Raw genomic sequence first — 56,626 nt, 5'->3', positions numbered from 1 at the left:
GAAAGTACAGCAGCAGTGACTACAAGTATCACAAAGGATACGGCCGTCCGCACGGGCACACTTCCGGTCACGGCCATTCCTACTACGGAAGCTCGCATTACAAAAGAAAGCATTCCAGCCGCAGCTTTTTCAGCAGCTTCTTCAGCAGCTAGAACGCTGACCGCATCCCCCTTCTGCACAGGTAGCGACTGTCCACGAAAGCTCGGCTCGCCGCCTGACTCCAGAAGGGGTTTTCCTATTCATAAAAACGACGACCGCTTTCCGTCCTTCGCCTCCGGAAAATGATCGCCGTCATTTTACTGAACCACTTTTTGCTTCCCGTTTGCAATTACACTTAAAGGAAGGGTGTATTCGATGGCACGAAAAGGGTTTATGGCCTGTCAGGGGGCCGAGTTTTTTTACGAAATGGACGGCTCTGGAGACACGATCGTCTTTTTGCACGGTTATCCGCTGGACAGCCGCATGTGGGAGCCGCAGATGTCCGTGCTCTCCAGCCAGTTTCAGGTTCTCCGGTGTGATATGAGACGAATGGGACAGTCAGCCGCTCCGGAAGGTCCCTCTACCCTGTACGAAGATTTGCACGATTTGCTCCAGCAGCTGGACGTCCCGCACGCCTCGCTGGTCGGCGCTTCGTTCGGTTGCTACGCCGCCGTCGAATTCGCGCTCGCCTATCCGGAAATGGTGGAGCGGCTCGTTCTCCTGTGCCCGGGCGGTTTCGCTCCCCCATCCGGATTTTCTGCAGACGGCGGAGCGGCTGGCAAGTCAGTTTCCGCGCTCCCGGCACATCTCCCTGCCAAACTCCGCCCACTTCCCGAGCGTGGATGATCCCGATAAGGTCAATGCCCTCATCAGCCGCTTCCTAAGCGAATCGGACCACAACGTACTTTAGGCTCGTCCATTAGACGAGCCTGCCAATCGTTTCTGCTTACTGTTTACTGTTCTTCCGACTCTGCTGCCACGGGGAACCAGCCCTGCGAGTGGATGATCATCTGCCAGAGCGGGTCCGGCAAGACCAATCGCGCCTGATCGTCTCTGGTCAGCGTCGTCGCAATCTCCGCTTCTCTGCCTTCCGCGACCTTCTCGACCCAGTCCGGCTCCACTATCAGCGCGCGTCCGATGGCGATCAACGGAACACGGGATGTCAACGCTTTGGCAGCATCATCGGCCGTTTTGATTCCCCCTACACCGATGACCGCCACTTTGTCTCCCACACGCTCGTAAATGATTTCCGTCCGCGAGCGCGGATCGTCCGTGCCGCGATGCGCCGTACTCCAAAAGTCGTTGACGGAAATATGCAAGTAATCCAGTCCGCGCCCGGCCAGAGCGTCAATGAGTACAAACGTCTCTGCCATCGTAATGCCTGGCGTCTCCGGCTCCTCCGGGGAAAAGCGGTAGCCGACGATAAACGGCTTGGTCGCATGCGCCGCGACCGCTTTGCGCACTTCATCGACGACTGCCAGAGGGAAAGCGAGTCGTTTTTCCACCGTGCCACCCCAGCGATCTTCCCGTCGATTCGCGTGCGGGGAAAAGAACTGCTGGAGCAAATATCCGTTGGCACCGTGAATTTCCACGCCGTCGAAGCCCGCTTCGATTGCTCTGCGCGTAGCTTCGCCAAAGCCTTTGACAATTTCCACAATCTCCGCATCCTCGAGAGCGCGGGGCACAACGGCGCCTTTCCGTTCGCTCGCCACTGCACTCGCGCTGACAGGCACGCCATCCGGCACATCGGAAGGCGGGCTAAGTCGACCTCCATGGAAAATTTGCAAAACCGCTTTGGCTCCTTTTTCCTGGATGGTCGAGGCGAGCCGTTTCAGACCGGGAATAAAGCGGTCATCGTGCGCGGAAAATTGACGCGCATATCCTTTTCCGTTGGGCGTCACGTAGGCGCACGCCGTAATGACCGTGCCCACCCCCGCTGATCTTCGAGCGTAATACGCAAGCTCCTCATCCGAGATCGTGCCATCCTCACAGGAAGACAGATGCGTCATGGGAGCGAGGACAATGCGGTTTTTCAACGTAACTCCGCATTTCAAAGGAACTTCTTCAAACAATCGGGCATATTTGGGATTCACGCCTGGTTCGCCTCCTGTCGCAATTTGGAAATGCTACTCTTCATTATCGTTACTTTCCTTTTGTTAGTCAATGTAGACGAACGTGCATGATACTCCCGGCAAACAACACGACCTCCTGAGAGAAAGCGGTCGGCATGCTAGGTTACATAACATTTATTATGTCTCGTTTCTTTCCTTTCATGCCCTATGTTACAATAGGGAGAAAGGAGGGTGTCGGTATGAAGCTTTCCAAATCGTTTTATTATACGGTCGACCAGTCCATGGTTGACGAGTACAAAAAAATGCTCGATTTAATGAAAATTCCTTACGTCATCGAAGCGCCTGTAGCGCTGCTCGCGAGCGGTGCCAACGAGTACTCCTTCGTCTTTCCTGACATGCCCGGCAAGCTGTACGCGATGGTGCGCAAACTGTTTCAGGCAGACGGCAAACCGTATCCCCAATAATTTGCCATCATGTGCATCCTCCCCTCCTCGCTTTTTGCGAAGAGGTTTTTATTTTTCCTCCAGTGCTGGATCGGCGCCGGGCACTATTCACTTCCCTTCGCCTGCTCCTTGATCACCTGCTCAATCCCAGACAAAATCAGCTTCAAGCCAAACTCGAACGCCCCGTCCGTCCCCATCAATTCGTACAGTCCGCTCTTGTACATCCTGCGGAACAATCCCGCGTCCGTCTCACTCATAGCGTCCAGAAGGCGGATCATCTCCTCTGCCGCATCCTCACCCTGCTCCTGGAAGTTGCGCTCATCCTGATAATCGTCCAGGACGAATCCCAATACGTAGTTCGTCAGCGTAAAAACCGCCTGCAATTTCTGCTCTTCCGCAAGCGGGGCCGATTCCAGACAGAGAAGCATACGGTTGGTGAACCGAACCATGTCCGGCTCGAGGGGCAGCGTCAGCATCATGAGCTGCGCGGAGCAAGGGTACCTGCGAATCACATCCCGTATCGTTACCGCAAGTCCTCCCAATTGCTCTTTCCAGTCCCCCTTGGAATGGAACTCCTCCAGGATGATTCGCGATACCTGGTTTGCCAGTCGAAGATAGAGCTGCTGCTTGCTTTTGAAGTACCAGTACAGAGATGGGGCCTGAATCCCCAGACGGTCAGCCAATCGTCTCATGCTGAACTTCTCGATGCCCTCCTCTCCCAGAAGCTCCCACGAGGCTTCCAAAATCTTGTCCTCCGAAATCTGCGGCTGCTGCTTTTTTTTCATCAGATACCCGCCTTTTATCTAACAGTGTAAGTTTGTACTTTACAGATTATCAGGTTCATGATAGCATCTAACACTGTAAGGTTCAACCTAACACTGTTAGATTATCAGAACGGAGGAATTCTCCATGAAGCAAACCAATAGACTCTTGGTCTTTATCTCCTTGATGATCGGCATGATCTTTGCCGGGCTGGATGAGACGGTAGTTGCGACGACTATGCCTGCCATTATCCGGGATTTGCACAACATGACGCTGTACGGCTGGGTAGCCGGCATTTACATGCTGACGATGACTGCCAGCATGCCGATCATGGGCAAACTGTCCGACATCTTCGGACGCAAACGGCTGTATCTGATCAGTATCGCGCTCTTTGTTCTCGGTTCCCTCGTGAGCGGCTTCGCTCCTGTGATGGAGCTCTTGCTAGTGGGCCGCGGTATCCAGGGAGTCGGTGCGGGCGGGCTGATGCCGCTGGCCATCGTCATTTTCGGAGAAACCTTTCCGCTGGAGCAACGCATCAAGCTGCAGGGGCTATTTGGCATCATGATGCTACTGCCTCAGCTGGTCGGTCCGATGATCGGCGGCTATGTAGTGGATCACAGCAACTGGCATTGGGTATTCCTGATCAATCTTCCCGTCAGCCTACTCGCTGCCCTTCTGATGATCCTGGGACTGCATGAAAAGAAACACCGTGAATCGCGTTCCGTGGATTATCTCGGAGCACTGACACTGATCGGCTCCATCCTGACTTTGCTGCTGGCTCCCGTGCTGATCGAGAACACGGGCCTCGCCTGGAGTTCTCCGCTCGTGCTGACGCTGCTCGGCGCTTCTGCCGCTCTGCTCGTTCTGTTTATCCTCATTGAGCGCTTGGCCGCAGAGCCGATCATTCCTCTGCGCCTGTTACAGAATCGCAACATCGTCGTCATGGCCCTTTTGATGTTTACCGTTATGTGCGGCCTGATGGGCACGCTGTCCTCTTTCCCGTATTACGCCCAAAACGCCATGGGTTTTTCCGCAACAGTATCCGGCTACTTCACGCTGATGTTCATGGCAGGCGCCATCCCAGTTCGACTGACCTGCAGCTTCCTGATTTCCCGCATGCCTTATCGTACACTGTTCATCGTCTCGTTCCTGTTCCCGGTTGCAGGACTGCTGATGGCCCTGCGGATCGAACAGGCGCAAAGCTTCCTCTATCCCGCCCTCTGCTTCTTCGTCATGGGCATCGGCACAGGAACCCTGATGGCCGGGGAAACCCTGCTCATTGTAGAATCTGCGGAGGAAGCGGACCAGGGTATCGCGCAGTCCACCGTGCAGCTTTTTCAAACCATGGGAGCGAGCATCGGCATGAGCGCCTTTGGAAGTCTGCTCGCCGGGCGGCTGAAGGACGGCTTGACGACCGCCTTCCGCCATCAGTTCGGGCTGGCTCTCGTCTTTTCCATCGCCTCCGTCATCATCTGCTGCTTCTTCGGCAAAGGCGTGCTTGCAGCGAAAGCCGATCAGAAGGATGGCTCAACTGCTCTATAGAGCCGTCGGGTCGAACAAGGTCATGTTTTCTCCTGCTGTTCTGCTTTTGGGCATCGTCCCTGCTGCGGCTTCTCGGCAAAAAAAAGAGACCCAAGATAATGGGTCAAAAGATAGGAAGTGGAGAGAATGCATGTTATGTAATATATACTAACACAAATATGTGAACAGTCAATCTGTTCTCGAAATTTCGCGTCAGAATTTCTTACACAAAAAATAAACCCATTCCCTCATCCTATACTCGCGTCAGTTTTTCATACATGCAAAAGACGGCTCTCCCGCTCATCCCGCTTTGGCATTGAGCGCAGACTCTGCTTGCTCCATCGGCACTTTCTCCACGACGGAGAGAAATTTGCCGAACGTGGAGGCAAGTGTTTGCTGAAAAAGCATCCCGAGAACGACAGGCAGCGCCACGGGGGCAGGAAAGTAGGTAATGGCCATGACCGCTCCTGCGCTGATGTTGCGCATGCCGCTATTGAAGGTCAATGTCACGATGATGTCACGTTTCCAGCCAAACAGCTTCGCAAGGGCCCAGCCGATCACATAGCCCGTGATCGCGAGCACCAGCACCAGGGCAGCCAGGGCGATCAGTTTGCCGTCAATCTTCGCTAAATACGCGGAAACCATTGAGCTGTTGATCGCCACGACGACCCCCATCGAAAGTTTGGAAAAGGGAGCCAGCTTCGGGACCAGCGTCTGCTTGACCCGCCCCCGCGTCAGTTGATTAAGCCCCGTGCCGAGCAACGAAGGCAGGACGATCATGAAAAACATGCCATGCATCATGGCTGTCGCATCCATCTCCACTTTTGCCCCCAGCAACAGAGCCATCCCAAACGGCACGACAAAGGGTGAGAGCATCGTATCAATCAAAATAATGGAAAGAGTCAGGGCGATATTACCCAGGTAGATCGAAGACCACAGGAAGCTGGAGATCCCCGTGGGAATGACCGCCGCAAGCACAAGCCCTGTCATGATGTGAATATCGTCCGGATAAAACAGCAAACCCGCCCCCCAAGCAATGAACGGCATGAGTGCGTGCAAAATCAGCAGGTTCACGAGCAGCGGCAACGGCCTAGCGAGCACTCTGGCGAATTCCCCGAACCCGGAGCCGAGACTCCCTGTGAATGTCATGAACGCAAAGATCCACGGAGTCAGAAAAGTGAACGGGTGCAGATAGCTCCCCGCCGACACGCCAATCGCCACGCTGGTCGGCGTAAGAATGGGCATGATTTTTTCCAGCGCTTTGTTCAGTCTTGCCAGTTGATTCACAGCAGATACGCCTCCAGTTTCTCCCCACCACTTTACTCTATAGCTGACGGGAGGTATGTTATCATGAATAAAATCGCGGAACAAGACGAACAATGCAGGTAGACGCAGAATCCATCCATCAGGCTTACTCGTGCATACTTTTCGCAAACCATGTAAAGGCTATGATCGGAAAGGAGGAATTTCGATGAACGGAATGGATTGGGTAGATTTTATCCGCAAAACCGAAGACAAGCTGTATCATTTGCACCGTGCGATAGATGGCATATGCAATGAAGCTGAATATAAAGAGTCCGTCGCTGCATTGACAGAGGTCGTCAAGGACTATCAGGTGTTGGTGGAAAAGGCAAAGGACGAGCTGCGCGGCGTAGAATTGCACTCACACGAGCCTGATCGCTGATGGGTTGCACAGGTCCGCATGCAGCTTTCCAGGTCGGGAGGCTCCTGCGACAGGGGTCTCTTTTTTGTGCTGTGATGGCATACCCGCTGACACTGCCGACGGTGCCGAGACGCATTTTCCGGCCACAAAAAGAAGCAGACGTCTGTTTTTCAACAAAAGTCTGCTTTCTTGCATTACTCGCCCAAATCTACGTTGTGATACACTTGCTGCACATCGTCCAGATCTTCAAGGGCATCGATCAGTTTTTCAAACTGCGCGCGAGCATCCTCTGGCAATGTAATCTCGTTTTGAGGCAGCATCGTCAGCTCTGCGACAGTAAATTCGGAAACGCCTGCCGCTTTGAAAGCTTCCTGGACCGCATGGAATTGATCCGGTTCCGCATAGACGATAACCGCATTGTCTTCCTCGATAATATCGCGAACGTCAACATCAGCTTCCATCAAGATTTCCAGTGCCTCATCGGCTGTTTTTCCTTCCAGACCGATTACCGCTGTAGCATCGAACATATAGGAAACCGAACCGGTTACGCCCATATTGCCGCCATTTTTGTTGAATGCTGCGCGCACTTCAGGGGCGGTACGGTTGACGTTGTTGGTCAGCGCATCCACGATGATCATGGAGCCATTCGGCCCGAAGCCTTCGTAGCGCATCTCGTCGTAAAACTCATCCGATCCGCCTTTTGCTTTCTCAATCGCACGGTCGATGATCGCTTTCGGTACGCTATAGGTTTTCGCGCGTTCAAGGACAACCTTCAAGGCGCGGTTCGATTCCGGGTCTGGCTCTCCCTGCTTCGCCGCCATGTAGATTTCTTTCCCGAACTTTGCGTATATACGGCTCGTGCTTGCATCTTTGGATGCCTTTTTTTCTTTAATGTTGTTCCACTTACGACCCATTTTTCCCACTCTCTTTCACTGACAAAAGATAATTGCATGAAATGAATCCGGGTTTTACCCTTCTGCGTTCACTGACAAAAGGCGCATCCGAGCTGTGCACTCTTTCACAAGACTATATTATACCTTACTTTCGCAATTATTATAAGGCAGATTTCGCAAAAACAGCGTCCTCAAAGCAAGCGCACGCCAGACTGCATCGAAGCGGGTGACCCGGGCGGGCGAACCCTAATCCGCCAGATGGCCCTCGACTGCAAATCCGCATCGGCAGACCAGCCATTGATCCCGGAAAGGAAAAACGCCGTATCCGTCAGCCGCAAATCTCACCAAATCGCCTATTGACAAATTATATAATTTATGTTAATGTGAAAAATTAGGGTATTTACAATAATTCAATAGCCCTTCATAATACTTTTCAGGACATTTATCACCATGCGAGAAGGGTTGTACGTTTATGGATACATTACCATGTCAAGGTTGCAAAGGATTATGTTGCGGCCCTGTGCCCATCACAGAAAAAGAGCGGAGAAAAATACAAAAATACGTAAAGGCGATGCCGCGAAAAATTCGGTTCGACTTGGAAAACCAGCAGCGTCTCTTCGGAACGTGCATGTTTTACGACCTGCAAGCAGACCGCTGCGGCATTCACGAAGCACGCCCGGAAATTTGCCGGAATTTTGGCTATCACGAGGATCTCGTCTGCTTCCGCAAACCGGAGCTTGCCACCAAAGCCAAAATCATCCGAAGAGAGCTGCCGGTGGGTCACCTCAGCATCGACTTTACGTGGAAAGATTTTTAGCCAACACCCGTGCCTCGCGAAGGGGCTTCACGGAAATCACCCTCTACGTATCTTTGGAATGTTGGGGGGTATCCAAGGAATTTCCGAGGTTGCGGATTTTAAAGTCTACCTCCACATCAACTGTCAACTGCTGAAAAAACTCCTTTGGCTGTTCCCGTATCATTTTGTGCAACTCCGGGTAATTTTTTAACTTTGTGTTTAACAAATAGAAATCTGCTTTATACTTTGCCTGCAAATCCTGCACGGTGTCCATCAACCTTTTTTTCAACTCGCCAGAGAGCTTCTTTTCCAGCTTGCTGATCTGTTCCGGCTTCTCAAATGCTTCGCCCATACACTGATACTCGACCATCTCTGTCTCCATCTTCACTTGAAAGGTCACATGCGGTTTGCCATTGCGAATGCTCGGCTTCACTTTCGCATTGCCGGACAGCATCCGGTTTACCACTTTTTTTCCCCCGGAACACGAAAACTCCAGCAATCCCCGATGAATATCTCCTTGCAGAATCGAAATTACCTGGATCTGGTTTTTGGACAGTACGCCGCGCATTTTAAAATCATTGAACACAGCAGCTTTATTCATGACAACCTGCTTATTCTTGTCCAGGTAAGCACACAGCGTTACATAGGTTGTTTTCTCCCGAACGCCTTTGCTCACTGCTCCCAAATTGGAATTCGCCTTGATCAAGGTCTTCTCCACATTGTTGACAATTTCAGCGAGGTGCAGAGCCGGCGTTGGTTCTGATACACTAGGGACCGTAAAAAACTCAAATACGGAACCTTTCGCCACGAAAATCTCCGTATGACGGCGCATCTGCGGAAAACGGGTTAAATAGTCGTACAGTTCGTCAATGCCCTTTCTCGCCACCTTTTCCCCAAGTGCAATCAACTGCAAGTGAGCCAAATCGGTTACGCGGTCGCTTCGGGTCGTAATTTGCCCCAAGCCATCCGCAATGGACGGCGCGTCAATGATAAAGTTCGTGTAGCCTCTCTGTTTCATATCATTGCTTCCGTATCCTCTTCCCAATTGTGTATCGCTCGCCGCATTGGCAGGCTCCACAACCTGGACAACAAACTGGTACATGCGAGTCTCTTTTCCTTGCAAACGTGCTGAAGGCAGTTCATCAATCCCCAGACCAACCACAATGGCACGATTTTCCAGCTCCTGGTAGTCCCAGCAGCCCGCCAACAAGATGCCCATGCAGCCAGTCAAAAGACAGAAGACCCGCCAATTCCGCCATTTACCGCGCACTTTGTTCACCTTCTTTTCCCTGATCGGGCAATAGTCCAAACTTCCGACGTATCTTCGCTATGACTAGGAACAAGACCGGATAGACGAGGAGTAAAAAGATCCCGGCGTTCCCGACCCATTTGGACCACACATCCATCTGCTGCAAATTGTCAGGAACAAGCGTCAGAAAGTAAATACACGGAAATAAAACCACGATCCACCAACGGTAAGAAATCCTTGGAAAAGTCCGATGGAGGCAAAACGCTGCCGAAAAAAAGGTGGAGAGATGCGTGGTGTAGGCTAACGGCATCCACAGAATAATGAGTAGCAGTTCTGCCCGTTCCACGAACTGTCGGACAACCTCAATCATCTTGGACATGGTAATCACCGGATAAGTCTGAGTAATGGTTACATCCGGTCCTAAGGTGACCAGCGTTCCCAGTACAATAAACACGTAAAATCCCCCTGCCAGACCGATTCCGGCTGCCGCGTTCAGAAACGCCCTTTTCTTGTTTGCCAGAAACGGGTAGTACAGGAACAGGATTTCAAAGCCAAGGAAGGAATACACCGTACTGGGGAGCGGCTGAATGACCGGACGAATCCCTTCCAGAAAGGGTATCCGCAACTCATTCCAGTCTGCCTCCAGGTACGCTAACGTGAAAAAAAGCAAGATCAGCACAAAGGTGATGGGCAGCCCCGATTCGTTGATACGCACGATGGGGCCTAGACCATCCCAGGATGAATAGAACAAGGTGAGCAACATGGCAACAATAATGACCTCCAGCGGAGTAAACGGCAACATCTGCGCCCGCACCACCTCCGCCATGGTTCGTACTCCGGTAACGGTGAAGAAGACAAAGTACACGATCAGCAGCACATTCAGCAGAAACCCGAAGAGGCGGCCAAACACCTTGCGATTGCTCTCAATCACCGTATCTTCCGGAAACACGCTCGCAGCGGACAAAATCAGCCAGAGAGAGAACACGCAAAATACACACGCCAGCAAAACAGTGATCCACGCATCTTCATGTGCTTTTTCCACTGCCCCGCGCGGCATCGAGATGAAGCCTACTCCCACAATTGTGCCGAACACGAGCATGACATTCTGAATCGGACTGATCTCGACTGTCCCATTCTGTTTCCTCATGTGTTGACCGTCCTTTCCCATTGACTCACGATAACTTACCGCTTCTTCTCCCAAAAGGACTTGATCATCCTAAGTGACCTCGCCTTGGTCGATTCTTTTGGTCTCAGAAAGGTCGGACGATTTGTCTGCTTGTTATATGAGATACGGACCAACGTATCCTTCCAGTCTTTGAAACGCAGGGGTGAAAGCGGTGCCAGAAAAGGAACGCCAAATGATTGTAGTTTGGCAATGTGGGCATGAATGAGAAATACCCCCAACAGGAAGCCGTAAAGACCCAAAATGCCGCTGCAGAGCAACAGAAAGAAACGCAGAATCCGATAAGTGATGCCCAGCAGGTAAACAGGAGCTGTAAAGGAGGAGATCGCTGTCAAGGCGACAATTACGATGGTAATCGGGCTGACCAGATTAGCATTTACCGCCGCTTCTCCAATCACCAGACCGCCAACGATGCTCACAGCTTGACCAATCGTTTTCGGCAGTTTGAGCCCCGCCTCGCGCAAGATTTCGATGATGATTTCCATCACAAAAATTTCCAGCACGATCGGCAACGCCACCTTGACACGCGCAGCATCCATAGAAATGACCAGTCGCGTTGGAATCAATTCGGGATTATAGGCAAAGAGCGAGAGATACATCCCAGGGATCGCGATACTGAACAAAAGGGCCAGCATTCGGACGAACCGGATCAGCGTAGCATACTGCCAATTCGTGTAGTAATCGTCAACGGTATCCATTAATTGAAATAACGTGACCGGCAGAATCAGGGCGTGCGACGCTCCGTTCACCAACAGGATCACACTGCCCTCCAGCAAGTTAGAACAGGCGACATCCGGCCTTTCCGTTGGACGAATTTGCGGAAACAGGGAGAACGAGTTGTCCTGTATCAGTTCCTGCAAATGCATCTGCCCTTGTATGAAATCAGTCTCGATGGCGCTTATCCGCTGTTTTACTTCCTCCACGACGCGGTCATTCGCCACATCGACCAGATAAAAGACGGCGACCTCTTGTTTTCCCCGCTTGGACAACTGGAAACATTCCACATACAGATTCGGGTCACGCAATCGTTGTCGGATCAGCGTAATGTTCGTCCCCAACTCTTCCACAAAGCTTTCTTTTGGCCCATTCACGCTTTGTTCCGCATCGGGAGGCTGTATGTCCCGTTTTTCTACCTTTTGCATGTCAATCGACAAACAAGCATCCTCGCCGTCAACAAAGATAAGGACTTCCCCGCATACCAACTGTTTCAAGGCACTGTCCCAGTCTTCTACCGAACAAATCTCGTTTAGTGGAATCAGGCTTCGCAGTGTTTCACGAAAATGTTCCTGATCCTCTGACGACTGGACCAGTTCCTCTTCATTCTGACGCAACGGCCTGAAGACGTACTCGTCCAGCTTTTTGATATCTGCCATGGTGTGAAAATAACCAAGACAGATTCGTTTCATGCCAAATGTAATCTCACTCATGACAAAATCGCTGTTTTGACCTAGCTGGTTACGCAGTTCCGAAACGTTGCTTTCGAGTGAGGTGTAAATGCGCGATGAGAAAGTGTCCGCCTCCTTTCTCTCGTCTGTATATGCTTCCTGATTTTTTTAGGGTATCCATATCTTTCTGCTGTATACGAATAACGCGAGGGCAAGCTTGAATGGCCTGCTCACTTTGGCATCTTTTCTCCGCAACTGCTGCATGTCCAACAGCTACTTGCATTCGGTCCCGTCATTGCCTGTGGAAGGCGAAGAACAAATAAAAAAAGCCTTGCGCAGCAAAGCTTTTGATAGGGTGCGGGTGATGGCAATCGAACCTGCGCCATTGCTCAAGAATCGCTCTTGGCTCACAAGCTGGGGAATACCACTTGCTGCCCAGCTTTCGTTTCACAATTCGCGGGAAGAACACTGCTTGGATGTTACTGACCGAAGATCCATCTCTGCTTACGCCGATTCGATCATCGAAAAGGGGACGTCTCAAAAGTCGATTTTTTGACTTGGCGACGCCCCTTTTGCCGTTCAAAAATGTTGAAAATTCAATGTTTTCAATGTGGTATTTGGTGACGTTCGCAATCTTGCTCTTTGTGGACAATCCCTTTACTCACGCTGTTGTGCCTTGATTTTGATTGGATTTTTTCTTTGAGAAGATCCCCATAAGCCCGCCCACGACAAACAGTATGCCAGAAAGTATGTAGAAGAGTGATACCGAGATAAAACCTCCTACACCAGCAACGAGCATCAACCATCCTGCCAGTTTTGTCTTTGATTTAGAAATAGCGGCAGCGATGATTCCAAGAATACTGAAAAGCAAAGCAGCCATGCCTAATCCAGATACGGTAGATGCCCCATTGGCATTGAGAGCTTCACCCACACCCCCAATAAACATCGCAAGAACCGCGGAAATCACTCCAAAAATGCCAGCAATAAGTCCAAGCGCAAACATATTGACACTCTCCTTTCTTCTTACTTCGCCTCAAATTTCCAGATTGCTTGACCACTTGTAAACGGGTTGTCAAAGATAAATTCGTAAGTTTTGGACTTCGCTATATCAAATGCAACTTCTCCACGTACTTTCCTGCCAGGAGCTACTTCGCCGTCTACACTGCCCTTTGTATTTGGAGCAATCGTTATGTTTTCAGCGTACCCATTCTCATCCTGAAGCTTCATCTGAAGCATGGTTGAAACGTTCTTTGGTTTGTCTGATTTATTTTCTACCGTAATATCGAGGATAACGTATTGGCCATTTCTTGGTTTCATGAATTTATTCCCTTTTGCAACTTTAGCGCTATTGACAGTGATATTTAATCCATCAAAGTTCACCGTCTCTCCTAGCTTTAATGGCTCATTTTTATTCTCCTCCGTTGCGGGTGCTGGTGCTGCGGATTTCGGTGTTGCGGTTTGCGTCGCTGATGCTGGCTCGGCCGCAGGTTTAGACTGCGGTTGGCTTGCCTGCGCGTTCTCGGTTGGTTTGGATGGCTCCACTTTTTGTACAGTCGATTCACTACACCCCGTAAGAACCACTCCCAATGCCAAAGCAATTAAAGATACTTTTTTCATACGCGTTGCGCTCCTTCGTTAATCAAAAAAATTTTTTCAACAAAATCCACAATAATCTAAATCACCCAACTTGTACAAGCACAATCGATCGACAACCTTCGACAAAACTCAGTTGTGGATAAAGTAATGCATAGATTCTCTCTCGTCTTGCTCGAGCAGCAACTGTCGGATCAGTTTTTCGTTAAAAACATGCATCCGAAAAATGCATTACTTGCGGAGATAATTCTGAGGAAGCTTTTCGTATGGCTCGCGAAGCCATGGCTTTGCACCTTTACGGCATAGAGCAAGATGGAGAAGTGATTCCGGAGCCATCCACCTTGTCTACATTGGATACAGAAGCAGGCCAAGTCATCACCTTAATCGAGACGTGGATGCCCCCATTCCGAGACGAAATGGAGAATCGCGCCGTGAAGAAAACGTTGACCATTCCCAAGTGGCTCGATGACCTCGCTCAAGAGCACAAGGTGAATTTTTCTCATGTCCTTCAGGAGGCATTGAAAAAGCACTTAGGCGTATCTGATAAGAGTACCTGAGAGACAATGCGGCAATATCTCCCGGCTACCGCCATCCTAGTACGACCAGAAAAAAGGCCAACCAGTAAACTCTGGTTGACCTAATAATACGAAGGAGCTGTCCAGAAAGTCCGTTTACGCCGGCTTTCTGGACGGCACTTTTCCCGTTCGCATCCGTTCGTATCTAAGTGAATTTTGCAGAATATTGCTAAAACTCACCCCCAATCCGTCCCCAATTGATGTTTCTCACCCCATCTCGTCCCCGATTCCCGCGACCAAACAAAAACAAAAACCCCTGATCTCTCAAGGGTTTTCATGCTCTGTTACTATGGAGCGGGTGATGGGAATCGAACCCACGCCGCTAGCTTGGGAAGCTAGAGTTCTACCATTGAACTACACCCGCATGTTCATTCGGTTGAAGAAAGATAACGTGTCCCATGTATTACTAATTATATATAGTTTCCTTAAACTTGTCCAGAGTCTATCGTAAAAATCCTCATGAGTTTGACCCGCAATATTCCATTCTTTCTACTATCCCCCAGAGAAAGACTGAACCTGCAATCGGGCGATCATGACAGCCATTTTTACACGGGTGTGCGGCGCGACCGATGTTATAACTTCCCTATTTTTTGCAAAATTTCGTTTGCCCACTGATGGAACACGGCGAGCGCTTCTTCTGCCGTCGCAAAGCGGCGCTGTTCCTCGCACGCATAGTCCGGAAAGTCTGTGATCCGATTTTTCCGGATGCACACCGCTTCTTCCTCTACCTTAATTTCCAGAAAGTAAGGAACAGCTTCGTCAATCCCATCGCTGTTTTCCAGATATTCATACGTGCGCAACCACTCCAGAATCCGAACCTCGGACGGCTTTACGCGCAGCACCTGCTCCAGGGACATAATCGTTTCATTGCCGTAGTAATGCATGTTCTTCAACCTTTCCGTCACGCATTTTCGTCTTCTCGTCAATCCTGCCCGGCGGACGCCAGATTCCCAAGGCTACTCCTTCTTTTCCTCTTCCTCTTTCCTGGCCAGCTCCATCATCTTTTGCAGCAAAATGTGCTGCGGCATATGCATCAGCTGTTCGAGTGGAACATTCAGTTTTTCAGCCAGCTTCAAAGCCGTTTCGGGCGAAATTTGCAACGGACGCACAAAATCACTCTCCTTTTTTCATCAAAATGCAGGTTCTTTCAGTATAATGCATGCCAGTGACGCTTGCCATAGGGTTTCGAGAGCCAGACCAGCCCGGCACCTGCTCACATCGCAAAAAACAATCCCTCCGAGCCGCCAGAGGGATTCGCTTACCTGCGTACTATGCTTGTCAAAACATCAAGACTGCTGTCTCGTGAGGATGCAAGGAACTCCGAATCCGATCTCGCCGGGCTGGGACATTTTTTCGAGATATGCCAACCCCCGGGCACATTGTTGCTTGCACACCTGACAAGTGGAAGACGTCACCATCTTCAAGTTCAATTGATTGGGATGCTGCCGCGAATTTTTCTTTTTGATTTTCTTTCCCTTGGCCATCTGATCTCCTCCCTTAGCCCTGGATCACTCCAGTCTATGTAGGAGAACAACCCTGTTCCTTAGGCAACTGTACAAAACAAGGAACCTGCTGCGATTTTGGGCACGGCCACCGGGCTCAGAGGACAGCTATCCATCGGTTATTCCGGCGAGAAAAAGCTGGCTTCGGTGCGCAGGAAAAGCGCTACTTTTTATTCACACAGCGCTCTGTTCTTCATTGCTGCGGTTGTTGGGCCAGAAGCTGTCGCAGTTCCAACTCCAGCGTACCGGCGTCGATCATGCCGATGATTTTCTTGCGGATGATCCCTTGGGTATCGACCACATACGTCGTCGGGAAAGCCTGGATCAAGTACAGGTCGGAGACGGTGCCCGCCACATCCATAGGGATCGGGAAGGTCAGCTTGTACGCCGAAACGAACGCCGCAGCGGCCTCTGGACTGTCGCTTGTCGTCACATTGATGCCGTAAAAATCAATCTGGTCTTTATATTTCTCATACAGCTTTTGCAGATCCGGAGCCTCCATGCGGCACGGTCCGCACCAGGAGGCCCAGAAGTTGAGAACGACAGGCTTGCTTCGCTTACCCTCGACCTTGTACACCTGATTGTCCAGAGCCTTCAAGGAAAAATAAGGGGCCACGTAGCCGACCTGTGGCTTTTGCACCTCTGTTACGACGGCGACGGTATCCTTTGGTTCCTGCCAGACGGCAATGCCGAGACCGACAGTCACCAGCAACGCCAGTGCCAGTTTGTTCATCTCGCCACCTCTGCTTCGCTCGATCAAAATCCCGTAAAGCCGCCAAACAGTTGAATCAATACGCGTGTAATGTCCGTCAGCTTATCGGTGTACAGCAGCACGCCAAACAGGATCATGACAACGCCGCCGACCTTCATGAACTGGTCGGAGTATTTGACGATCGCACTAACCTTGCTGATAAAAAACGTCATGACGAAAAACGGAATGGCGAACCCCAACGTGTAAGCAAGCGTATAAGCCAGGGCACGCGACGGGTCCGTCACCCCTAGCACGATAATCCCCGAAAGAATCGGGCCAACGCAAGGCGTCCATCCAGCAGCATACGTCATCCCTACCAGTATGGACCCAGTATACCCCAACGGACGGGATTTTAAATCGATCTTGAACGAGCGCATCATCCAGTCCATCTTGAACACCTGGAGCATGACGAGACCGATGATTGCGAGCAAAATGCCGCCAAGCTGGCGAATCAGTTCCTTCTGGTTCTCGAACAGGCTGCCGATCCAGGAAGTGGACAAACCAAGGGCGATGAAAATAATGGAAAACCCGATAATGAAAAACAAAGTGTGCAGCAAGGCCTGTTTTTGGAAGACGGTTCTTCCCTTTTTTACTTCATCGACGGTAATCCCGGTTATGTATGACAAAAAGGACGGGTAGAGCGGCAGACAGCAAGGCGATATAAAGGAGAGAAAGCCGGCGCCAAAAGCGAGCAGAACGGACAAATTTCCAGTCATACTTACCTCCGAGGTTGTTTCATCCACTATCTACCTTATTGTAGCGGAACTTCCCTGATGTCAAAAGCGGAGGGAGCACTTTGCCCCAAAATCGTGACAATTTTTGTTAACGTAAGGTTTATTATGTAACCGCCAGCACCAGCCGCGACATAGCAAAAGGCGCCTGTTCGCAGTCGAACAAACGCCTTTTGCTGTTGCAGGGATTACTCCGTTGCCTTGCCGATAAATTCGGCTTTGTCTTTTCCATATTGGTAAATGTACACTTGCGAATGCTTGTTGTCGCCCTTCTCATCGAAGGAAACTTTCGTGAACAAGCCGTTGAAATCGGTAGTCGCACGGATTGCCGCTTCTACTTGCTCGCGTGTCGGCTTTTTGCCGCCGTTGTCTTTGATCGCTTTCTCGAGGCCATTCAGGGCTACGAGAGTCGCATCATAGGCGAATGGAGAAAATGCGCCCGGCTCTTTGTTGAACGCAGTCTTGAACTTCTCGACCCATTGCTTGCCAGCTTCTTCCGAGCGAATGTCGCTTACGACGGTAGCGTATACGATTCCTTCCGCAGCTGGACCCGCAATTTTGTACATATCGTTCGACTCCAGTCCTTCGCCGCCCATGAACTTGCCTGTGAAGCCTTTTTCTCTCGCCTGCTTCGCGATGATGCCCAACTCAGCGTACATACCGCCGAAAAAGACCAGGTCCGGATTTTTCGCGATGATCTGGTTCACGATGGGGCTGTAGTCTTTCTCCCCTGCGGTTACACCTTCGTAGCCGACTTCGGTTACACCCAGGTCTTTGAACGCTTTGCGCACTTCGTCAGCCAAGCCTTGTCCGTAAGATGTCTTGTCGTGGGCGAGGAATACTGTCTTTGCACCCATTTTGTCTTTGGCGTATTTCGCCGCAGCAGGAGCGATCTGGTCGTTACGCGCCACGAGCCGGTTTACGCTCTTTTTGCCGTCTTCTGTCAGTTCTACGCCCGTATTCGCCGGGGAAACCATGGCCAGATGGCCTTCCTCGTATTTGACAGAGGCAGGAATCGCGACACCAGTGTTGTAGTGGCCGATGACAGCGTACACATCCGGGTCGGAGATCAGCATTTCGGCGTTGGATACCCCGATTTTAGGGTCCGCCTGATCGTCTTGCGGGAACAGTTGAATGTCAAAGCCCAGCTTTTTGAAGTCCTCGGCGCGATCTTGCACCGCCAATTGCGCCCCCATTCTGATACCGTCCCCTTCCAGCGACTGCGCTCCAGACAACGGGCTTTGTGTCGCAATCTTGATGACGGTAGAACCGCTGCTGCTGCCCGAACTGCTCTCTGTAGATGCCGGAGCTCCGGCCTTGCCGCATCCGGCAACGAGAGATCCAACCAGCAGGGAAACCAATAACAGGCGAGTGTTTTTCTTCATGTACAACGATACCCCCAAATGATTGATAGATTATATATTTTATATAAACATAACAACTGAAAACGTTTTCGTCAATCATTATTTCATTCTTCGCAACTCATGTAATATTTCCCGAACAACGACGATTGCGCAGATACCAAATCTGGTAATATAAGGAGCTTAGCGTACTTTTACCTGCTTCTCCCCGCTGCAACAGGAAAGCGACTTGAAGTCTGAACTGTTGGGAAATTCCGACTTCTGCCCCGATCATTCATTGATTACTCATGCTCCAAAAGTTTAACTACAAATTACTTCCAGCATTCCCATCCTGACAGTGAGACTTCCCTGCAGAGACACGATAAATCCTTTGCGGGCAAACAAAAAGAGGCGGAAATGCTCCGCCTCCAGCTTTCGCCTCATCCGCTTGGATCGGCTATTGTTTTTGGATGCTTACTTTTCCGCCGTCTGACAACAAGGTTTGCCCTTTGACAACGATGGTATCGCCCGCGGACAGGCCGGATACGACTTCGATCTTGTCGCTGGTGCCGACACCTGTCTGAATTTCTATCTGTTTGGCTACGCCGCCTTCGATTTTGAAGACGTATTGCTTGCCTTCGCGGTCAAATACAGCTTTGCGGGAGATGACCAGGCTGTCCTTTTGGCCGGCCGTTTCATTCGGAAATGTCACATTGACCACCATGTCGGACTTCAACGCGTTGTCCAGATTCGGAATCGTAATCTCGACCGGGTAAGCCTTGAGAGCGGAATCCATCACCGGGCTGACCGCTGTTACCTTAGCATCAATCGTTTGGCCGGTCGACTGGATGTTGACTTTTACGCTCGTGCCCACTTTCACCTTGGTAATGTCGGCTTCCGACAGGTTTGCTTTCACCAGGAGCGGATTCGTGTTCACGATGACGACAACCGGCTGCTGTCCTGCCATTTGTCCGACGGCTCCGTTTACACTGGAAACAAATCCGCTGATCGGGGCGGTGACCGTGGCGTTTGCCAGCTGTTCGCGGGCATTTTGCAGGCTCACTGCCGACTGGTTCACCGAAGCCTCGGATACTTGTGTTCCTGTTTTTTGCTGGGCAGCCTGCAGGTTCTGCTGCGCATTCGCATAGGATGTCTGCGCATTGGTCAGCTGCGTGTTCGCTTGTTCCAGTTGTTGGGAGGAGATTGCTCCTTGTGTGAACAGCTGCTGCATGCGCTGCTGATTCAGCTTCGCGTCCGCCAGTGCTTGTTCGGCCTGCTTCAAGCTGTTTTTCGCTTGCACCAGACCTTGTTCAGAGTTGCTGTTCGACTGCTTCAGGTTCGCCTGGGCGACACGGTAAGCTGCCTCTGCCTGTTGCACGCTGTTCGCCAGATCCTGTTCGTCGATTTTGAAGAGCAGCTGTCCTTTGTTTACATACTGACCCAGTTTGACAGGGAGCGACGTAATTTTGCCGCTGACTTTTGCCGACACCTGCACTTCCTCGCTTGGCGCCAGCTTCGCAGTCAGCCCGGACTCTGAGCTGACTGTACCCGTCGTCACTTGCTCTACTTGTACAGGGGTTACTGACTCCGTCTTTTCTGTAGGCGTCTGCGCGGCTTGCAGGCTGGAACAACCTGCCACCAAGCTGATGGCGAGTAACGCGAGAATGACGGGTTTACCTACTTTGTTCATATATGTCCCTCCTAATCCCACAAACGAACTACACTTCCAGAGCGGGAGCGTTTTTGGCTTTTTTCCTGGCTTCTTTTTTCGCTTTGCGCAATGCGCGCTTCTCGCGGCGTTTTTTGCCTCGGTCATCGAACCAGGACGTCACGACAGGCACCAGTACGAGCGTGATCAGCGTAGCAAAGCTCAAACCGAAGATGACGGTAATGCCCATCGGCGCTTGTGTCTCGTTACCTGATCCACCTGCGAAGGCGAGCGGCCCGATCGCCAAAATCGTGGTCAGTGTCGTCATCAGGATCGGACGCAGACGGATTGGACCGGCATGCAGGATCGCATCGCGCAGCTCCCAGCCCTGGGCCCGCAACTGGTTGATGTAGTCGATCAGCACGATCGCGTTGTTCACGACCAGACCAATCAGCAAGATGTACCCGATCAAGACGGATACGCTGATCGGAGTTCCCGTCACCAGCAAACCAAGCAGTACGCCTGTGACGGTCGGCGGAACGGAGAACATGATGATGAACGGGCTGTACAGCGATTCAAATTGCGAGGCCATGACCATATAGACCAGGACGACGGACAGGACAATCGCCAGCGCCAGGCTGCCAAACGATTCCGCCATGTCCTGGCTTTGCCCGCCGAATTCCAGCTTATAGCCATCCGGCAGATTCAGCTTATCAATTTTGGCCTGAATCTCTTTCGACACGGAGTTCAGGTCGCGCCCCGCCAGGTCGCTCGTAATTTTCACTTCGCGCGTCATATTGGAACGGTTGATCGTCAGTGGAACATCGACCTTGCTGATCGTCGCCACGGAAGAAAGCGCCACTTGTGCGCCGCCTGGTGCGGAAATGCGCAGATTGTTCAAGTAGTTGATATCTTCCTGATAATTCTCGGGCAACTGCAGCTTAATGTCAATTTCATCATCACCGGTACGGTATTTCGTGACGGTCTGCCCTTGGAACGACGTGCGCACCGACGACAGAATTTGTCCGGTGGTCAAGCCGTAAAGACTCGCCTTTTCCGCGTTTACTTTCACTTCAAACTCTTGCCGGGACTCCTCTAGGCTCGTCGTGACATTGCTGGTGCCCGGAACGCTTTCCACTTCACCTTTGATGATGCCACTGATGTCTTTGAGCACATCAAGGTCGTCGCCGCGAACCGTCAGCTCGATTGGCGAACCGGTCGACATGCCTTGAGCCGCGCTGACAGTGATTTCCGGACCGGGGATCGATTTCAGTTTTGCCTGCAAATCCATGACGACATCATTGGAAGAACGATGGCGCTTCGTGACATCCACCAACTTCAAGGTGATGGTCGCCTGATTCGATGACAAGGTGCTGGCGAGCGGTGAGCCGCTGCTTCCGATCGACGTCGCTACGATGTCTTTTTCCGGTACTTGATTGACAATCGCCTCCACTTGCTTGGCGACCTTTTCCGTCTCAGCCAGTACCGTGCCATTCGGCATTTTGATGGAAATGGAAATTTGTCCCTGATCCATGCTCGGGATGAATTCGGCACCGATTAACGGCGTCAAAGCCAGCGAGCCGATCATCATGACGACGGCGGTAATCATGACCGTCTTGCGATGACCCAGCGCCCAGTCGAGCAATTTTTGATACCCTTTTTCGACTTTGTGGAATCCGATATTGAACCAAATGACCGGGTTGATGCCTTTGTAGTTTTTCCGGTTGGCATGATCCGGCACTTTTTTCAGGATGCGCGAGCTGAGCATGGGAACGAGCAGAAGCGAGAACACCAGCGCGGCAATGTGGGAGAATACCACCGTCAGCGCCAACGGTCCGAACAGCTCTGCCGCAATCCCTTGCGTCAGGGCAATCGGCAAAAATACGCAGATTTGCGCCAAAGCAGAAGCCATGACGGCTGTCCCTACTTCCTTGGAACCGACCAGCGCCGCTTCCATCATGCCTTTCCCTTTTTCCCGCTGGCGGAAAATGTTCTCCAGCATAACGACCGCAAAGTCAATCAACGACCCTAGCCCCAGCGTCAGACCGGACAAGGAAATCAGGTTGATCGTCTGGCCCGTCATGTACATCAGCAGGAAGGTCGCCACGATGGACACAGGCAACACGATGATCGCGATGAGCATGGACTGGAAGCTGCCCAGGAAGAAAAACAGCAGGAAAATCCCGACGAGACCACCCAAGAGAGCGTGCTCCGCCGTTGTATAGATGGAATCTTTGATGTACGTGGACGTATCGAGAGTCGTCGTTACCTGGATGTTCGCAGGCAAGTCTTTCTTGATCTTTTCCATTTCCTTCTTGACTTCATCTGCTACCTCGATGGTGTTGCCGCCAGATGCTTTCGTAATGGAAATGCCCAGGCTTGGCTTGCCGTTGACGTAGCTGAGCTGCGTTACGTCTTCTGTCGTGTCGTTTACCTGGGCGATGTCGCTCAAGCGAATGGAGCCGCCGCCCCCAACGGAAATCGGGGTCATGGCGATTTCGTCGACATTGGCAAATTCGCCTTGCACCCTGATGTTTAATTTGCCGTCGCCCTCGCGAACCGAGCCGGCAGAGCCAGACAGGTTGCTGCTGCTCAAAGACTGGGAAATCTGGTCAAGCGTCAGCCCGTACGCAGACAGCTTCGCCGGGTCTACGATGACGTCGATGATCCGATCCTGTCCTCCGTTCAGAGAAGCAGAAGCTACGCCATCGATGCGTTCCAGGCGGGACTGGATCAAGTCTTCAGCCAAACTTTTCAGCTTGTTTACATCCTGCTCTCCCGTTAACGCAAATTGGAGAATCGGCTGACTGTTTGGATCAATCCGCAAAACGCGCGGAGCATGCGCGGTGTCAGGCAGCATCCCGCGCACCTGGTCCACTTTCTCGCGCATATCCAGCGTGGCCTGGTCCAGATCGGTTCCCCAGTTGAACAGGAGAATGACCTGGGAAGCACCTTCCACGGATACCGAGGAAATGCTGTCCAGGTCAGAGACCGTTCCGAGCGCATTTTCAATCGGCTTCGTCACCAGCTTCTCTACCTCGCTGGGTGATCCGCCGTCTACGGACGTCACGACGACTGCAACCGGAAAGTTCAGGTCTGGCATCAGATCGATTGCCAAACGCGGCAAGGATACAAAGCCAAAAATCAGCACGGCTACCGTCAGCATAATCATCGTGACGGGCCGTTTAATCGACAGTTCTGACAGATTCAATTTGCCTCACCTCTTTTAAATCAACTAGTCAACTTCGTTTGTGGAGAAAATCGTTCTTGCAGTGCTTGCAGAGATGAGATTGCTTGAGGATCTTTCGGCTCCACCCCATCCTGTTCCAACACCCGCTCAGTCAGGGCGACCCAGACGATTCTGCGATCGCTCCGATCCCGGTACCTCCTCACCAGGTTCTCCTGTTCAAGCCTGTTAATCAACCCGGAAGTCGTACTGTAGGAAAGATCGACAGCCTTGCTTATGTCTCCCATCGTCTTGGGACCCTGCTCAATCTGTTCGAGGATCAGAACCTGTTGCCACGTAAGATCACCGGCATCCAGTTCTTTTTTCGAGAGCGACGAAAACAAGGCACTTGCTTCCCGCAGAAGCTTTGCCAACTGAATCAGTTCTTTCATGAAGGCCTCCCCCTGCATTCCTCACATAACCGTATACTCATTCCTTATCCATCGTGTATTTTCCCATTTCATTCTACCTACTCCAGAGTACGATTAAGTCTACCAGCTGGTTGATTTCCAGTCATACCGTGTCTATCTGGAGATAGACGACAGCGCATGCTAGAATGAAACTAAGCGAAATTCAGACAGGAAAGAAGGAAGTCTCATTGTTGCGAGTGAGTCTGAAGGCGATTCAGAAACGTCTGTTAATCATCTGGTTTTCCGTTCTCATCGTTCTTTCTCTACTGCCGAACTCCTTTATGCGGGAAACTCCCCTCCAGTTTTTCATTACTATCGTACTATTCTTTTTCTATATCGTCTTGTTTTGGTCGTCCAAAAGAAATTGGAAGCCTTTCCAGATCGAGCTAGTGACCATCCTGCTCGGCTCTTTCTCCCTGCTCAAGAGCGTGTTCGTCGGAGGCGAAGGCTTCGGCATGATGCTTCCGCTGGCCGTATTCATCGGCTTTCACATCGAAGGCAGACGCTCGCTGGCGTATGCCACTTTTTTTGGCGTGTGCACGACACTGTTCATGTATTTCGAGGAAATCCTGACCTTGACCCACATTATCCCGTTCATCCTGACGTATATCGGCTGCTACATCGGCGCGCGGGGATACCGTATTCAAAACGAAGCCTACCAGACGAACCAGCAGCATCTGGCAGAACTGCAAAAGGCTCACGCCGAGCTGCAGGAAGCGCACGATCAGCTGCAGGAGGCCGCTTTGCACACCATGCATGTGGCCGTCCTGGAAGAGCGGACGCGGATCGCGCGGGACATTCACGATGCCCTTGGGCACAGCCTGACGTCCCTCATCGTCCAGTTGCAGGCGCTCAAGTACATGCTGCAGGACGGGCCGCCGCTGGCCCAGGAGGCCGTGCGCAACATGCTTGGAGTCGCCAAGCAAAGTCTTGAAGAAATTCGCTCTTCCGTCCACACGCTGGCCATGGATAAAACGTCTCTGGGACTGACGCCGCTGCGCGCCCTTTTGTCCCAGGCCGAAAAGCATACGGGAGTAAAAACGGAGATGAACTGCGACAACCTGAGCACCACACCTTCGCAAGAGATCATCATTACCTTTTATCGCATTTTGCAGGAAGCGATCACCAATTCCTTGCGCCACTCTGATGCAAAAAAAATCGAAGTCGTAGTAGAGGAGCGCGGAAGAAGCATCTTTTTCAGCATTCGCGACGACGGGAGCATCACGGACAGCTCGACGATCAAACCCGGCTTTGGGCTGAACGGCATCCGCGAGCGACTGCAAAAGCTCAACGGACGCCTGCGCTACTTTGTACGGGAACCGCACGGCTTTCAGCTGGACGTGGAAATCCCGCAATCAACCTACACGCATGAAGGGAGCGTACGGCGATGACGGAAACGAAGCAGCAAGACAAGATTCGTGTGGTTTTGGTAGACGACCAAACGATGATCCGCCAAGGACTCGGTTATGTCATCCAAATGCAACCGGATATGGAAGTGATCGGCGAAGCGTCAGACGGCGACGAAGCTGTCGCACTGGTCAGTGAGACTGCGCCTGACGTCGTTCTCATGGATGTGCAGATGCCGAACAAATCCGGGATTGATGCCACGCGCGAAATCATGCAGAAGCACCCTGCTCCCAAGGTGCTGATCCTGACGACGTTCGACAACCATAACTACGTCGTCGAAGGCATCCGCGCAGGGGCTGTCGGCTATATGCTCAAGGACGCAGATTCGCAGGAGATGCTCGACCTGATCCGCCGCGCCTATCAGGGAGAAGCGTTGTTTCATACCGTGACGGCAGCAAAAGCGCTGGCTGAAGTGCTGCAAACACAGCGTGCCGAACCACAGTCCCAGGGCCATTCATCCGTATTGTTGGACGAGTTAACCGACAGGGAGCTGGACGTGCTGCAGCAGATCGCGTACGGCTACCGCAACGATCAGATTGCGCAAAATCTGTTTATCTCCGAGGGAACTGTCAAGACGCACGTCCACCGCATCCTGCAAAAAATGGGCGTGGAGGACCGTACACAAGCCGTCGCCATGGCGTTGCGCCACGGGCTGGTCAAATAGTCTCTTCCGCAGGTACATCAGAAAACGCGGCTGCGACCTCGTACCCACAGGGACTGCAATGTTGCACATAAACTGGATAAGAATCGGATCAGTTTTCGCGCAAAAAGAAAAAGACGGAAGCATTTTTCCGTCTCTTTTGCGTCTTGGCGTCACCTTTTATCCTGCATGCACAAGGGCAGCCGAATCTCGAAACGGGCGCCTCCCAGCCTGGATGAATTGTCCGCGAAAATTTCCCCGCCGTGATCGTTGATGATTCGCTGTGTCGTGGACAGCCCAAGACCTGTCCCATCCTGCTTTGTTGTGTAAAAAGGAACAAACAGGTTTTGCTTGGCATCCGCCGAAAGTCCCTTCCCGTCGTCTTCCACAGTGATGACAACCTGGTTGATCGTGGCGAAGACGCTCACGCTCACCAGCGAACCTTGATTTGCCAAGGCTTCAAACGCATTTTTCAAGATATTCAAAAAGGCTTGCTTGATTCGTGACCGATAGCCGTAAATGTACCATTCTCCGCTTGCCACCTGCAGCTCAAGCTTGATTCCACGCCTGTTTGCCTCTGGCTCCAGCAAACGGATGACCCCGTACAGCTCCTCCATAACCGGAAAATACTCCGAGACGATCTTGTCGTCTCTGTAGCGTGCCAGTACGAGTACGTCGTTGAGCAGCCCATCGATCCGCTCGATCTCCGTTAAAATGACGGAAAAATACGTATCGGTGCGCGTTGTTTCCCGCTGCTCCTTCAACAATTGAATGAAGCCTTTGATCGAAGTCAGCGGATTGCGGATTTCGTGCGCCATGCCCGCAGCCAATTGGCCCACCGCGGCCAGCGCTTCCCTTTTGGTCAATTCTTCTTCATAGCGCTTGTTGTCCGTCAATTTGCGAAAGACAGCGATCGCGCCCCACAGCTCTCCCTTGTGGTAAATCGGGCTGGTGCTCACTGTCGTCCACTGCGAATTGTACTCCGCAACGTAGTGGCCGCACTGCCCTCTCTCGAATACCCATTGCACGTAACGCTCGCTTTCGCGCGGACAAAAAATCTCATCGATATTCTTGCCGATGATTTGGTCGCGATCGACCTGGAACAATTTGGCGAGCGCAACGTTCGCTTCAATGATGTTCATGTGCCTGTCAATCATGAGCACGGCCATATCCTGGGATTGCAGTACCAGTTGGACGAGCTCTTGTTCAGCCACCTTCGTAAACAAATCTCCTTCTCCGGGCTCGCTTTGTACGAGAGGTGCCACATGCTCCTGCTGATTGCCCAGGGCAGTGGATTCCAGCAAGTGCGCCACAGCCAGATCCACCACCCGGTACAAGTGCAGTTGGATCTGACAAAACTCCACATGCTCCTCTACGGTTCTGACCAGGTGGGGTTTGCCCCGTTCCAGGTGCTCCACAATTTTGTCACGACAGGCGCGCATCCGCTCCACCACGAACAAATTCGACAATCCTTGGCCGACACAATAGGCGGCAAACGCTGCAACCTGCTGCATAAGTTCCGGGTATTCCTCGTGCTCGACAGCCTCTGCCAAATGCGTAAACAGCTGCGCGAGCCAACCCTCAGGATGTGTGTCCCCCTCCCGATCCACACTTGCCTTGCCGTGTCCATCCGAAAGAAATGAGAGCATTTCGGCCGCTAACACAGGGGCCAGATGTATCAGATAAGTGCGAATGCGATTTTTCAAAACGCTCTGGCTCCTTTCTTCTGAAAACGTAATCGTGATATTTTCCAATCTATGTATGCTTTCTATTATGGACGTGTATGCACCAAACTGTAAAGATCTGGTATGAAATCGCAGGAGAGAAACAGCCAGTAAGCCGCGATGGCTATAAAAAAGGCACTTGTCCCTTACGGTAACAAATGCCCTTGCTCTTACGAATGTGCTTTCACAATGTAGTTGCGCAAATCTGATTTCACCGGACTATTCGGGTTGCTGCCTGCATGCGCGCGCTTGAACGCTTCGCTCTCAGTCCACTTTTTAAAATCTTCTTCGGAGTTCCATTTCGTGAAAACGATGTATTCATCGCCTTCCGTCGGGGCGAGGAACAAGAACTCGAGAAATCCGGGAACCTCCTTCATCCCCTCGCCCCCGCTTGCGAAAGCCCGTTCCAGATGCGGCTGGTAATCTGCCGGCACCCGGAGTCTGTTCATGGATACGTACATGCTTTTCACATCCTTTCTCCTAAAATGACTCTTCCGTTTCCATTATACATCAGGGATTGTGCCTGAGCAAATAACTGCAGACGAATCTAATCGCGCCTGCGGTTCAATTGTTGTTCCAGCATGATATCGATCAGCAATGCATCCTGCAGCGGGTCTTTCGGATCGGTAGTCAGGAGGGCCGCTACCGCCGCCATGGAACAACGCACCGCATGATAGGAGTAAAAGGCATCGCGCTCGGCTTCGCTGAACAGAGAGAGATCGGAGCGTTCCTGGACTGGGTACGGGAAATCCGTTTCCACGCCCGCTCGATCCAGCACGATCAACGCCTGTTTGATGGCGAGCAGGGCCGCGCTCACACTGATGCCGTATTCTTTTCGCAAGTCGTCCCACACCTGAAAGGCCGTCTTTTCAACGCGTTCCTGATTGGGGCGTGTGATGATTCCCGTCTTTCTCCCTTCCTTCAGCAGCCAGTCGACAAAAATGTCCGGCCGTGGGGGAAAGGCGTACACTTGCAGTTTCATCTCCAACTCTGTCGGATGGTCTTTGGCAAAGCGTGCGTGCGACAGTGACATCTCGTAGCGCCGCGAGGGATGGCCAGGAACCGTCACGAAGACTGTATCCTGTCGTACGGCTGCAACCTGCAGCTTGGTGCGGGCAGGAATTCTTGCTTGCGGTGCCTTCTCCCTGCGGATATTTCCTGGAATCAGCTCTGTGCCAAACTGGTGGTACTCGATTGGAGATTCGATCCAGGGAATCGGCTCTCGTTCGATAATCTCATACAGCCCGTTAAATGTGACCCACTCGCCGGGACGTCTCTGGCTGCGGATGAGGACGGCATGGCGTTCTTCCTCCGGCGAAACTTCCGTGTCCTGGTCGTCAGGCGGGGGAAACAGCCTTTTGTGCTCCACGAGGGCGCTGCCATTCAACTGCAGCCGCTCCAGCAGTTCTCTCTTGCTGACCCATTCGTATCCGATCCGATAGATTCGATTTTTCATCGGCTCCACCTCCTTTGAAGCGACCATCATCGCTTGTCAGCAGCCGCTGTTTTTAATTAACCTACCATATGTATTTGGCTACCTGTCCGTGCTAGACAGATCGTACAATTCCTTTCAACGCAGCCGCAGCCTGCCGCGGGGAAACAGCTCGGCTGATGGCGCTGATGACGGCTACACCGTCTGCCCCCGCCGCGATGACCTCCGCCGCATTTTCCAATGTGATCCCGCCGATGCCGACGATGGGCAGCTCTCTCCCCACCGCTTCCCGGATTGCTCGCAGGGCAGCTGGACCGATGGGTTCGCCTGCGTCGGCCTTGGACGAAGTGGCATACATCGCGCCGACCCCGATGCAATCCGCTCCGCCTGCCTGCGCAGCAAGCGCTTCCTCGACCGTACCGGCGGAAATGCCGATGTACATGTCAGGCCCGACAGCAGCGCGCACATCCGCCAGCTGCATGTCGTCCTGGCCGACATGGACGCCGTCCGCACCGAGTCGCACCGCCAGCTCGACATCGTCATTCACAAAAAAGATCGCGCCCGTCTCCCGGCACAAGGCTTGCATCTGGCGTCCCAGCTCGAATCGCTCCTGCGCCGTCAGCTTGCTGCCTTTGTCCCGCAGCTGCAGCGTTCCCACGCCTCCTTGCAAGGCTTCCCGGACGATTTCCAAGGTCCGTTCCACGGAATAGCCGCAATCTTGTGTACCGACTACGAAGTACACGCCCATTTTTTCGCGCAATCTGCCCTGATCTTTCATCTATGCCTGCCCCTCCCACTTGTCCAATGCTTCCCGGTACGCTTTCGCTGCCTGCCTCGCGTCCGGAGCGTCTGTAATTCCTGACAAGACCGCGATGCCCGCACACCCTGCCGCCAACGCTTGCCCTGCATTTTCCGGAGTGATCCCGCCGATGCCGATAACCGGGATGGACAAGCTCGCAGTAATATGGGCAAGCCCGGCTGTCCCTCGCGGCGGCACGCCCGGTTTGGAGCCGCTGGCAAAGAGGTGCCCGTACAACACATAGTCTGCCCCTTCTGCCGCAGCTTTTTCCGCTTCATCTGCGGCATGCACGGACCGCCCGATCCATTGCCCAGGCGACAGCACCCGGCGTGCCTCTGTCGGTGTGAGGCTGTGGTAAGCCAGATGCGCTCCGCGGCAGCCTGCTGCCGCAGCCACATCCACCCTGTCGTTGACGATCAGGCACGATGCGGGCAGCACCTCCGACAACGCGTTTACCCAGTCCATGCACTCTCTCGCCGTCCGATGCTTTTCCCGAATATGCAAAAAGTCCATGCCGCCAGCGTAAGCCGCTTCTGCAATGGCCAGCACTTCCTCCAGCGACTGGCGCCCGCTGGTGATGACATGCAGCTCAAACTTGCGGGACATGGCTCGTTCCCCCGCCTCCGGACAAAGCTGTCAGACATTCCTGCAGCCAATGCTTGGTCTTGTCCTCTCCTTCCGGCGGAGCGATCGCCAGCAAATCTGCCACCAGCCTTCGCATGAAAAAGCTTTGCTGCAGCGTCATAGGAAAAGTGATCGTCTTTGGCTTGGTCTCCTGCTTCTCCAAAGTCTCTACGCCTGCAAGCAGCATTTGGGCAATCGACTCGACCAGCTCGCTAAGCTGCTCGTTTTGCTTCAACTCGTCGTAGCAGCCGTCAAAGAGGCGGCACAATATCAAAAACGCCTGTGACGATAAAGTCACCGGCTGAACATCCTGCATCGGTTCCGTCACGCTTTTCCCTCCTCTCCATTAGGCATGAGGCAAATGATCCTGGCACGGACAAGTCCTGTCTGCAAGGCCAAGCGATGCCTGATCGGCCAAACCGTTTCTGCACATGGGTCCTCAGCGAACCTTTGGCGCACGACCTGCCCCGTCCTCTGCCTGAAAAACAAAACCTATTATAGCATACTGCGCTCGTTTGCAAGTCCTGGAGCAAAAGAAAAACCGCTGAATATCAGCGGCTTTTACTCGTTCCTTCGTTGCGATCATTGTGCTGGGACTGACGCAAATTGGTGTTTCTGTCATGATCGTCCAGCGTCTTCCCGCGATTTTTGCCCAGATCTTTGCTGTTGTTGTTCTTGCTCATGCATTCCACCTCCCTTGATAATGGCATCATGGGATAGCGTAACCAATCCTCGCCGCTTTACTCGGCGAAGGGCAGGCAATCAGGCCAAGTGGCGCCGGTACTGCCGACGGAGCGCATAGACGATAGAAAACGGAACTCTCCAGCCAAGCAGAAAGGCAAAAGTGATCAAATAGGCGACCCAGCTGAACACCCATGTCATCGGCACGCCGGTCCACCATGCCCGAATCACCAAGCCGATCGGACACGCGACCGTCCAGCTAAGGAAAGTGAACAGCAGCAGGCGCCCAAACGAACGATAGGCGCGCTCGCTGTATGTGCGAAACCATGTAATCGCCAAGATCCAGCCGAGCAGAAACGGGGCGAGAGTGTCGAGCAATCCCGGAATCGATACAGGCAGATGATGGGCCAGCTTGCCGTAGTAGGCGAACAGCAGGAAGGCAAAAAGATCCCCGGCCAGAAGCACCCAGCCCGCCCGCGAGACACGCAGTTTCATAGAAACCCTCTTTTCTCATCAAGCAATCTGTAGTGTACAACAGCTTTCCTCCTGTATTGTACACATGCTTCTGCCGGCCCCACAATCGCTCTGCCTGTTTATTCACCAAACAGCAACAAATGCAGCTTTTCCCGGACATCTGGCCATTCGCGGTCAAGTATGCTGAAATAGACGGAATCACGCACATACCCGTCCGGCAAAACCATGTGATTGCGCAAGACGCCTTCGCGAATTCCGCCGATGCGGGCAATGGCCCGCTGGGAGTTCAAGTTGCGCGAATCCGTTTTTAGCTGCACGCGAATGCACCCCAGTTGCTCAAAGCAATGACGAAGCAGCAAGTATTTGCATTCCGTATTGACGGCGCTCTTCCAGACAGACGGGGTTAGCCACGTAAAGCCGATCTCCAGGCCGCGGTCGCTGCGCGAAATATTCAGAAACCGGGTGCTGCCAATGACTTGGCCGTCCGCCTGGCTCAGAATGGCAAAGGGCAGTTCGGTCCCTTCCGCTTCCTTTTTCATCGCTGCCTCGATGAACGTGCGCGCGTCGGCAGGCACTTTTATCTGCGTGGTCATGTACGTCCAAATTTCTTCGTATCGACCTGCTTCCCACAGCCCTTCTGCGTGCTCGCGGCGAAGCGGCTCCAGCCGAACGTGTTTTCCTTGCAGTGTGACAGGGGCGATCTTCAGCATTTTCATGTCTCCTCTGACTGTTCTGTCCGACCTTGCAAGCAAAACAGCTCCCGCAAATTTTTCCAATAATAACGGGATGGGAGCCACCTGTCAATCTCGTCTTGCTGCCGGAGAAAAGCCGCAGTTGAAAGCTTTTACTGGACGTGTCCGCGTGCGTCAATGCGCCAGATGTCGATGACCTCGCCATCGCGCACGACGTGGACGCGGTCAAACAAGTTCATCACCGTGCAGGCGTGATTGGGGATGATCTGGACGCGGTCGAGCAATCCAAGGCTTGTTTCCCCCTCGATGGCAGCCACGCCATGCTCCTCGGAGAGACGCTGGATGACGATCTCCGGGTGTCCGACGACATATCCGAACCCTTTCACCGTCGCGTTCCCGTGCGCCCCCTGATCCAGCGCGAGCGACTTGCTGCCTGTATCCAGCACGAGCCGCTCTCCTTCCCGTTTGCTGACGACGGTGCTGATCAGTCGCAGAGCGCATTGGTCATAGGCAGCTACTCCCAGGCCGACCTGGATCGCATCGAAAAAGACCGCATTGCCCGGACGGACCTCTGTGATGCCCGGGACCTTGCCTGCCAGCTCGTAGGTAGGGGTCGAGCCGACGCTTCTGACCTCGATGGGAATGCCGTGGCGTTCGCACAGCTGTGCGCTTTCCACGATGCACGTCCCCTCGTGGCGGGCAATCTGCTCGATTTGTTCACTGGAGGAAGCAGCGTAGGAATGTCCGGCGTGCGTGAACAAGCCTTTGAGCTGCAGATTCGGCATGCGGCTGACCTGCTTTGCCAGTTCGAGCGTCGGTTCGCCCGGATCTACGCCGCATCTTCTCAAGCCCGAGTCCAGTTTGATCCAGACGTCGATCACTTGACCCCGCTCCCGAAAAAAGCTGTCCACGTGAGAAGCCTGCTCGGCAGAGTCTACCGCGAGGATGATCCGGGCATTCCGCAGCAAGGCGGCCACCCGCTCCAGCTTCGTACGGGAGGCGAGCGGGTAGGCGATCAGGATATCTGCGATGCCCGCTTTCGCCATGACCTCCGCCTCCGCTACTTTGGCGACGGTAATGCCGCATGCCCCGGCTGCGATCTGCCTTTTGGCGATTTCAATGGACTTGTGTGTCTTGATGTGCGGACGCCACGCTATCCCCTGACTCTTGGCAAAAGTGTCAATTCGTTTGAGATTGGCTTCCATCGTTTGCAAATCCAGCAGCAGCGAAGGCGTATCCAGTTGATTGATGTCCACTTTCTGCTTCCCCCCAGCGTTTTCTTTTCCCGTTTGGAAAGTGTGTCCTGTTTGCTCCATCATACCTTGACGCTGGGCGGTTGAGAAGATCCCGCCTGCTGTATTCAACCCGTAACCATTTTTCGCAAAGCTTACGCCTCCTCGCTGACAACGACTTCTTTCCCGCGCCGTTTCAGAAGGAGCGGAATCACGAGCCAGAGCAAGGCGCAGACGAGGAAGGTTGCCGAGAGCGGCTTGCTGAGGAAAATGGTGAAATCGCCGTTGGATGTGGTCAGCGCGCGGCGCATGTTGTTTTCGATCATCGGGCCAAGGACGATACCAAGCACGAGCGGGGCGAGCGGAAAGTCGTTTTTGGACAAGTAGTAGCCGGCGACGCCGCAAATAACCAGCAGGACGAGATCGAAGGTGCTGATCTGCACCGCATAGACGCCAAAGACGGAAATGGCGATGATCAGCGGGAGCAGGTATTGCCCTGGCGTCTCGATAATTTTCGCAAACACTTTCACCAGCGGCATGTTCAGCACGAGCAGCATCACGTTGCCGATGAACATGCTGGCGATCAAGCCCCAGGCGACCTGCGGATGGTCGGTAAACAAGAGCGGCCCTGGCTGCACGTTATACATGAGCAGCGCCCCCATGAGAATCGCCGTTGTGCCCGAGCCGGGTATGCCCATGGTGAGAAGCGGAACCATCGCTCCTCCTGATGCCGCATTGTTGGCGGATTCCGGTGCGGCAACGCCTTCAATGGCACCTTTGCCAAAACGGGATGGGTTTTTGCTCAGCTTCTTTTCCAGTGTGTAGGCAAAGAACGATGCAATCGTCGCCCCTGCCCCTGGCAGCACCCCCACGAAAAAGCCGAGAAGCGAGCCGCGTGTAATCGGACCTGCGCTTTGCTTCAAATCCGACAAAGACGGCAAAATGCGCCCCACCTTGATCACATCTGTCTCGCCGTCGTCTGTCTCCAGAACGGTCTTGAACACTTCCCCCAGCGCGAACAGACCGACAGCGATCGTCAAAAACTCGAGCCCTTGATACAACTCGGGTATGTCGTACGTAAAGCGTGCCACGCCCGAAACATTGTCAATCCCGATGGTCGACAAAAGCAAACCCAGTACGGTCATGATAAGCGCCTTGGTCATCGATCTCCCCCCGAGTCCGCTCACCGCGCACAGTCCAAGCAGCATCAGGGAGAAGTATTCGGCAGGTCCGAATTTCAGTGCCAGGTCAGAGAGGGGATCGGCCAGAAACACGAGCGCGATCAAGGCGACGATCCCGGCCACGAAGGAACCGATCGCCGAAATGGACAATGCCGTGCCAGCTCGTCCCTGGCGCGCCATCTGATACCCGTCCAGCGTGGTGACGACAGAGGACGATTCCCCCGGCGTGTTCAGCAGGATGGACGTCGTAGAGCCGCCGTACATCGCGCCGTAGTAGACCCCGGCCAGCAAAATGATGGCGCTCGCTGCCGCATCCTCGGGAGGAAGCCCGGATGTCAACGATGCGGTGACAGGCATCAGGAGAGCCACGCCGCTCATCGGACCGATCCCGGGCAAGACCCCTACCGCTGTGCCGATCAGCACGCCGACAAACGCATAGACCAGATTGTGCCATTGCAAGGCGAGGAGAAATCCGTCACCCAAATATTGCAAAGCACCCATGTCTCATTCCTCCTCACAAGCCGAGCCAGGCAGGAAACTCTGGCAGGGTCCCTTTCAAAAGATAGACGTATACGTAATAGACACTTGCGGAAAAAGCGAGGGCAACCACCAAAGTCTTCGCGATGCTGCTGCTTCCCATGACGCGGAATGCAAACGCGAGAAAGAGAAACGTCGCAATCACATAACCGAGTGGCTCCAGCAGGCAGACGTACAAGACGGTCGCGAGCAAAATCAGGATGAATCGCCGGTAATTTCGTCTTTCCCCGGCAGCCGCCGCCCTTGAGGTTTTCTGTTTCAGCGATTCCCAAAACAACCGCAGGCTAATCAAAATAAGTATGATGCCAAGACCGAACGGAAATATGTTCGGACCCACCTCGCTCCCGTAGGCGCTGGCGGAAATCGACCGACTCTCCACGACAAACAGGGCGCCTATGAGCGCAAATAAAATACTGCCGACCCGATCAAACGTAAAATTCAAAGGGCCCACCTCCCATCAATAAACAAGCCTCTGCCAGGTACGGGCTGCGAAAAAGGAGAGGCAGCCCCCTCCTTTGCTCATTTCTCCATGCCCAGAGACGTCAGCAGTTCTTTCACCAATTTGTCCTGTTCGTCCAGAAACGCTGTGAAGACAGCCGAATCCTTGTATTCACTTTCCCATCCGTTTGCCGCCAGCTCTTGTTTCCACAGGTCGTTTTCGCTCAGCTCTTTCAGCTTGGCATCCCAGTACGCTTTTGCATCGGCCGGCATATCGGCTGGTCCGAAAACGCCGCGCCAGATGTTGAAGGTCGCATCGATCCCTTGCTCCTTGAGCGTCGGGACATCTTTCAGCACGCCGCCCAGACGCTGGTCGGAGGTCACGCCGAGCACTCGCACCTTGCCCGCTTTCAAATACTCCCCGACTCCGGATGCGTCTGTCGCAATCATGTCCGCATTTCCTCCCAGCAGCGCCGCTATCGCCTCTCCGCCGCCGTCATAGGAGACGTATTTGACGCTCTTTGGATCGATGCCGTACTTGGCAGCCGGCAGCACGCTCACCAGATGATCCATCGAACCTGGTGCGGAACCGCCCGCCAGCGTGATCTTGCTCGGGTCCGCCTTCATCGCTTCCAGCAAGCTCTTGATATCTTTGTAAGGAGAATCTGCCTTGACGACCAGGGCGCCGAAATCTTTGGTCAATTGCGCGAGCGGGGTCACGTCCCGATACCCGTACGGCGTGTTCCCTTCCTTTTTGTCATTGTTGATCAGGATCGGCGGCGAGCTGACGAACAACCGGTACGGATTCCCTTTGTCTTTATTGACGTACTCGGCCATGAAGACTGTTCCGCCGCCGCCCGGCTTGTTTTCCACTGTGATCGATTCGTTGACCAGCTTGCTTTCGCTTAGCACCTTTGCCAATGAGCGCGCCGTCTTGTCCCAGCCTCCCCCTGCTCCCGAAGGCGCGACGATAACCAGCGGCTTCCCTGGATAGTTCGAGGCAGCCGGTGCCGACTGTCCCGAGGAGCTACCCGCATTCCCGCTGCTCGCCGTGTTGCCTCCGCCACAGGCTGTAAGTGCCAGTGTCAACAAGACAGACAGTGAAATCAACATGCTTCTCTTTCTCATCATGCATCCCCCTCTTAGTTACGTTTTGGTGTAAACGCATACATTACACGGTCTAAACGTAACATGGCAGAGGTTCCACGAACAGATTTCGTGCATAAGGAGCATTTTGAATTTTGCGAACATTTTGTTCATATTGTTCATGAGGCTAGGACAAGTAGCGGTATTTTCTCTCCGGCCGCCCGACCGTGCCGTAAATCAGCTCGGGCCGCGCTTTCTTTTCCTGCACGAGGTACTCCAGGTAACGGCGGGCAGTCGTTCGGCTCGTCCCGATTTCCTTTCCGATCTCCTCGGCCGAGACGCCTTTGTTGCCTGTGCGGCGCATCGCCTCCAGCACTTTTTCCAGTGTCAACAAATCGATCCCTTTGGGCATAGCTGTCTCTTTTGGCTTGCCGGGAATCCGGCTGCGTGTCAGGATGCGATCGATGAGATCCTGATCGATCTCCCTCGCTGCCTTCGTCTGCAGCAAATGTTCACGGTAGTTCTCCAGTCGCTCGCGGAACCGCTCGAACACGAGTGGCTTGACGATGTAATCAAACACGCCGCCGCGCAGCGATTCCTGCACGATGTCCATCTCCTTCGCCGCGGTTATCATGATGATATCCACATCGCGGTAATGCTGACGGATGTGCCAGACGAGGTCGATACCCAGCATGTCGGGCAAATACACATCGAGCAGCACCAGATGCGGATGAGTGACGGCGAGCAGCTCTTTGGCCTCCGCGCCATTCGTCGCCGTCGCAATCACCTCAAAGCCGTCCACCTTGCTGACAAATCGGCGGTTGATGTCCACAATGCGCAAATCATCCTCTACGATCAGCACTTCCACTTTCTGCAACGATACCCCTCCGTTCTTTCGGCAGTGATACGGTAAAGAGCGCGCCTCCCCATTCGCTTTTGCCTACCAGCACATAGCCGTTCATCTCCTGGATGATGCCCTGTGCTTTGGCCAGCCCGATTCCTCTGTGCTCCCCGGGCTTGGTGGAAAAGCCGTGCTGGAAGATCGCTTCGCGCAATTGCTCCGGCACGCCTGAACCCGAGTCTTCCACCTCGAACAAAATTTCTTCCCCGGTATCCGACAGGTAGCATTCCACGACTCTTTGCTCTGCGCCGGATTCATTCACGGCTTCCAGCGCATTTTGGATCAGCGTCCCCAGCAAAACAACCAGCTGCTGCCTGTTGATTCCGGGGGGCAGCTCCGTCAAGCGGCTGTCCTGATTGATCCGGAAATGGATTTTCAGCTCTTTTGCCCGGTTGTGCATGCCAAGGAGCAATGCCCCGATGAGCGGGTCCGGAATTTGCTTGGCGACAAACAGCAGCATCTCCTGCTGCGCGGACGTCTCGCTCGTAATCAGCTCGACCGCCTCCTGGATGGAGCCAAGCTGGAGCAGCCCGGAGATGGTGTACAGCAGGTTGTGGAATTCATGCGTCTGAGCCCGCAGCACATCGGCATAGCGCCGTGCCTGGGACAGCTCCGATACGAGCCTGTCGATCTCCGATTTCGGGCGGAAGCTGCTCACGACGCCGACCACTTTCTCACCCAGCCGGATCGGGACGCGATTGACGATGATCTCTTTGCCGCAAAGGACCGCTTCCCTGTCCAGCTGGTGCTCGCCTGTATCGAGCAACTCCGGCATTCGGCTGTCTGGCAGCACTTCGCGTATTTCCTTGCGGTGGTAATTGTCCGGGGGTAGGTCGAGAATCCGGATCGCTGCCTTGTTCATCATCGTCACTTTGTTGTTCCGGTCGATAGCGACGATCCCTTCGCGGACAGACTCCAGGACGGCATTGCGCTCGACGTACAGCGCCGCGATCTCTTCCGGCTCCAGTCCGAGAATGACGCGCTTCACGTAGCGGCTCAATCCGATAGCACCTGCTACGCCGAAAAGCAAGGCGAGGATGATGATGAAAACGACCTTCTCCTGGTAATCGTCGATGGCTCGTTCGATATCTTCCAGCAAAAAACCGACAGAAACGATCCCGATCACATCCCCGTTGTCATTCCGGATCGGCACCTTTCCCCGCAAGGAAGGCCCCAGGCTGCCCACCGCTTTCGAGATGTAGGATTGACCGTAGAGAAGGCCCAACTCGTTGTCGCCTCCAACCATGCTTTTTCCGATGCGGTCCGGCAGCGGGTGCGCGTACCGTATCCCTTCGCGGTTGCCGACGACGACAAATTCCGCATCCGTCTGTTTGCGTACGTTTTCTGCAATCGGCTGGATGAGCTGCGACGGATTGTCCGTCTGAAACGCCCGGCGCAGTTCGGGATCGTTGGCGACAATCTTGGCCACGCTTAGGGCCTTTTTCCCGATCTGCTCCTCGATTGACGACGCTATCATGGATGAAAAAACAACTCCCATCGACCCGATCAGAAGCATAATGACGAAAGTAAACAGGACGATCATTCTCGTTTGCAGATACAAACGCAATTTGGCTGTTGGCACAATATTTTCACCCCCTGGATCATATTACCACCCAATGCCGTGCCGCCGATAGATTCTCCTCGCTTGTTCGCCACTGAAAAGGCAGTTGCGTCTCACCGCGACCAAGCATCGAGAAACGATGGTTTTTGGTGAAATTTGTGGAATCAGGTCGTCTGCTCCCCAATATAAATGTTACAACTTGTATTCGAGACAAACTGGTGCGGTTGTCGGAATACAAGAATAACCGGAAGAAAAGGAGGGATTTGCCATGAAGACTCAAACGGAATCAGGCGGCATCGTCACGCTGACAAAAGAAGGCGAACAGTTGGTCGAGAACAGTCCGCTGTACAACGATGGGCTCCGTCCTACGACTCGCGCCGAACATTCCTGGAACTCTTACAACTTCGCGAGCCTCTGGATCGGGATGTCGATCTGCCTCCCGACGTACGCGATGGCAGCCGGCTTGATCTCGCTGGGTATGAACTGGTGGCAAGCCATCATCACCATCATCCTCGGAAATTGTATCGTCCTCATCCCCATCCTTCTCAACTCTCATGCGGGTACGAAATTCGGGATTCCGTACCCTGTATTCGCCCGGCTCTGGTTTGGCTCGAAGGGAGCGCACATCCCCGCTGTCGCCCGCGGGCTGATCGGCGCAGGCTGGTTCGGCATCAACTGTTGGTTCGGGGGCGCCTCGATCGACACGCTGCTGATGTCGATGTCGGGCTGGGAAAATGTCCCCGGCCACCTGTGGATCGCATTTTTCGCGTTCTGGCTGTTAAACGTCTGGATCGCCTATCGCGGACCGGAGGCGATCAAGAAGATGGAAGCGTGGGCTGCTCCTGTGCTCATCATCATGAGTCTCGCCTTGCTGGTCTGGGCATTGACGAAAGCAGGCGGATGGGGCCCTATGCTTTCCGCGCCTTCCAAATTTACGTCAACGGCTGACTTCCTGAAAGTGTTCTTCCCGTCCCTGACCGGAGCGATTGCATTCTGGGCGACGATGGCGCTGAACATTCCCGACTTCTGCCGCTACGCCAAAAGCCAAAGGGCGCAGGCGGTCGGCCAATCGGTAGCCTTGCCGACCACGATGGGATTTTTCTCCTTCATCGGGGTAGCCGTCGCCTCCGCTACCGTCGTCATTTACGGCGAAGCCATCTGGGACCCCGCTGCCGTGCTCGCCAAGTTCTCTCCGTTTGCCATCTTCCTTGGCACGATCGGGATCGTCCTCGCCACACTGACGACCAACGTGGCTGCCAACATCGTGGCACCTGCCCGCGCTGTCGAAAACCTCATTCCCCGGCGCCTCACCTACGAGCATGGCGCGATCATCGCGGGAGTCCTGTCGCTTTTGATGCAGCCGTGGTACATCCTCGAAAACTTCGGCAACTACATCTTCCTCTGGCTGGGGACCTACGGCGCGCTGCTCGGGCCCATCGACGGCATCGCCATCGCGGACTACTGGCTGGTGCGCAAACGACGAATCCATCTGGTGGAGCTGTACAAAACCAACGGCATCTATTCGTACCGAACCGGCTATAATTCGCGGGCGCTCTGGGCGATGGCGATCGGGATCGTCATTCCGTTTATCTGCAAAGCCGTTCCATCGCTGGCGATCATTTGGGACAACGCCTGGACGATCGGGCTTCTCATCTCCATGGCCCTGTACACCTGGATGATGAAACACGACGCGACGATCCTGAGCGCCCAAGACTACGAGAAAGTGACGCGCCGCACCAGCGAATCACAAGCCTCGTAAGCCTCATCGCTTACAACCTGCAAGCAGACAAAAAGACTGGCGTTCCCCCACTAGCGAGGAAGCCAGTCTTTTCATTTGCACCATTACCATTTGAATTGGCTGATCGATTCTTGCAGTTCTTGAGACAGTTCGTTCAGGTTTGCGCTCGAATGTGCGATTTCCTGCATGGAAGCAAGCTGTTCCTCTGCTCCGGCAGACATCCCTTGCATATGTACGGCGGATTCTTCTGCCAGACGGTTCATTTCGTCCATGGCCGAAGCGACCTGTTGCACGCTGGCCGACATCTGCTCCGTTGCCGCCGACACGTCCTGAATCTGGCCGGCGACATCCTGGGAGGAGGTGACGATTCGTTGGAAAGTCTCTCCCGCTTCCTGGACGACGATCGCTCCTTTTTCCGCTTCCTTTGTCCCTGCCTGCATGACGTTTACCACTTGCGAAGTCTCCTGCTGGATTTCCCCAATCAGACGAGCGATTTCTCTCGCGGATTCCTCCGACTGTTCCGCCAACTTTCGCACCTCATCTGCCACGACTGCAAACCCTCTGCCGTGCTCCCCCGCCCGCGCCGCTTCGATCGCAGCATTCAAGGCGAGCAGATTCGTCTGCGAAGCGATGCCGGTAATGACATCGACGATCTGGCCGATTGCCTCGGATCGCACGCCCAGCTGTTGAACCAGCTCTGCTGCCCGCGTGACGGATTCGGAAATGGTTACCATCTGGGAGACGGCGTTTTGGATGCGCTCATTTCCTTGTTCTGCCTGCTGTGCGGCTTCCGCAGATGTTTCCGACACGGCACTGGCAGTATCGGCGATTCGCTGGATAGCGATCGACATTTCTTCCATGACGCGTACCGTCTCCTGCGTCCGCTGCGTCTGCACATCGGAAGCGCTGGCGATCTGCTGCACGCTCGCAATAGCCTGTTCGGTAGCACGCGCGGATTGCTCGGCGCTGGCTGACAACTCCTCGGACGACGCAGCGACATGCTCCCCGGCGACTTTCACCTGCTCGATCAAGGAACGGAAGTTGGTCACGAGCTCATTAAACGCGATACCCAGTTTGCCCACCTCGTCACGTGAGGCATAGCCGACGGTCTCAACAGCCATGTTTCCTTGCGCCAGTTCTTCCATCCGTTTTGCCACGACACGAAGCGGCTCTGTGATCATTCTGGAAATCCAGTAGCCGAGGACCAACGAAAGGACGAGACAGAGTGCGCCTACGCCGAGCTGGAGCAGCATCGCTTCTTGGGTGTCGGCCTCATTGACTTTGCGAATTTGCTCCGCCTGCTGCGACTTGTAGTTCGCCCAATTGAGCTGCTCTTGATTGATCCAGTTCAGCGTCTTATCCGTAGCGCGATAAAACGAGTAGGCCTGCTCCGGTTGCTTCTCGTCAATCATTTTGATCACTTCGCTTTGATCGCCGCGATATTGCTTCAGAAGCTCGGTCAGAATTTTGACGCTTTCTTGTTCTTTCTTATCCAGGTTGGCTTTTTGCAGATGATCAAAAATCTCGTTGGACTCGCTCAGACGCTGCCCAAGCTCGGTCTTGTATTCGGCCAGCTCTGCCTGGGACTTGGCGAGGATCATCTTGTAGATCAGGCCGTCCATCGCGCGCATCTCCTGACGCCAGTCGTTGATCCACCTGACCGGGAGAAGCTGCTCTTCGTACATCGATTGAATCCGGTCTCCAGCCACTTTCAGATGATAGTAGCCTGTAAAGCCGACGCCAGCCAAAGACACCGCCATCAAGATAATCAGACTAAACAGTTTTACTCGAGTGCTTGCATTCCGAAAGTGACTCATCGCTATTTGGCAATCCTCCTGATTGAATTGCTGAAATTTGTAGTATCACCGCGAATACTGTCTGATCTTACCAAATTACTTTCGACAAGTCGATAGTCTCAGTTGATTTCTCGCAAGTCGATGACGGATAACAGGGAAATCTCGTGAATTTGCACGTCAGGCAGATAGCAAACATAGTAAGTCAACTCAGGACTGATCCGGTACTGCAGTCCCTGATAGCCTTTTTGGAGCAGGAAGGCGCGCATTTCCTCTCCTGTCCAATCCAACCAGCGCTGATAGTCCATGCTGCGCGAGCGTCGATCCAATGAATCGATGGAATGCCTGGAGCGCAAGGCATCCGTGCGCAGCTCATTTTCTCCGTACCGCTCGTCCAGGCAAAAAAGTCCGGCGTCCTCTACTTCCTGGCACAGGATTGCCGCCTTGTCCCAGACCGTCTCCGCATGACAAATCGCATACTGTGCCGCTACCTCCGGATTGCTCACCAGGTAGACGCCAGACCCGAATACAGCCTTGGCGCTGGCTCCATTGACAAAATGCCGGCGTTCGTCGCGTTCGTACCGCTGGGAGCGAACCACCCGCAAAGCTTCCCGGTATTCCACACCACGATAAACCATTTGCCTCATTCGTACCTCTCCTCACGCAGCAGTGCCAGGAGTTTCTTCCATGAGAAAAGGAGGAAGGCGCATCGCTGCGTCTCCCTCTCCCTTGTCACGGCAGAAGTTTCACCATATCGCCATACGTCTCCGGACGGCGATCCCGATAAAATTGCCAGGTATCCCGCACTTCATGGATTTTGTTTTTATCCATGTCCGCGATGACGACCTCATCCTGGTCACGGCTTCCGACCGCCACAAATTGCCCGCGCGGATCGACCAGGTAAGACTGTCCGTAAAACTCGCCCATGTTCCATGGCGCTTCCACTCCGACGCGGTTGATGGCTGCGACGTAATATCCGTTGGCTACGGCGTGCGCAGGCTGTTCCAACTTCCACAAATATTCGGATAGCCCGGCGACGGTGGCGGAAGGGTTGAAAACTATTTCGGCACCGCTTAACCCCAGCAGGCGCGCTCCCTCCGGAAAATGGCGGTCGTAGCAAATGTAGACGCCTACCTTGGCGAACGCCGTATCAAATACCGGGTACCCCAGGTTTCCCGGCTTGAAGTAGTATTTCTCCCAAAAGCCCCAGCCACTGTTTCCTACCCCGACGTGAGGAATATGCTGCTTGCGGTATTTGCCCAGATACGTGCCGTCTGCATCGAGAACAGCTGCCGTATTGTAGTACGTCCCGATCCCTACACGCTCGTACACAGGCAGGATGATGACCGTCCCCAGTTCGCGCGCCAACGAGGAGAAAAGCTGGACAGTCGGACCGTTCGGCACTTCTTCGGCGGCTTCATACCATTTGCTGTTTTGCTCGGCGCAAAAGTAAGGCCCGTAAAAAATTTCCTGGAGACAAATGATTTGTGCGCCTTTGGCGGCGGCATCCCGTACCATTTTCACATGCTTTTCGATCGCCTTCTCTTTGTGGAGATGGACAGGCTCCTCTCCACTCACATCGTTTTTGGCCTGGATCAGCCCAATCCTTACTTTATTTACCATCCAATCCCTACCCCTCTCTATACCCTCTCCTACGGACGGGTAAACCTCGAACGTTTCAAGTATCTGCCAGCACCTGCATGGCCGACGAACTGTCTGTCGCGGACGACGAAGGAGCCGCGCGACAGGACGGATACGACTTCTCCGTACACCTCCATCCCTTCAAAAGGATTGTAGTCGACGTTCATATGGTGAGCTTCTGCCGTGATCGTCCGCTTTACGCTCGGGTCAAACAGCACAATGTCTGCATCCGACCCGACAGCGACGGTTCCTTTTTGCGGGAACATCCCGAACAGCTTTGCCGCCTTCGTCGACGTAATGTCCACGAACTGGTTCAGGCTGATTTTCCCTTGCCGCACGCCTTCGGAGTAAAGCAGCGTCATCCGGTCCTCGATGATCGGTCCGCCGTTCGGGATTTTCGTGAAATCGCCTCTGCCCAGCTCCTTCTGTCCGGCAAAGTTGAACGGGCAGTGATCGGAGCCGACCGTTTGCAGGATGCCGTTTTTCAAGGCGCTCCACAGCACCTCCTGATTCCACTTTTCCCGCAGCGGAGGCGACCAGACGTACTTCGCTCCGGCAAAATCAGGCCTCTCCAGATCGCTGATGTCGAGGACGAGGTATTGCGGGCAAGTCTCGCCGTAAATATTCCAGCCTTTTTCCCTCGCCTCCGCGATCCGTCTCACCGCATCGGCGCACGAGACGTGGACGACATACAGCTGAGCGTCGGCAAGTGCCGTCAGGGCGATGGCGCGGCCAGTCGCTTCACCCTCTGCCTCCGGCGGACGTGTCAAGGCGTGATAAATCGGATCGGTATTCCCCTCGGCCAGCGCTTTTTTCGTCAAATAGTCGATGACATCTCCGTTTTCGGCGTGCACCTGGACGAGCGCCCCCAGCTCCCTGGCCCGGATCAGTGTCTTGAACAGCGTCTCGTCGTCTGCCATCAGGACGTTTTTGTACGCCATAAACACCTTGAGCGAGGTGATGCCTTCACTTGCGATGACCGATTCCAGTTCCTCCAGAACGTGATCGTTTGCATCGGAGACCATCAGGTGGAACCCGTAGTCGATGACCGCTTTTCCCCGCGCTTTTTCATGCCAGGTGGCAATTGCCGACTGAAGCGACTCCCCTTTGCTGGTCAGGCAAAAGTCGATGATGCTTGTTGTGCCCCCGAATGCGGCGGCTTTTGTTCCGGTAAAAAAGTTATCCGAGGTGACCGTCCCGCCGAACGGCATGTCGAGGTGGGTATGCGGGTCAATTCCGCCCGGAAGCACATAGCAGCCGGTGGCGTCGATCTCCTCTGCGCCTGCCGTAGCGAGGTTGCGGCCGATGGCGACGACCTTCTCGCCTTCGATGAGGACATCCGCCTGATACGTGTCAGCCGCCGTCACAACCGTCCCGCCGCGAATCCATTTTTTCATGTTTGCCCCTCCCTTTTTCCCTTTGGTCTGGCCACATCCAGACATGCTTGTTCCGTACAGGCTATGCGGCGTGGGCCGAAAAGATTACGTCTGCGTGCGTTTCGCGGCTCACTCGTTCAGCCGGGCCGACAGCGCCGCCTGCCGCTCGTTCCAACTAAGCGGCGGAAGTCCGCTCGGCACTTCCACCATCTCGATCGTTCCCTCCACCGGGCAGACGATCGAGCACAGATTGCAGCCTACGCAGTCTTCTTCCCGCACGACGAGCCGTTCCTTGCCTGTCGCCTCGTCAGCCACGATGTCGATGCATTGGTGGGAGGTGTCTTCGCAGGCGATGTGGCATTTGTTGCAGTGAATACACGTCTCTTCGTGTATACGCGCCACGACTTTGTAGTTGAGATTGAGATTGCCCCAGTCGGAGTAGGTCGGCACGGCTTTGCCCACGATCTCCATGACCGAGGAGATTCCCCGTTGGTCGAGGTAGTTGTTCAGCCCGTCGATCATGTCCTCGACGATCCGGAAGCCGTGGTGCATCGCGGCGGTGCAGACCTGTACGCCGGTCGCGCCCATTAGCAAAAATTCCACGGCATCCCGCCAGTTGGAAATGCCGCCGATGCCGGAGATCGGTATGCCTACTTGCGCATCGCGGGCGCATTCGGCCACCATGTTGAGGGCAATTGGTTTGACGGCCGGACCGCAGTAACCGCCGTGTGCACCCTTTCCGTCGACATGCGGGATCGGCAGCCACGTGTCCAGATCAACTCCCATCAGGCTGTTGATCGTGTTGATCATGCTGATCGCATCGGCTCCGCCTTGGGCGGCTGCCCTTGCGGTGAAGCGAATGTCCGTGATGTTCGGCGTGAGCTTGACGATGACAGGGGATTGCGCGACTTCCTTGACCCATTCCACCTGTTGCCGAATCAGATCGGGATGCTGTCCGACCGCTGACCCCATCCCCCTCTCCGCCATCCCGTGCGGACAGCCGAAGTTCAGTTCCAGCCCGTCTACGCCGACCGCTTCTACCTTCTTGACGATCTCGTGCCATGCTTCCCGTTTGTGCTCGACCATCAAGGACGCGATCAAGGCATGCTTCGGGAACCGTTTTTTCGTCTCTTCCATTTCCTTGAGATTAACCTCCAGCGGTCTGTCCGTGATCAGCTCGATGTTGTTGAAGCCAAAGACGCGCTGCCCGCCAAAGGTAAGTCCGGCAAAACGGGACGAGACGTTTATGATCGGCTCGCCCAGCGTCTTCCAGACTGCTCCGCCCCATCCGGTTTCAAACGCGCGCTGCACTTGGTAGCCCGAGTTCGTCGGCGGTGCGGATGCCAGCCAAAACGGATTGGGAGACTGTATACCAGCCAGATTGATAGAAAGATCGGCCATACGTCGTTCTCCTCCTTCTCCCTGCGAAATAGAAGCCGTATTACACCGGCTGGTTCTGGTTCGCCAGCGCGCGATGGATCGCATGCGCAGCCCGTCGTCCGTGGTTCGCCGCGTCGACCACCATCGCGTCTGTCTTGCCGCCGCCGAAAATGAGATCACCTGCCGCAAAAACTTGCGAATTGCTCGTCCGGTAGGTTCCGTCCTCTACAGCTACAACACCGTTCTGATGCTGGATGCCGAACGCGTCGATGAGCGAGAGGTGCCGCTTCTGGCCGATTGCTTTGATGACGAAATCGACCTCGATCACAAACTCGCTGCCAGGGATCGGCACCGGTCGCCTGCGTCCTTTCGCATCCGGCTCGCCCAGCTCCATGCGCCTAAGTTCCAGCGCTTTGACGCGGCCGTTTTCACCAATGATGCGCGACGGTGCAACCAGCCAGCGGAATTCCACTCCGTCCCGCTTGGCGAAATCGTATTCAAACTGGTAGCAGGTCATTTCCTGTACGGTCCGGCGATACAAAATCTTGACGTTCTCCGCCCCGAGCCGCCTGGAACAGGTGGCAGCGTCGATTGCGGTGTTGCCCGCTCCGATGACGACCACCTTTTTGCCGGCCATCTCATCCGTGAGCGGCTTCGTCTTGGTCTCCTCCACAAAAGCGATGGCGTCGAGCACCCCGGCGAGCTCCTCGCCTTCGATCTGCAGCTGCGGCACATAGTCCATACCGGCCGCGAGCAGAACCGCATCGTAGCTGTCCAGCAGCTCCTGCGCCGTCACGTCAACGCCAACTTTCGTATTCGTGCGAATCTCCACCCCGAGCGCTTCGATCTGCTCGACTTCCCACAAGGCGATGTCCTGCGGCAAACGGAAGGAGACGATCCCGTACGTGTTCAGACCTCCTGCTTTTTCTTTTGCTTCAAACACCGTCACACGGTAGCCCAGCCGCGCCAGCTCGCGGGCAGCGGACAGGCCTGCCGGTCCCGCTCCGACAATCGCTACGCTTTTTCCGTTCGCTTCTCCGCTCGTAAACAGCTTCGCGTTGCTCTGCTTCGCCCAATCGGTCGCGTGCCGCTGCAACAGGCCGATCATGATCGGTCTGGACGCATGATTCAGCACACAGGCTCCTTCGCACAGCTCTTCCGTGGGACAAACCCGGGCACAGCTCGCGCCAACCGGATTGGCCTCCATGATCGTGCGCGCAGCCCCGAGCATATTCCCCGTCGCAATCTTTTTGATGAAGGAGGGGATGTCGATCGAGGTCGGACACGCCTTGATACACGGTGCATCATAGCAGTACAGACAGCGGTTTGCTTCATCGATGGCTTCCTTCGGCTTTAGAGCCGGTACCACTTCCTTGAAATTTTTCTGCAACTCAATCGGGACGCCCATCTCACTACCTCCTCGCCGTTTGTCGTAAAACTGGGTGCTTGCTATTAATCAATGAACAAAAAAACGGTTTTATGATTGTTTCATTGCCACTCCAGCTACGTTACGGACGCAATCAATGCCCGCCGTAAGGAATGAATGATTTCACCTGCGAATATGGTTTACCATACGAAGCGCAAGGAGGCAGGAGATGAAAGACTACGAGCAGCAAATCATCCGTCTGCAAAGCCAGATCGCAAAATTGACGGAGCAGCTCGCCTCGCTAAGGTCCGAGCAGAGCGCTTACCGAAAGCAGTGTGAGCGCCGCCAGGACTACCTTTCATCGCGAGAAATTCTCGAGCTGCTCGAAGCACGTCAAGGCCGCAGTGGCAGTATGGCTACCATCAAACGGTGGGCGGACAGCGGACAGCTCGGAGAAGTGGTCGATGAACGCGAGATGTTTCCTTTGCTCGATCGCAAGCAGGGCAACAAGCGCTTTCTGTATCCGCGCGAAGACGTCCTTCGTTTTTTGCACGACCGCGGATTGCTGCGGCCCGCCTACGACATCCTCGACCGCGTGCTGCTCTGTTCCCCGCAAGGAAACCAGGCTGCACTGGTAACCGCCATCGAGCGGCGCGGCGACCGCTTCACATACCAAGTCCAACTGGAAGAAACGGGAGAGGTCGTATCCGAAGTGGCCGAGACAGACTTGACACTCCCGTAAGGAGGCACTATGGAGCAGGCAACCATTACGCTGGAAAACACGCCCGCCAATCAGCAAATCTCGCGCACCATCCGCGATTTTCATAAAAAAAAGGGGCACCCCCTCACGATTCGGTTCAGCGAGGAGATGACCCACATTATTTTGGAAGCGCCCTGCATCTATCTCCCTGGCCCTCATCCGCCCGATGAAACAGCGGTGATCGACGGCCAGCTGCGAAAGTGCGCCGGGCATTTTGAAGTCCATCCGAAAAACAAAGGCAAGACGATCAACTTGCACCTCGACTCCGAGCTAGCCGCCGAGCTGGAGCAAATCCGTTCCCGTGTGAGCAGCAAAACCCAGAGCGAAGTGATCCGGGAGCTGTTTATACGCGGCATGCGCTCGTATTTGGCGGAAGAAGAGGAAGCCCTCGCAAGCGACCCGAATGCACAGCCAGAGAAGTAGTAAATTACATCCACAGCAGCGGGTCTTGTCGACAGCGACTTGACGCGACTTCGCTGCCTTGAGCTTGCCGCTCCCGGAAGGCGGCCAGCTACAGGATGCCGTGCAAGCTGGCCCCTTTCGCAAACAGCCGCTCGATGTTTTTCTCGACCGTCGGATCGGGCACGAGGGGCGGAGCATGGTGCGGCTTCATGCGCGCGTCGATGATCACGTTGTCGCATGCCCAGTGCTTGTTGGCGTAGTAGCTGTTCACGCCGTGAATGTCGTGCGACGGATTGCTACGCGTAAAGGTCACCCACAGGAAATTGGCGAGGTTCTTCGCCAGAAAGTCGCTGTCATCGCAGACGACGATCATCGGGCACGTCTCAAGCCCGCCCCGCTCGCGGATCGCGTCACTGAGTTCTTGCATCTCCTGCTGAACATGCGGGTAGGTGCGAAATGCCTCCATTTCCACTGCCACAACCCCTGGCATGACGAGGCGCGGGTTCATGACGCTGCGCAAATCTTTCAAGGCATCCGGTACCTGGGTGCACAAATCGCGCAGCTTCTCCCCGTAGGCGGCAAAGATGACCTTGGAACCGCTGTTGAGCCCGGTACCTGAATAGTCCAGCGTGTCGATCGTCGTGTTCGTCTGGAAGTGGATGTCCCGGTGCAAGTCCAGCCGCTCGAGGATGTAGGTCAAAAACTCCACTTCCCGGTGTGTATCCAGCCGCTGCTTGTCCTCCGCCGTGATGAACAAATACTTGGCGAGGCTCAGCTGTCCGGTACCCAAAATCCGGTTGGCGATGGTGAGCAGCTCCGCCGGCTGCTTGACCTGCTGGTAAGGCGTGTAGCGTTCGCTGCCGATGGCAAACAGCAAAGGATGCACGCCTGCCGCATCGACCGCATGCACTTCCCTGACCCCGGGAATTTCCTTTGCAATCGCATCGCCTGTCAGCTCGTGAATCAGCGCGCCGAACGATGTGTCTTCCTGGGGCGGACGACCGACAACGGTGAACGGGAAAATCGCATTTTGCCTGGCGTATACTTTTTTCACCCGCATTACCGGAAACGGGTGAACCAGGCTGTAATAGCCCAAATGGTCGCCGAACGGGCCCTCCGGCTTCGTCTCCTGGGCATGAATCTCGCCGGTGATAACGAAGTCGGCGTCAAGGCTGATGCAATAGCCGTCGATATAGCTGTACTGAAAACGGCGGCCTGCCAGCATCCCCGCAAAGGTCAGCTCGCTCATCCCTTCCGGCAGCGGCATGACAGCGGACAGGGTATGGGCGGGCGGGCCGCCGATAAAGCAGCTGACCTTCAGCGGCTCTCCCTTTTTGTTCGCCTTGTCCTGATGAATGCCGATGCCGCGGTGAATTTGGTAGTGCAGCCCGATTTCCCTGTTCAGCTCGTAGTCGTTGCCATTCAGCTGAATCCGGTACATCCCGAGGTTGGAGTTCATGATTCCCGGTTTTTCCGGGTCCTCCGAGTACACCTGCGGCAGCGTGACAAAGGCACCTCCGTCCATAGGCCAGCTCTGGATGAGCGGCAAGTCCGAGATGGAAATCTCCTGAGCCGTGACAGGACCGCCGCCGGATCGCTTCGCCGGAAGAGCCTTCCAGGCAGCCAGTCCGTTGCCAATATGCTGAAACGGGTTTTTCAACGCTTTCATCGGGTCGTTGCGCAGGGCAATGACGCTCTCGACCGCTTTCCACGTATCCCGAAAGATGAATTTACTGCGCTCGATCGTGCCGAACAGATTGGATGCCGCCCGATACTTCGAGCCCTTTACGTTTTCAAATAACAGAGCAGGCCCGCCAGCTTCGTACACTTTCAGATGGATGGCGGCCATTTCCAGATATGGGTCCACCTCTTCCCGAATGCGGACCAGGTGTCCATTTCTCTCCAAATCGACAATACAATCCTCTAAATTGCGATACATCAACGATATTCTCCATTCCCTAGAAGGTTGTTTGTTTGCCACGTTGTTCCCGACTCTATCATACAACATGAACTGGCCTCATAGCATGCCGACTTTTGCCGGAAACCGGAAAACCCCATTCCACGCGATGCTGGGCATGGGGCAAGCAACCTGCTTCCTCTGCTGCCTCATTTGCAGGAGAATGCTTTTTTAGCCCCTACACAAATCTGCTGGAAATGAAACAAGAAGCACCTCGCATGGCGCTTCTTGTTTTTTAACAGTCTGTCGTATTTTCACCTGTCTGCCGTGCCGCTTACTTGTAATCGCCCAGCAGGTAGTTGTAGAACGGCTGGTCGACCCAGAACCGGTACGTCTCCACTGCCACTTTGTCATCGATTTTATTGAAGCCCTCCACTACTTTGGCGGATTGGTCATTCAGCGAAAACGACTGCGCGAGGAAACGGCCTTGCTTGATCAGGTTGTTTGTAATAACCGGATAGTCCGCCAGCTCTGTGCGGGAATGGTAGAGCGGCTGCCACCAGGAACCTTTCAACAGCCCCGTTGCGTCTTCGGAATTTTTCTTGGCGTACTGCAGAATCAGCGGCTGGAACCGCTTTTTCTCGTCGACGCTGGCAAACTCGAAGCTCAGGTCGTATTCCTTCGCATAGGCGATATAGTTGCCGTTCTCGATCTGTACCACCTGATAGTCGTCCGTCTGAACTGGCTCTCCCCATTCCTTCAGGTAGATGAATGCCGAGGTTTTCGGCTCGAACTGCACTTTCGCATCGATGCCTTCGCGATTCAGCAGCCCGATCAGCTGGATCGCGTGGCTAAGATCGCTGTGACCGTATGTAATCGTCCGTTCCGGGTCGAAATGCGGGTCATAGGCGGTGTCTTTCAAATTGTAGCCGGTAATCAGGCCTTGCTTGAGCGCGGTATCGACGATCTGCTGCAACTCTCCTGCCTTGATCAGCTGCGACTCGTACCAGGCATGCGCCAGCTTGCCGTAAATGCCATCCTCGCTGACCGTGCCGAGATAGTTTTTGTAGTGTCCGCTCGTCTCCGCCACTTTTGCCAGCAGCTGATAGGCGACATCCGCCGTGACTGCTCCCGTCGCTTTGCCATCGCGCACCTGGCTGCCCGTGACAAGGCCCGTATCGAGCGCTGCTGCCAGCTCCCGCGCGTTCTGCAGCGAGAACGAGGCGTCAGTCGGATACGCTACGCCTGCTTTTTGCAGGACCGCTTTTGCTTTTTGCTCGCTGTATGTATCCGCCAGCTCTTTCAGGTCAGCCGCTTTGACCGCTGCGCCGATCGCATCGACGAGACGCAGCGGGCCTGCACCCGGCGTCAGGATAGCTTGGGCAGCGGCTTCTTTTTCCGATTTACCGGAAATATTCGCCACCACCTTGGACAAAGCGGCCGCATACTGCTCGCGCGAGACCGCCCCGGCAAGCTCAATACCATACTGCTGCTTGACAAACGCGCTCCATTCGGCTGCGGCGCTGCTTGCTTGCTGTGTGGACGACACTACTGCCGCCGCTGCATCGGACGGGCTCGCGGCTCCTGCCGCCTGCGGCCAGGCGATCGCGGCCAGAAGCACCGCAGATGCGGACATTTGCAACCATTTTTTGGACTGGATCATCATCGCTTCTCCTTTGCTTCGTTTTCTGTGGAAGTTCCTCCACCAATTAATCCGATTGATATACTTGGTAAATATGTTTTACAAAAGTACCATTTTTTGCAGATTTATGTCAAGCGTTTTCTTGCACATACAAAAAGCAGGTCGCCATATCAACCATCCATGGCGAACTGCTTTTTTTAATACCACCCTTTGCGAGGGAGTGCGGCGTGTCCATGATCGATCATCACTCGGTCAGCTCGGACCATTTGTTCGTTTTGGCAGGAGGAGTGTAATCGCGCATTTTATCGAGCAGGACGGACGGATTGCTCTCGCACAGAATCAGATCTCCCTGGTTGGCGGGAATAAATCCGGCCGCTTTCGCATGGTTGACCAACTCGATCAGCGGCGTGTAGTAGCCGGCGACGTTCAACAGCCCGATCGGTTTGGAATGGATGCCGATCTGGCCCCAGCTGACGACCTCGAAAATTTCCTCAAACGTGCCGTAGCCACCAGGCAGCGCGATGAAGCCGTCGGACAAATCGCCCATTTTCGCCTTGCGTTCATGCATCGTAGTGACTTCATGCAGCTTAGTCAATCCGGTGTGGACAATTTCTCCGCGGAACAGCCCTGTCGGCATGACTCCGTATGCTTTGCCGCCGCCTGTGAGCACAGCATTGGCCACTTTCCCCATCAGCCCCATGATTGAGCCGCCGTACACGAGGTCCAGCCCGCGTGCGACCAGTTCGTTGCCCAGTTCAATGGCTGCTTGTTCAAAGGCCGGATTGACGCCTGGATTGGAGCCAGCGAATACACAAATTCTTTTCATGTTATCCTCCCGATCCTTGATGATGTAGATGACGCATAAAACCAGTTTCAGTGTATCGCAACCTTTTGGAACATGCCAGATAAGAGTAACAGGCAACGAAAAAAACGGGTGACCTGTGGCGAGCCGTAGGTCCGGCCCATCCGTGGCACCCGTTTTGCTGAGCTTACGTTGTCGTACTAGTTTAGCGTATCAAAGGCTTCCTTCATGACGCGGGCGATGAAGTCGATGTCGTCGCTCGTCGTGCTGAATGGCGGGGAAAGGGTCAACACGTTGTTGAAGCCGGGAATCGTGTCCCCGTTGCGCCCGATGATAAGCCCCCGTTTTTTGCACTCTGCAATGACCTGTGTCAGCTTTGCAGGCGCTGCAGGCTCTTTTGTCTGGCGATCCTCGACCATCTCGATCCCCATGAGGAAACCGAAGCTGCGAATCTCGCCGACGTACGGATGATCGGCCAGGAAAGCGAGCTTTTCTCGCAACTCGGCGCCGAGCTCCTTCGCCCGCTCGACCAATTGCTCTTCTTCCATCAGCTCGAGGTTTTTCAGCGCCAGCGCACAGGCTGCCGGGTTGCCGCCGAACGTATTGATGTGGCGGAAATGCTGGTTCGTGCCTTGCTCATTGAACTTGTCGGCGATATCCGCCCGCACAGCCGTAGCGGAAAGCGGCAAGTACGCGCTCGTGATCCCTTTTGCCATCGTCACGATGTCCGGCTTCACGCCGAAGTTTTGATGCCCGAATTTCTCCCCTGACCGGCCGAAGCCGCAAATGACCTCGTCGACGATCATCAGGACGCCGTACTTGTCGCAAATCTCGCGCACCTTTGGCATGTATTCGGGAGCAGGAACAATGACGCCGCCGCCGGTGATCGTCGGCTCCATGATGACAGCCGCCACGGTTTTCTCGCCTTCCCAGTTGATGACCTGATCATAGAACTGCGCGCATTCCATGTTGCACTTGCCGTACGATTTGCCTGCCGGACAGCGGTAGCAGTAAGGCGGCGGAACATGAAGGAAGCCTGGCGCCAGCGGTTCGTATTTCTCTTTGCGGATCGACTGCCCCGTCGCCGCCAGCGCCCCCATCGTGTTGCCGTGGTAGGCGCGGTGGCGGGAAATGAACTTGTAGCGACCGGGCTCGCCGTTTTGATGATGGTACTGGCGGGCGATTTTGAACGCCACCTCGTTCGCCTCGGAGCCGCTGTTGGAGAAGAAGACGCGGTATTCCGCCCCCAGCCACTCGCTCACTTTTTCCGCCAGGCGAATGGCAGGCACGTGGCTCTGCGTGAGCGGGAAGTACGCCAGCTGCTTCAGCTGCTCGTAGGCAGCGTCCGCCAGCTCTTGTCGTCCGTAGCCGATATTGACGCACCACAGGCCGGACATCCCGTCGAGATAGCGGTTGCCGTCGATGTCCGTAATCCACGACCCCTTCGCCCCCGTCACGATCATCGGATTCGGATTGTAGGGGGACATGTGGTGCCACATGTGGGATCGGTCTGCTTCCAGCAAGCTCTCTTTGTCTAAGCCTTGCGTCCGTTGCTCTTCCATCGCGGTTTCCTCCTTATTTCACGAATACTTTTTGCGAGCCGATGCTCGTATCTCCATCGTCGAACCAACGCGAGGTGACCGTCTTTTTCTTAGTGTAGAACAGCACGCCGTCCTTCCCGTTGGCATGCAGATCGCCGTAAAACGATTCCTTCCAGCCCGAGAAGGCAAAGAAGCCCATCGGCGCCGGGACTCCTACGTTGACGCCGACCATTCCTGCTTCCACCCGCTGCACGAATTCTCTGCCCCATTTGCCGTTGTTCGTATAGATCGTGGCTCCGTTGCCGAAGCGCGAGCGGCTGATCGTCGCAAGGCCGTCCTCGAAGTCTTTCACGCGCATGACGCTCAAGACCGGCGCGAAAATCTCGTCGCGGACGATGACCATTTCCGCGTCTGCCTTGTCAAATATGGTCGGTCCGAGGAAGTATCCGTCTGGAATCTGCTTCGCGTCTTCGCGGCCATCGCGCACCAGCTGCGCACCTGCGGCCACGCCTTTTTCGATGTAGTCGTGCACCTTGGTCAAGTGCGATTCGCGGATGACCGGCCCCAGGTCAACGCCTTGCTCCAGTCCGTTCCCCATCTTCAGCGCATTGGATTCCTCGATCAAATACTGGACGAGCGTGTCGGCGATCTCTTCCACCGCGACGACCGCACTCGCAGCCATACACCGTTCACCCGCACATCCGAAGGCGGAGCTGACAATCGTCTTGGCGGCACGGCGAAGGTCCGCATCCGGCATGACGAGGTGGTGGTTTTTCGCCCCGGCCAGCGCCTGCACCCGTTTGCCGTAAGTGGCAGCGGTCTTGTACACGTACTCCGCGACCGGCTGGGAACCTACAAACGAGATCGCCTTGACATCCGGATGTTCGAGTAGCCCGTTGACGACATCGTGTCCGCCGTTAACCACGTTGAAGACGCCGTCTGGCAAGCCCGCTTCCTTCAGCAGCTCGGCGATGCGGATGCAGGAGACCGGCGTGCGCTCGGAAGGCTTGAGCACGAACGTGTTGCCTGCCGTGATCGCGATTGGGTACATCCACATCGGCACCATCACCGGGAAGTTGAACGGCGTGATTCCCGCGACGACACCAAGCGGGAAGCGGAGGACCTGTCCGTCGATTTGCGAGGCGATGTTCGGCAGC

The 56,626-nt window shown here is 54.3% G+C and carries 57 protein-coding genes and 1 tRNA gene (2 of these 58 only partly in view); 13 read left to right on the top strand and 45 right to left on the bottom strand.

Translation table 11 applies throughout. The annotated features are described in order from the left end of the window. On the top strand, nt 1-152 hold the 3' portion of the coding sequence (locus tag ACFSO0_RS16455; RefSeq protein ID WP_376881983.1) for a hypothetical protein. Its footprint begins 58 nt before the window's first position; the window shows 152 of its 210 coding nt (coding positions 59-210); the start codon falls outside the window, past its left edge; its stop codon occupies nt 150-152. 202 nt (nt 153-354) lie between these two features. Then, nucleotides 355-825, top strand: coding sequence for an alpha/beta fold hydrolase (locus tag ACFSO0_RS16450; protein WP_376881982.1), 471 nt, complete (start codon nt 355-357; stop codon nt 823-825). Nucleotides 826-932: 107 nt separating this feature from the next. On the opposite strand, the gene ACFSO0_RS16445 is transcribed toward ACFSO0_RS16450, so the two are convergent. Further along, nucleotides 933-2,072 (bottom strand): NADH-dependent flavin oxidoreductase, encoded by a 1,140-nt coding sequence (locus ACFSO0_RS16445; RefSeq protein ID WP_376881980.1) that lies wholly within the window; start codon nt 2,070-2,072, stop codon nt 933-935. Nucleotides 2,073-2,290: 218 nt separating this feature from the next. Between ACFSO0_RS16445 and ACFSO0_RS16440 the strand changes: the two genes are divergently transcribed. Next, nucleotides 2,291-2,515, top strand: coding sequence for a hypothetical protein (locus ACFSO0_RS16440; protein ID WP_376881978.1), 225 nt, complete (start codon nt 2,291-2,293; stop codon nt 2,513-2,515). 83 nt (nt 2,516-2,598) lie between these two features. Here the strand turns inward: ACFSO0_RS16440 and ACFSO0_RS16435 are convergent, their stop codons facing one another. Then, on the bottom strand, nt 2,599-3,279 hold the full coding sequence (locus ACFSO0_RS16435) for a TetR/AcrR family transcriptional regulator (RefSeq protein ID WP_376881977.1): 681 nt from the start codon (nt 3,277-3,279) through the stop codon (nt 2,599-2,601). A gap of 124 nt (nt 3,280-3,403) precedes the next feature. Between ACFSO0_RS16435 and ACFSO0_RS16430 the strand changes: the two genes are divergently transcribed. Further along, the gene (locus ACFSO0_RS16430; protein WP_376881975.1) at nt 3,404-4,798 is read left to right on the top strand and encodes an MFS transporter; all 1,395 of its coding nucleotides are present in this window, start codon (nt 3,404-3,406) and stop codon (nt 4,796-4,798) included. A gap of 279 nt (nt 4,799-5,077) precedes the next feature. Here ACFSO0_RS16430 and ACFSO0_RS16425 read toward each other — a convergent pair whose 3' ends face one another. After that, entirely contained in the window at nt 5,078-6,064 is a 987-nt protein-coding gene (locus tag ACFSO0_RS16425) for a bile acid:sodium symporter family protein (protein WP_376881974.1), read from the bottom strand. Nucleotides 6,065-6,248: 184 nt separating this feature from the next. Between ACFSO0_RS16425 and ACFSO0_RS16420 the strand changes: the two genes are divergently transcribed. Next, nucleotides 6,249-6,461 (top strand): hypothetical protein, encoded by a 213-nt coding sequence (locus ACFSO0_RS16420; RefSeq protein ID WP_376881972.1) that lies wholly within the window; start codon nt 6,249-6,251, stop codon nt 6,459-6,461. A 173-nt stretch (nt 6,462-6,634) separates the two neighbouring features. Here ACFSO0_RS16420 and ACFSO0_RS16415 read toward each other — a convergent pair whose 3' ends face one another. After that, a complete protein-coding gene (locus ACFSO0_RS16415; RefSeq protein ID WP_376881970.1) occupies nt 6,635-7,354 on the bottom strand; it encodes a YebC/PmpR family DNA-binding transcriptional regulator in 720 nt (239 codons plus the stop codon). Between the two features lie 451 nt (nt 7,355-7,805). Here ACFSO0_RS16415 and ACFSO0_RS16410 point away from each other — a divergent pair, with 451 nt between their 5' ends. Continuing rightward, nucleotides 7,806-8,150: a YkgJ family cysteine cluster protein gene (locus ACFSO0_RS16410; RefSeq protein WP_376881969.1), complete on the top strand. Its 345-nt coding sequence runs from the start codon at nt 7,806-7,808 to the stop codon at nt 8,148-8,150. A gap of 43 nt (nt 8,151-8,193) precedes the next feature. Here ACFSO0_RS16410 and ACFSO0_RS16405 read toward each other — a convergent pair whose 3' ends face one another. The 3 genes from ACFSO0_RS16405 to ACFSO0_RS16395 are packed head-to-tail and all read right to left on the bottom strand — an operon-like array spanning nt 8,194 to nt 12,024. Then, a complete protein-coding gene (locus ACFSO0_RS16405; protein WP_376881968.1) occupies nt 8,194-9,399 on the bottom strand; it encodes a Ger(x)C family spore germination protein in 1,206 nt (401 codons plus the stop codon). After that, entirely contained in the window at nt 9,389-10,525 is a 1,137-nt protein-coding gene (locus tag ACFSO0_RS16400; RefSeq protein WP_376881967.1) for a GerAB/ArcD/ProY family transporter, read from the bottom strand. The genes ACFSO0_RS16405 and ACFSO0_RS16400 overlap by 11 nt, the downstream gene beginning before the upstream one ends. A 35-nt stretch (nt 10,526-10,560) precedes the next feature. Next, complete coding sequence (locus ACFSO0_RS16395; protein WP_376883233.1) at nt 10,561-12,024, bottom strand: spore germination protein; 1,464 nt, start codon at nt 12,022-12,024, stop codon at nt 10,561-10,563. Nucleotides 12,025-12,163: 139 nt separating this feature from the next. Here ACFSO0_RS16395 and ACFSO0_RS16390 point away from each other — a divergent pair, with 139 nt between their 5' ends. Then, entirely contained in the window at nt 12,164-12,502 is a 339-nt protein-coding gene (locus ACFSO0_RS16390; RefSeq protein ID WP_376881966.1) for a hypothetical protein, read from the top strand. A 105-nt stretch (nt 12,503-12,607) separates the two neighbouring features. Here the strand turns inward: ACFSO0_RS16390 and ACFSO0_RS16385 are convergent, their stop codons facing one another. Then, entirely contained in the window at nt 12,608-12,949 is a 342-nt protein-coding gene (locus tag ACFSO0_RS16385; protein ID WP_376881965.1) for a DUF4064 domain-containing protein, read from the bottom strand. Between the two features lie 20 nt (nt 12,950-12,969). After that, nucleotides 12,970-13,563, bottom strand: a complete 594-nt coding sequence (locus tag ACFSO0_RS16380) for a DUF4352 domain-containing protein (RefSeq protein ID WP_376881964.1) — start codon at nt 13,561-13,563, stop codon at nt 12,970-12,972. Between the two features lie 206 nt (nt 13,564-13,769). On the opposite strand from ACFSO0_RS16380, the gene ACFSO0_RS16375 reads away from it, so the two are divergent. Further along, nucleotides 13,770-14,096, top strand: a complete 327-nt coding sequence (locus ACFSO0_RS16375) for a type II toxin-antitoxin system HicB family antitoxin (RefSeq protein ID WP_376883231.1) — start codon at nt 13,770-13,772, stop codon at nt 14,094-14,096. 308 nt (nt 14,097-14,404) lie between these two features. Here the strand turns inward: ACFSO0_RS16375 and ACFSO0_RS16370 are convergent. The 10 genes from ACFSO0_RS16370 to ACFSO0_RS16325 form a co-directional block, all read right to left on the bottom strand. Continuing rightward, nucleotides 14,405-14,478, bottom strand: a tRNA-Gly gene (locus ACFSO0_RS16370). A gap of 208 nt (nt 14,479-14,686) precedes the next feature. Further along, nucleotides 14,687-14,998, bottom strand: coding sequence for a hypothetical protein (locus ACFSO0_RS16365; RefSeq protein WP_376883229.1), 312 nt, complete (start codon nt 14,996-14,998; stop codon nt 14,687-14,689). 72 nt (nt 14,999-15,070) lie between these two features. Further along, nucleotides 15,071-15,223 carry a YycC family protein gene (locus tag ACFSO0_RS16360; protein WP_376881962.1) on the bottom strand — a complete coding sequence of 51 codons (153 nt, stop codon included), beginning with the start codon at nt 15,221-15,223 and terminating at the stop codon, nt 15,071-15,073. A gap of 177 nt (nt 15,224-15,400) precedes the next feature. Beyond that, nucleotides 15,401-15,598, bottom strand: coding sequence for a hypothetical protein (locus tag ACFSO0_RS16355; RefSeq protein WP_376881960.1), 198 nt, complete (start codon nt 15,596-15,598; stop codon nt 15,401-15,403). Between the two features lie 211 nt (nt 15,599-15,809). Continuing rightward, the gene (locus ACFSO0_RS16350; RefSeq protein WP_376881959.1) at nt 15,810-16,349 is read right to left on the bottom strand and encodes a TlpA family protein disulfide reductase; all 540 of its coding nucleotides are present in this window, start codon (nt 16,347-16,349) and stop codon (nt 15,810-15,812) included. Between the two features lie 23 nt (nt 16,350-16,372). Continuing rightward, a complete protein-coding gene (locus ACFSO0_RS16345) occupies nt 16,373-17,083 on the bottom strand; it encodes a cytochrome c biogenesis CcdA family protein (protein ID WP_376881957.1) in 711 nt (236 codons plus the stop codon). A gap of 203 nt (nt 17,084-17,286) precedes the next feature. Next, nucleotides 17,287-18,483, bottom strand: coding sequence for a branched-chain amino acid ABC transporter substrate-binding protein (locus ACFSO0_RS16340; RefSeq protein WP_376881955.1), 1,197 nt, complete (start codon nt 18,481-18,483; stop codon nt 17,287-17,289). A gap of 412 nt (nt 18,484-18,895) precedes the next feature. Further along, complete coding sequence (locus ACFSO0_RS16335; RefSeq protein ID WP_376881954.1) at nt 18,896-20,128, bottom strand: efflux RND transporter periplasmic adaptor subunit; 1,233 nt, start codon at nt 20,126-20,128, stop codon at nt 18,896-18,898. 28 nt (nt 20,129-20,156) lie between these two features. Further along, on the bottom strand, nt 20,157-23,297 hold the full coding sequence (locus ACFSO0_RS16330) for an efflux RND transporter permease subunit (RefSeq protein ID WP_376881952.1): 3,141 nt from the start codon (nt 23,295-23,297) through the stop codon (nt 20,157-20,159). 20 nt (nt 23,298-23,317) lie between these two features. After that, on the bottom strand, nt 23,318-23,704 hold the full coding sequence (locus tag ACFSO0_RS16325) for a MarR family winged helix-turn-helix transcriptional regulator (RefSeq protein ID WP_376881950.1): 387 nt from the start codon (nt 23,702-23,704) through the stop codon (nt 23,318-23,320). Nucleotides 23,705-23,910: 206 nt separating this feature from the next. Here ACFSO0_RS16325 and ACFSO0_RS16320 point away from each other — a divergent pair, with 206 nt between their 5' ends. Both ACFSO0_RS16320 and ACFSO0_RS16315 read left to right on the top strand, forming a co-directional pair. Then, the gene (locus tag ACFSO0_RS16320; RefSeq protein ID WP_376881948.1) at nt 23,911-25,113 is read left to right on the top strand and encodes a sensor histidine kinase; all 1,203 of its coding nucleotides are present in this window, start codon (nt 23,911-23,913) and stop codon (nt 25,111-25,113) included. Next, a complete protein-coding gene (locus ACFSO0_RS16315; RefSeq protein ID WP_376881947.1) occupies nt 25,110-25,793 on the top strand; it encodes a response regulator in 684 nt (227 codons plus the stop codon). The genes ACFSO0_RS16320 and ACFSO0_RS16315 overlap by 4 nt, the downstream gene beginning before the upstream one ends. 149 nt (nt 25,794-25,942) lie before the next feature. Here the strand turns inward: ACFSO0_RS16315 and ACFSO0_RS16310 are convergent, their stop codons facing one another. From ACFSO0_RS16310 to ACFSO0_RS16240, 15 genes are all read right to left on the bottom strand, one after another. After that, a complete protein-coding gene (locus tag ACFSO0_RS16310) occupies nt 25,943-27,475 on the bottom strand; it encodes a two-component system sensor histidine kinase NtrB (protein WP_376881946.1) in 1,533 nt (510 codons plus the stop codon). Nucleotides 27,476-27,663: 188 nt separating this feature from the next. After that, nucleotides 27,664-27,954, bottom strand: coding sequence for an antibiotic biosynthesis monooxygenase family protein (locus ACFSO0_RS16305; protein WP_376883227.1), 291 nt, complete (start codon nt 27,952-27,954; stop codon nt 27,664-27,666). An 86-nt stretch (nt 27,955-28,040) separates the two neighbouring features. Next, nucleotides 28,041-28,949 (bottom strand): hypothetical protein, encoded by a 909-nt coding sequence (locus ACFSO0_RS16300; protein ID WP_376881944.1) that lies wholly within the window; start codon nt 28,947-28,949, stop codon nt 28,041-28,043. Nucleotides 28,950-29,040: 91 nt separating this feature from the next. Then, complete coding sequence (thiE, locus tag ACFSO0_RS16295; protein WP_376881943.1) at nt 29,041-29,703, bottom strand: thiamine phosphate synthase; 663 nt, start codon at nt 29,701-29,703, stop codon at nt 29,041-29,043. Next, nucleotides 29,704-30,330, bottom strand: coding sequence for a thiamine phosphate synthase (locus tag ACFSO0_RS16290; RefSeq protein ID WP_376881942.1), 627 nt, complete (start codon nt 30,328-30,330; stop codon nt 29,704-29,706). Further along, on the bottom strand, nt 30,314-30,676 hold the full coding sequence (locus ACFSO0_RS16285; RefSeq protein ID WP_376881941.1) for a hypothetical protein: 363 nt from the start codon (nt 30,674-30,676) through the stop codon (nt 30,314-30,316). Before ACFSO0_RS16285 ends, ACFSO0_RS16290 begins: the two co-directional genes overlap by 17 nt. Before the next feature lie 223 nt (nt 30,677-30,899). Beyond that, entirely contained in the window at nt 30,900-31,031 is a 132-nt protein-coding gene (locus ACFSO0_RS16280; RefSeq protein ID WP_376881939.1) for a hypothetical protein, read from the bottom strand. A gap of 79 nt (nt 31,032-31,110) precedes the next feature. After that, nucleotides 31,111-31,524 (bottom strand): DUF3054 domain-containing protein, encoded by a 414-nt coding sequence (locus ACFSO0_RS16275; protein WP_376881938.1) that lies wholly within the window; start codon nt 31,522-31,524, stop codon nt 31,111-31,113. A 98-nt stretch (nt 31,525-31,622) separates the two neighbouring features. Next, nucleotides 31,623-32,213: a GNAT family N-acetyltransferase gene (locus ACFSO0_RS16270; protein WP_376881936.1), complete on the bottom strand. Its 591-nt coding sequence runs from the start codon at nt 32,211-32,213 to the stop codon at nt 31,623-31,625. A 134-nt stretch (nt 32,214-32,347) separates the two neighbouring features. Continuing rightward, nucleotides 32,348-33,451 carry a D-TA family PLP-dependent enzyme gene (locus ACFSO0_RS16265; RefSeq protein ID WP_376881935.1) on the bottom strand — a complete coding sequence of 368 codons (1,104 nt, stop codon included), beginning with the start codon at nt 33,449-33,451 and terminating at the stop codon, nt 32,348-32,350. A gap of 131 nt (nt 33,452-33,582) precedes the next feature. Then, nucleotides 33,583-35,109: a tripartite tricarboxylate transporter permease gene (locus ACFSO0_RS16260; RefSeq protein WP_376881934.1), complete on the bottom strand. Its 1,527-nt coding sequence runs from the start codon at nt 35,107-35,109 to the stop codon at nt 33,583-33,585. A 13-nt stretch (nt 35,110-35,122) separates the two neighbouring features. Next, on the bottom strand, nt 35,123-35,587 hold the full coding sequence (locus ACFSO0_RS16255) for a tripartite tricarboxylate transporter TctB family protein (RefSeq protein ID WP_376881932.1): 465 nt from the start codon (nt 35,585-35,587) through the stop codon (nt 35,123-35,125). A 77-nt stretch (nt 35,588-35,664) separates the two neighbouring features. Further along, entirely contained in the window at nt 35,665-36,714 is a 1,050-nt protein-coding gene (locus tag ACFSO0_RS16250; RefSeq protein WP_376881931.1) for a Bug family tripartite tricarboxylate transporter substrate binding protein, read from the bottom strand. Nucleotides 36,715-36,856: 142 nt separating this feature from the next. After that, on the bottom strand, nt 36,857-37,546 hold the full coding sequence (locus tag ACFSO0_RS16245) for a response regulator (RefSeq protein ID WP_376881929.1): 690 nt from the start codon (nt 37,544-37,546) through the stop codon (nt 36,857-36,859). Further along, on the bottom strand, nt 37,512-39,113 hold the full coding sequence (locus tag ACFSO0_RS16240) for an ATP-binding protein (protein WP_376883225.1): 1,602 nt from the start codon (nt 39,111-39,113) through the stop codon (nt 37,512-37,514). The genes ACFSO0_RS16245 and ACFSO0_RS16240 overlap by 35 nt, the downstream gene beginning before the upstream one ends. A gap of 286 nt (nt 39,114-39,399) precedes the next feature. Here ACFSO0_RS16240 and ACFSO0_RS16235 point away from each other — a divergent pair, with 286 nt between their 5' ends. Beyond that, nucleotides 39,400-40,890 carry an NCS1 family nucleobase:cation symporter-1 gene (locus ACFSO0_RS16235; protein WP_376881928.1) on the top strand — a complete coding sequence of 497 codons (1,491 nt, stop codon included), beginning with the start codon at nt 39,400-39,402 and terminating at the stop codon, nt 40,888-40,890. Between the two features lie 83 nt (nt 40,891-40,973). On the opposite strand, the gene ACFSO0_RS16230 is transcribed toward ACFSO0_RS16235, so the two are convergent. The 6 genes from ACFSO0_RS16230 to ACFSO0_RS16205 form a co-directional block, all read right to left on the bottom strand. Next, on the bottom strand, nt 40,974-42,686 hold the full coding sequence (locus ACFSO0_RS16230; protein ID WP_376881926.1) for a methyl-accepting chemotaxis protein: 1,713 nt from the start codon (nt 42,684-42,686) through the stop codon (nt 40,974-40,976). Between the two features lie 98 nt (nt 42,687-42,784). Continuing rightward, nucleotides 42,785-43,309, bottom strand: a complete 525-nt coding sequence (locus ACFSO0_RS16225) for a hypothetical protein (protein ID WP_376881924.1) — start codon at nt 43,307-43,309, stop codon at nt 42,785-42,787. A gap of 85 nt (nt 43,310-43,394) precedes the next feature. Continuing rightward, nucleotides 43,395-44,285 carry a nitrilase-related carbon-nitrogen hydrolase gene (locus ACFSO0_RS16220; protein ID WP_376881923.1) on the bottom strand — a complete coding sequence of 297 codons (891 nt, stop codon included), beginning with the start codon at nt 44,283-44,285 and terminating at the stop codon, nt 43,395-43,397. 29 nt (nt 44,286-44,314) lie between these two features. Next, nucleotides 44,315-45,700 carry a dihydropyrimidinase gene (gene hydA / locus ACFSO0_RS16215; RefSeq protein ID WP_376881921.1) on the bottom strand — a complete coding sequence of 462 codons (1,386 nt, stop codon included), beginning with the start codon at nt 45,698-45,700 and terminating at the stop codon, nt 44,315-44,317. Nucleotides 45,701-45,808: 108 nt separating this feature from the next. Then, the gene (preA, locus tag ACFSO0_RS16210; protein WP_376881920.1) at nt 45,809-47,080 is read right to left on the bottom strand and encodes an NAD-dependent dihydropyrimidine dehydrogenase subunit PreA; all 1,272 of its coding nucleotides are present in this window, start codon (nt 47,078-47,080) and stop codon (nt 45,809-45,811) included. A gap of 40 nt (nt 47,081-47,120) precedes the next feature. Continuing rightward, the gene (locus ACFSO0_RS16205; protein WP_376881918.1) at nt 47,121-48,467 is read right to left on the bottom strand and encodes an NAD(P)-dependent oxidoreductase; all 1,347 of its coding nucleotides are present in this window, start codon (nt 48,465-48,467) and stop codon (nt 47,121-47,123) included. Nucleotides 48,468-48,654: 187 nt separating this feature from the next. Here ACFSO0_RS16205 and ACFSO0_RS16200 point away from each other — a divergent pair, with 187 nt between their 5' ends. After that, nucleotides 48,655-49,167 (top strand): hypothetical protein, encoded by a 513-nt coding sequence (locus tag ACFSO0_RS16200; RefSeq protein WP_376881916.1) that lies wholly within the window; start codon nt 48,655-48,657, stop codon nt 49,165-49,167. Between the two features lie 9 nt (nt 49,168-49,176). Then, nucleotides 49,177-49,608 carry a hypothetical protein gene (locus tag ACFSO0_RS16195; protein ID WP_376881914.1) on the top strand — a complete coding sequence of 144 codons (432 nt, stop codon included), beginning with the start codon at nt 49,177-49,179 and terminating at the stop codon, nt 49,606-49,608. Nucleotides 49,609-49,696: 88 nt separating this feature from the next. Here the strand turns inward: ACFSO0_RS16195 and ACFSO0_RS16190 are convergent, their stop codons facing one another. The 5 genes from ACFSO0_RS16190 to ACFSO0_RS16170 all read right to left on the bottom strand — a co-directional run. Next, the gene (locus ACFSO0_RS16190; protein ID WP_376881913.1) at nt 49,697-51,526 is read right to left on the bottom strand and encodes a UbiD family decarboxylase; all 1,830 of its coding nucleotides are present in this window, start codon (nt 51,524-51,526) and stop codon (nt 49,697-49,699) included. 292 nt (nt 51,527-51,818) lie between these two features. After that, nucleotides 51,819-53,147 carry a hypothetical protein gene (locus ACFSO0_RS16185; RefSeq protein ID WP_376881911.1) on the bottom strand — a complete coding sequence of 443 codons (1,329 nt, stop codon included), beginning with the start codon at nt 53,145-53,147 and terminating at the stop codon, nt 51,819-51,821. A 223-nt stretch (nt 53,148-53,370) separates the two neighbouring features. Then, on the bottom strand, nt 53,371-53,952 hold the full coding sequence (locus tag ACFSO0_RS16180; protein ID WP_376881910.1) for an LOG family protein: 582 nt from the start codon (nt 53,950-53,952) through the stop codon (nt 53,371-53,373). A gap of 176 nt (nt 53,953-54,128) precedes the next feature. Next, nucleotides 54,129-55,490 carry an aspartate aminotransferase family protein gene (locus ACFSO0_RS16175; protein WP_376881909.1) on the bottom strand — a complete coding sequence of 454 codons (1,362 nt, stop codon included), beginning with the start codon at nt 55,488-55,490 and terminating at the stop codon, nt 54,129-54,131. Between the two features lie 13 nt (nt 55,491-55,503). Beyond that, nucleotides 55,504-56,626 carry the 3' portion of a CoA-acylating methylmalonate-semialdehyde dehydrogenase gene (locus ACFSO0_RS16170; protein WP_376881908.1) on the bottom strand. It continues 386 nt past the right edge of the window, so the window shows 1,123 of its 1,509 coding nt (coding positions 387-1,509); its start codon lies off the right edge, out of view — the gene reads right to left on this strand; the stop codon is at nt 55,504-55,506.

The sequence above is a fragment of the Brevibacillus sp. GCM10020057 genome, from assembly GCF_042683565.1.
Classification (GTDB): domain Bacteria; phylum Bacillota; class Bacilli; order Brevibacillales; family Brevibacillaceae; genus Brevibacillus.
Note: the sequence above shows the minus strand (reverse complement) of the source record. Positions and strands in the feature narration are given on the sequence as shown.

Excerpts from the sequence above, each read along its gene's own strand:
- thiE (WP_376881943.1), bottom strand. The coding sequence starts at position 29,703 with ATGAAAGATCAGGGCAGATTGCGCGAAAAAATGGGCGTGTACTTCGTA.
- ACFSO0_RS16340 (WP_376881955.1), bottom strand. The coding sequence starts at position 18,483 with ATGAAGAAAAACACTCGCCTGTTATTGGTTTCCCTGCTGGTTGGATCT.
- hydA (WP_376881921.1), bottom strand. The coding sequence starts at position 45,700 with ATGAAAAAATGGATTCGCGGCGGGACGGTTGTGACGGCGGCTGACACG.
- ACFSO0_RS16420 (WP_376881972.1), top strand. The coding sequence starts at position 6,249 with ATGAACGGAATGGATTGGGTAGATTTTATCCGCAAAACCGAAGACAAG.
- ACFSO0_RS16355 (WP_376881960.1), bottom strand. The coding sequence starts at position 15,598 with ATGGCCAAGGGAAAGAAAATCAAAAAGAAAAATTCGCGGCAGCATCCC.
- ACFSO0_RS16335 (WP_376881954.1), bottom strand. The coding sequence starts at position 20,128 with ATGAACAAAGTAGGTAAACCCGTCATTCTCGCGTTACTCGCCATCAGC.
- ACFSO0_RS16230 (WP_376881926.1), bottom strand. The coding sequence starts at position 42,686 with ATGAGTCACTTTCGGAATGCAAGCACTCGAGTAAAACTGTTTAGTCTG.
- ACFSO0_RS16290 (WP_376881942.1), bottom strand. The coding sequence starts at position 30,330 with ATGTCCCGCAAGTTTGAGCTGCATGTCATCACCAGCGGGCGCCAGTCG.
- ACFSO0_RS16430 (WP_376881975.1), top strand. The coding sequence starts at position 3,404 with ATGAAGCAAACCAATAGACTCTTGGTCTTTATCTCCTTGATGATCGGC.
- ACFSO0_RS16315 (WP_376881947.1), top strand. The coding sequence starts at position 25,110 with ATGACGGAAACGAAGCAGCAAGACAAGATTCGTGTGGTTTTGGTAGAC.
- ACFSO0_RS16415 (WP_376881970.1), bottom strand. The coding sequence starts at position 7,354 with ATGGGTCGTAAGTGGAACAACATTAAAGAAAAAAAGGCATCCAAAGAT.
- ACFSO0_RS16235 (WP_376881928.1), top strand. The coding sequence starts at position 39,400 with ATGAAGACTCAAACGGAATCAGGCGGCATCGTCACGCTGACAAAAGAA.
- ACFSO0_RS16260 (WP_376881934.1), bottom strand. The coding sequence starts at position 35,109 with ATGGGTGCTTTGCAATATTTGGGTGACGGATTTCTCCTCGCCTTGCAA.
- ACFSO0_RS16350 (WP_376881959.1), bottom strand. The coding sequence starts at position 16,349 with ATGAACAAACTGGCACTGGCGTTGCTGGTGACTGTCGGTCTCGGCATT.
- ACFSO0_RS16275 (WP_376881938.1), bottom strand. The coding sequence starts at position 31,524 with ATGAAACTGCGTGTCTCGCGGGCGGGCTGGGTGCTTCTGGCCGGGGAT.
- ACFSO0_RS16440 (WP_376881978.1), top strand. The coding sequence starts at position 2,291 with ATGAAGCTTTCCAAATCGTTTTATTATACGGTCGACCAGTCCATGGTT.
- ACFSO0_RS16200 (WP_376881916.1), top strand. The coding sequence starts at position 48,655 with ATGAAAGACTACGAGCAGCAAATCATCCGTCTGCAAAGCCAGATCGCA.
- ACFSO0_RS16365 (WP_376883229.1), bottom strand. The coding sequence starts at position 14,998 with ATGCATTACTACGGCAATGAAACGATTATGTCCCTGGAGCAGGTGCTG.
- ACFSO0_RS16225 (WP_376881924.1), bottom strand. The coding sequence starts at position 43,309 with ATGAGGCAAATGGTTTATCGTGGTGTGGAATACCGGGAAGCTTTGCGG.
- ACFSO0_RS16190 (WP_376881913.1), bottom strand. The coding sequence starts at position 51,526 with ATGTATCGCAATTTAGAGGATTGTATTGTCGATTTGGAGAGAAATGGA.
- ACFSO0_RS16385 (WP_376881965.1), bottom strand. The coding sequence starts at position 12,949 with ATGTTTGCGCTTGGACTTATTGCTGGCATTTTTGGAGTGATTTCCGCG.
- ACFSO0_RS16195 (WP_376881914.1), top strand. The coding sequence starts at position 49,177 with ATGGAGCAGGCAACCATTACGCTGGAAAACACGCCCGCCAATCAGCAA.
- ACFSO0_RS16325 (WP_376881950.1), bottom strand. The coding sequence starts at position 23,704 with ATGAAAGAACTGATTCAGTTGGCAAAGCTTCTGCGGGAAGCAAGTGCC.
- ACFSO0_RS16345 (WP_376881957.1), bottom strand. The coding sequence starts at position 17,083 with ATGACTGGAAATTTGTCCGTTCTGCTCGCTTTTGGCGCCGGCTTTCTC.
- ACFSO0_RS16185 (WP_376881911.1), bottom strand. The coding sequence starts at position 53,147 with ATGATCCAGTCCAAAAAATGGTTGCAAATGTCCGCATCTGCGGTGCTT.
- ACFSO0_RS16205 (WP_376881918.1), bottom strand. The coding sequence starts at position 48,467 with ATGGGCGTCCCGATTGAGTTGCAGAAAAATTTCAAGGAAGTGGTACCG.
- ACFSO0_RS16400 (WP_376881967.1), bottom strand. The coding sequence starts at position 10,525 with ATGAGGAAACAGAATGGGACAGTCGAGATCAGTCCGATTCAGAATGTC.
- ACFSO0_RS16270 (WP_376881936.1), bottom strand. The coding sequence starts at position 32,213 with ATGCTGAAGATCGCCCCTGTCACACTGCAAGGAAAACACGTTCGGCTG.
- ACFSO0_RS16250 (WP_376881931.1), bottom strand. The coding sequence starts at position 36,714 with ATGATGAGAAAGAGAAGCATGTTGATTTCACTGTCTGTCTTGTTGACA.
- ACFSO0_RS16280 (WP_376881939.1), bottom strand. The coding sequence starts at position 31,031 with ATGAGCAAGAACAACAACAGCAAAGATCTGGGCAAAAATCGCGGGAAG.
- ACFSO0_RS16180 (WP_376881910.1), bottom strand. The coding sequence starts at position 53,952 with ATGAAAAGAATTTGTGTATTCGCTGGCTCCAATCCAGGCGTCAATCCG.
- ACFSO0_RS16240 (WP_376883225.1), bottom strand. The coding sequence starts at position 39,113 with ATGATCGTCCTGTTTACTTTCGTCATTATGCTTCTGATCGGGTCGATG.
- ACFSO0_RS16450 (WP_376881982.1), top strand. The coding sequence starts at position 355 with ATGGCACGAAAAGGGTTTATGGCCTGTCAGGGGGCCGAGTTTTTTTAC.
- ACFSO0_RS16410 (WP_376881969.1), top strand. The coding sequence starts at position 7,806 with ATGGATACATTACCATGTCAAGGTTGCAAAGGATTATGTTGCGGCCCT.
- ACFSO0_RS16380 (WP_376881964.1), bottom strand. The coding sequence starts at position 13,563 with ATGAAAAAAGTATCTTTAATTGCTTTGGCATTGGGAGTGGTTCTTACG.
- ACFSO0_RS16220 (WP_376881923.1), bottom strand. The coding sequence starts at position 44,285 with ATGGTAAATAAAGTAAGGATTGGGCTGATCCAGGCCAAAAACGATGTG.
- preA (WP_376881920.1), bottom strand. The coding sequence starts at position 47,080 with ATGGCCGATCTTTCTATCAATCTGGCTGGTATACAGTCTCCCAATCCG.
- ACFSO0_RS16435 (WP_376881977.1), bottom strand. The coding sequence starts at position 3,279 with ATGAAAAAAAAGCAGCAGCCGCAGATTTCGGAGGACAAGATTTTGGAA.
- ACFSO0_RS16300 (WP_376881944.1), bottom strand. The coding sequence starts at position 28,949 with ATGAAAAATCGAATCTATCGGATCGGATACGAATGGGTCAGCAAGAGA.
- ACFSO0_RS16305 (WP_376883227.1), bottom strand. The coding sequence starts at position 27,954 with ATGTACGTATCCATGAACAGACTCCGGGTGCCGGCAGATTACCAGCCG.
- ACFSO0_RS16175 (WP_376881909.1), bottom strand. The coding sequence starts at position 55,490 with ATGGAAGAGCAACGGACGCAAGGCTTAGACAAAGAGAGCTTGCTGGAA.